Raw genomic sequence first — 55,503 nt, 5'->3', positions numbered from 1 at the left:
TGGAAACTGCCGTGCTGCCGCGGCTGGAGCATTTCGCCCCGGAGCTGATCCTGATCTCGGCGGGCTTCGACGCCCATGCCCGCGATCCGCTCGGCGGACTTGCTCTGCTGGAAGCTGATTTCGGTTGGATCACCCGGCAGTTGATGGATGTCGCCGATCGCCACAGCAACGGGCATGTCGTGTCCATTCTTGAGGGCGGCTACGATCTTGAGGGACTTGCTCGCTCGACGGCGGCCCATGTCATGACCCTGATGACAGGCTAGGGCGCACCAGACGACCCGCGCCAGAATAACTGGAATAAATGGTGAGCCTCATCTGCGATGCGGTACCGGGTCTTGACCTTTGGCACGGTTGCAGCGAGGGTTGCGGCCCGCCAGCCGAGGCTGTTCCATCGTTGTTTCCGTGAGCCACGCCATGACCCAGATGCCTGCCGATCTCGCCGCCCTCTCCTTCGAAGAGGCTCTGCGTCAGCTTGAGCAGATCGTCCAGGCGCTGGAACAGGGCAACGTCCCGCTGGAGAAGAGCATCGAGATGTATGAGCGAGGCGCCCAGTTGCGCGCCCATTGCGATCGGCTGCTGAAACAGGCCGAAGAAAAGGTGGAAAAAATCCAGCTCGGCGCCGATGGCCGGGCACAGGGCACCACCCCCCTTGATCCGGAAAGCTGATCAGGCAAGACTCTGGCCGACAAGGGCTGCATGGCCCGCATGAGGCAGTGACGACCGGGAGTTCTATCCCGACATGACGCAACCCGAAGATGCCCCCCCTGATGCGCTGATCGACAGCCTCTACGCTGCGGTAAATGCTCCAGCTACGTGGCCGGATGCTGCTGCACGGATCGGGGAGGAACTTGGCGGGACTGCATTTCTTTTCGAGTTTTCCGCCAGTGGACGGCACACAGGTCGCTATTGTTCGCCCGAACAAGCCCTTGTGCCCCTGCAGTTGCTGGTTGCCCTCAAGACGGGCAGCGGCCGCTCAATGCTTGGCTTCATGCTCAACGAAGCCGAACTGCAGACGCCCTACTGCAAGCAGGCACTGACCTCCCAGATCGACGACCTGCTCTGGGCCGGCCCGCACAATGACCTGGTGCAGACGCATGGGCTTCTGGCCGCTGTCCGGGAAAGTGGCGACGGGCGGGATATCTTCATGCTGCTGTCGACGCCTGGCAGCCCCGGTCTTGCAGCGGCGAATATTCCGTTCACCCGTCGCCTGTTGCGGGCACTTGGGCAGGCCCTGGAGCTGTCCGGGCAACGCCGCAGCCACATGCTCGACCTGCAGCGCCAGCGGATGCTGACGCGCCACGATGGCGGCAACGCCATTCTGATTGATGAGATGCGCCGCGTTGTCGCAACAACCCCTGGCGGCATCGAGGCGCTTGCTGCCGCCGACCTGTTTGACACCCGCAGCGGCCGGCTGCAGATCGTGCCCAAGGATGTTGACGAACTCCTGGACGAATTGCTCGAGGACGTACGGCAGCATGACCGATCCGGGGCGCCGCCTGCCATCCAGATCCGCGACAGCCTGCACAGCCGAACTGACGGCACACTATGCCGATTTGTGCTGCGCACGGTATGGCCCGTGCCCGGCCTCGACCTGGAACCCTCGGACGGACATGTGCTCGTCATCCTTCGCGAGGCACCGGCAATTTCGCGTGAAGCCCGTGACGCACTCCAGTCCGTCTTCGGTCTGTCGAAAAGCGAGGCCCGGCTTGCCTACTACCTCGCCATGACCGGGTCACTGTCCGAAACGCTGGAAACGCTTTGTATTACGCGGAACACAGGCAAGACGCATCTGCGCCGCATTTTTGAAAAGACCGGGGCAGGATCACAGGCCGAGCTGTATCAGCTGATGTTCCGTATCTCAGCACTTTATTGAAACGACCAAGAAAACCGGCCGAAAGACGTCTGCATTTTCGCGTAAGGAATACTGCATATTAATATGTGCAGACTTAAAAAAACGGGGCCGCGCATAACACGGCCCCAGTTATCACTGTGCACGTGGCCCCATCGACCACGCAAAAGCATTATGACATTTTTTACCCAGCCGCATCACCCAAGCGGGTGACAAAATAAACTGGCTTCGCTTTTGTTCAATCACAGCGCGAGTTGTATCGCCGATCCACCCTATATCACCGGCGTCGCAGGGTTTGCGCCCCTTGCGCCCTTCGTGTAAGCGTCGGTGCTTGTCTGCGCCCATTTGGAGTGGTTGAGAGCGTGTCCGTCAAGCCGCATACCCCCCTGCTCGATCTGCTGACTGATATTTCGGTGCTGCGGTCGATCCCCGAAGCTGACCTGCCCCAACTGGCTCAGGAACTGCGCGCAGAAACCATCGATGCCGTGTCCCAGACCGGCGGCCACCTTGGTGCCGGCCTCGGCGTCGTTGAACTGACCGTCGCGATCCACCACGTCTTCAACACGCCGGACGACCGGCTGATCTGGGATGTCGGCCACCAGTGCTACCCGCACAAGATCCTGACCGGGCGCCGTGACCGCATCCGCACCCTCAGACAGCCGAACGGGCTGTCCGGGTTTACAAAGCGCAGTGAAAGTGAATTTGACCCGTTCGGGGCGGCTCACTCGTCGACCTCGATCTCCGCCGGGCTCGGCATGGCGGTGGCCCGGGACCTGGACGGGCGCAAGAACAACGTCATTGCGGTGATCGGCGATGGTGCGATGTCCGCTGGCATGGCCTATGAGGCAATGAACAACGCCGGCTCGATGAACTCGCGCCTGATCGTCATCCTCAACGACAACGACATGTCCATTGCGCCGCCGGTCGGAGCGATGTCGGCCTATCTCGCCAAGCTCGTTTCGGGCCGCACCTACAAGTCGTTGCGCGATGCCGCCAAGCACATTGCCAAGGCTCTGCCGCGCCCCTTGCAGGAAAAGGCTGCTCGCGCCGAGGAATATGCCCGGGGCTTCTGGACCGGCGGCACGCTGTTCGAGGAACTCGGGTTCTACTATGTCGGCCCCGTGGACGGCCACAATCTGGAGCACCTGCTGCCTGTGCTCAAGAATGTGCGCGACACGCATCAGGGCCCGGTGCTGATCCACGTGGTCACCCAGAAGGGCAAGGGCTATGCTCCGGCGGAAGGCGCCAAGGACAAGTATCATGGCGTTGCCAAGTTCGACGTCATCACCGGCAAGCAGGCCAAGCCGAAAGCCAACGCCCCAAGCTACACTTCGGTTTTCGCACAATCGCTGATCCAGGAAGCAGAGCACGACGACAAGATCGTTGCCGTGACCGCCGCCATGCCGGACGGCACGGGTCTGGACCTGATGCAGCAGGTCATGCCGGCACGCGTGTTCGATGTCGGCATCGCCGAGCAGCATGCCGTCACCTTCGCTGCTGGCCTCGCCAGCGAAGGCTACAAGCCATTCTGTGCGATCTACTCCACCTTCCTGCAGCGCGGCTATGACCAGCTGGTCCATGACGTCGCGATCCAGGGGCTGCCGGTCCGTTTCCCGATCGACCGCGCCGGACTTGTCGGTGCGGACGGCCCGACCCATGCGGGCTCCTTCGACACGGCCTTCCTGGCCTGTCTTCCCGGCTTTGTGGTAATGGCGGCGTCGGACGAGGCGGAACTGCGCCACATGGTGGCAACGGCCGCCGCTTACGATGAAGGCCCGATCTCGTTCCGCTATCCGCGCGGCGAAGGCGTCGGCATCGATTTGCCGGAACGTGGCAGCGTTCTGGAGATCGGCAAGGGCGTCATCCGCAAGGAAGGCACCAAGGTAGCACTCCTGTCCTTCGGCACGCGCCTGGCTGAATGCCTGAAAGCAGCGGACGAGCTCGATGCTGCGGGCCTTTCCACGACGGTGGCAGATGCCCGCTTCGCCAAGCCGCTCGACATGGACTTGATCGCCCTACTGGCCCGTGAACACGAAGTTCTGGTCATGGTCGAGGAGGGGGCGATCGGCGGCTTCGGCAGCCATGTCCTGACGGCCCTGGCCGATCTGGGGGCACTTGACCGGGGCCTGAAGGTCCGCTGCATGCGCCTGCCGGACCGCTACCAGGACCAGGACAAGCCTGAGCAGATGTACAAGGACGCCAGCCTGACAGCGGAGGGCATCCTCATCGCCGTGTTTGAGGCGCTTGGCCGGGATGTGGGCGGATCTGTCCGCAGCGCTTGAACCAGGTGAAATCTCCTGGCTGCATCGGCCGCCCCTGACCCGCCTCAAGGCATGATCGACCTGACGGTCTCGCCAGGACACGTCCCGCCGCGGCGAGTGTGACAGGCGGCTGACACTCAGCCATAGTGCTGCCCTGATATGTCTGCTGCCTTACGGCAGTTCGAAGCCCCTGGATCCGCTTTCATGTTCAAGGCCCTCGCCTCGATCTCGGCCCTTCTCGCCTCGGTGGCACTCCTGATCGTCGGACACGGCTTGCAAGGGACCTTGCTGCCGCTGGCGGCACAGCAGGCAGCCTTCTCCGATCTTGCCATCGGGCTTGTTTCATCCGCCTATTTTGTTGGCATGGTGGCAGGCTGCCTCGCTGGACCTTTCGTGATCCGGCGAGGGGGGCATGTGCGGGCCTTTGCGGCGCTCGTGTCGCTGATGTCGGCGGCAGCGCTGCTGCATCCCGTATTTGTCGATCCGCTGTCCTGGTTCCTCATCCGCGTCATATCCGGCTTCTGCCTGGCCGGATTCTACATGATCGTTGAAAGCTGGCTCAATGAAGCGGCGGACAACCGCAATCGCGGCATGATCATGTCGTTTTATATCGTTGTGCTGTACACGGCGATGATGGTCGGGCAGATCTCGGTGTCCTTCATCGGTATTGATAGCTTCATCCCGTTCATCGTCGCTTCGGTAATGGTCAGTCTGGCAGTCATCCCGCTGTCCCTGACCACCTCGACACAACCTGCGCCCATCACGATTGTCCGCTTCCGCCCTGTCAAACTATATCAGACTTCGCCTGCGGCTTTTGTCGGTTGCCTTCTGATGGGCCTTGCCAGCAGCGCCGTCTGGACCCTGTCGCCGATCTATGGCACCCAGATCGGCATGACCACGACGGAGGCCGCCTACTACGCTGCGGCCTTCATCGGCGGCGGCGTTCTCGGCCAATGGCCATTCGGGCGCCTGTCCGATCGGATGGATCGTCGGCATGTGTTACTTGGACTTGCCTTTGCAACACTCGCGATCGCAACCGCCATCGCCTTGATCGAACCGCGTACGCCATGGATCGCGACCCTTTATGTCGTGGCAGTCGGTGCGGTGCTTCAGCCGGCCTATTCCATCGCGGTGGCGCATGCGTTCGATCATGCGACCCCGACCGACTATGTCGAGACGTCCTCTGGCCTGCTCTTGTCCTATGGTATCGGCTCGATCATTGGTCCGACCGGGGCGTCATTTGCAATGCAGACCATCGGACCATCGGGGCTGTATCTCGTGGTCGCCGGCGTCCAGCTTCTGACCATCGGATTCATCATCACACGTCTTGCGGCCCGTGCGACTCCGGCCCCAGAGGATAAGCGCGACTTCGGACCGGAAGCCACCTCGCCGATCGGCGCCGTGATTTCGCCGGAACCCGTGACCGAGGACGAACTCGCAGGGCAAGCCGTGTCCGGCCCTGCTTGACCCGTCACCGCTGCGGCAAGATTTCACTCGCATGGCTTGTCATGCTCAACCATAGTGCGCCTATGCTTCGCTCCGGGTCCCCTCTCCGCCAATTGCGCCGCGAACGGCTGCCGTTCGTGGTGTTGGGCGTTGTCGCGCTGGTTGCCCGGTTGCTGCTGCTGTCACTTGGCCTGACAGGAAGCGTCGTCGCCCCGTCCGCTGCAGCCGACTGGCCGGTCGCATTCCTTTGCACATCTGAAGCGGGCAGTGGCGAGCCGGTCCGGGGGCATGATCCGATCCATTGCGCCTGTGGCCCGGCGTGTCTGCATCTGGGCTCCTCGGGCGCCTTGCCTCCAATCGTTGCCGGTCCGGCACTGGACAGGGCAGCCGGTCAGACACATCGCCCTGCCCCAGGCCTCACGGTCCCGCCCTCGCGCATCATCAACGCCCGCCAGATCCGGGGGCCGCCGTTTGCCTGAAACACGATGAACCAAACTGACGCCCCGATGGGCCCCTTTGAAATCTGTTTCAGGACTGTATTCATGACCTTGCTCAAAACTCTCCTCTCTGCAGCGTTCGTTTGCACGGCACTGGCCAGCAGCGCTGCGGCCGCCGAAGTCACCATCGGCGACCTCACTGTCGGCAACGCCTGGACCCGCGCAACCCCGCCCAATGCCATGGCCGGTGGTGGCTTTCTGGTCATCACCAACAAGGGCAGCGCAGACGACAAGCTGATCGCGGCCAGCGCGCCCGTCACGGAGCGCACTGAACTGCATGAAATGGCCGTTATCGACGGCGTGATGAAGATGCGCCAGATGGAAGGCGGCATTCCGGTTCCCGCCGGTGAGACGGTCGAACTGAAGCCGGGCGGCCTGCATGTGATGTTCATGGGCATCAAGCAGCCGCTGAAGGAAGGCGAGACACTGCCTGTAACCCTGACCTTCGAGAAGGCCGGAACAGTGACCGTGGACATGCCGATTGCCAAGATCGGCGCCAAGGAAATGAACCATGACATGCACGGCGGCCATGGTGGCCATGGCATGAAGAAGCCCTCCAACTAAGGCGAAACCAACATGTCAGCGCTCAAGATCGTGCGCTACGGGGCCTGGGCGGCAGTTGCCGCCCTTGCACTCGGCGCAGGCTATGTCAGCTACACCCAGATGGCGGGCGGTCCTGCCCCCTCTTCCCTGATCGAGCCGGTTGCCTCGATTGGCGGGCCTTTCACGCTGGTCAACGGCAACAATGAACCGGTGTCGGATGCGACCCTGAAGGGCAAACCGACCGTGATGTTCTTCGGCTTCACCTTCTGCCCGGACGTCTGCCCGACCACTCTGTCCGACCTGCAGGGCTGGATCGAGCAACTGGGGCCGGATGCCGACAAGCTGAACTATGCCTTTGTCACCGTTGACCCGGAACGGGACACGCCGCAGGTGATGAAGGACTATGTTGCTGCCTTCGATCCACGGGTTCAGGCCCTGTCCGGGACACGGGAGCAGATCGATGCTATGATCAAGGCTTACCGGGTTTATGCCAAGAAGGTGCCGCTGGATGCGGGCGGCTACACGATGGACCACACGGCGGCCATCTATCTGATGGACAAGAACAATCGCTTTGTCGGCACCATCGCCTACGAGGAAAATCCGGAAACGGCCCTGGCCAAGCTGCGGCGGATGATCTCCGAAGCGGCCGCCAGCTGACAGGCGGTCGGGAGCATCGGATGCAGTCGCGATACTGGATGGCAGGCGCTGGTGTTGGCGGCGGGACCCTGGTCCTGGCGGCCAGCCTCGCCTGGCTGAAGTTCGGCGAGGCCATCTACTTTGACCGGCTGATGTCGGGACTTGCCGGCTGTTTTTGATCTCTCAATCATTTCAGGCATTTGGATTGCATGGCACAACGTGAAAGGCTGGACCAGCGGCTGGTCGATCTGGGCCTCACCCCCAGCCGGGCGCGGGGCCGCGACGCGGTGCTGCGCGGCACGGTGACCGTGGATGGCCGCACCGCCACCAAGCCCGGCCAACCCGTTGACCTCACAGCCAAAATTGAAATCTCTGACCCCGCTGGCGCCTATGTTTCCCGCGCCGCGCTGAAACTCCTGGCCGCGCTGGATGGCTTTGCGGTCTCGCCTGAGGGCCGCATCTGTCTCGACGTCGGCGCCTCGACCGGCGGCTTTACCCAGGTGCTGCTGGAACGCGGCGCGGCCCAGGTTCATGCCATCGATGTCGGCCACGGGCAGATGCACGAAACGATCTCGAACGACCCGCGCGTCAACCGCCGCGACGGCCTGAATGCCCGTGAGCTGACTTTTCAAGACCTTGAAAACACTGCACCTTCCCTGATCGTCAGCGATGTCAGCTTCATTTCGCTGAAGCTCGCCCTGCCCCCTGCGCTCGACCTTGCCGCGCCCGGTGCCGAAGCGCTTCTGCTGGTCAAGCCGCAGTTCGAGGTGGGCCGCGAAGGCGTTGGCAAGGGCGGACTGGTAGCCCCGGAGCGAGCCGAAGCCTCGGCCGGGGAGCTTCGGGACTGGCTGGACGGCCTCACCGGCTGGCAGGCGCTCGGGCTGCTGCCCTCGCCCGTCACGGGCGGTGACGGCAACCGGGAATTCCTGCTCTACGGCCGCAAAACAAGCTGATTTCCAAGGGAAAGCTTGCGAGCCGCCGTCAAGCGGAGTATCGCACGGCCATGACTGACGCGACCCTCGACATCACCATCACCACCCTCGGACATCTCGGCGACGGCATCGCTGATGGACCGGACGGGACCCTTTATGTCGCCGGCGGCCTGCCGGGCGACCGGCTGCGTGTCACCGTGCACGACAATCGTGCGACAATTCAGGAGATTCTGACGCCCTCTCCTGACCGTCGTCCGACAAATTCCGACCAGCATCACCACTGCGGCGGCTGCAGCCTGCAGTACATGAACGATGCAACCTATCTTGCCTTCAAGCGCGACCAGGTGGTCCGCGCTCTGGCCGAAAGGGGCATCGACACGCCGGTTGAGCCGATCATCGCGATCCGCCCCGGCAGCCGCCGCCGCGCCGTGCTGACCGCGCTCAGGGCCGGGCACAAGGTGCTGCTCGGCTATCACGAGAAGGGCAGCCACCGGCTCGTGGACCTGGTCGAATGCCCCGTTCTGGATCCCGCGATCCTCGCCGCCGTCCCCGGCCTGAAAAAGCTCGCCGAGCCCCTGATCCCGCGTAAGGGCGAACTGCGGCTCACCGTGCTGTCGACTTCAGCCGGGCTGGATGTGGCGATTGACGATCCGGTGACGGGATACGAGAAGAAGCTGATCAGCCTTTCCGCGATGGCATCCGAACTCGGTCTCGCGCGGCTGGCCGTCAAGGGCGAGGTTGTCATCGAAGCGCGGTCGCCGGTGCTGATGATCGGCAAGATCGCCGTCGTGCCGCCGCCGGGCGGCTTCACCCAGGCAAGCGCCGTTGCCGAGGAGGAACTGGCCCGGCTGACGCTGGAAGCCCTCGGCCCGTCAAAAAAGGCCGCCGACCTCTTTGCCGGCATCGGCACTTTCACCTTCCGCATGGCGCCGCTGATGTCGGTGCATGCGGTAGAGGCCGATGCCGCCGCCATTGCCGCCCTCGACAAGGCGAGCCGCGTGCCCTCGGGCCTCAAAAAGCTGACCTTCGAGCGCCGCGACCTGTTCCGCCGGCCGCTGATGGCCGCCGAACTCAATGCCTTCGACGCCGTCGCCTTCGACCCGCCGCGGGCCGGCGCGCAAGCCCAGGCCGAACAGCTTGCGCTCTCCAAGGTCAAGCGCATCGCCGCCATCTCCTGCAACCCGGCGACGCTTGCCCGCGACCTGCGCCTCCTCCTCGACGGCGGCTACAAGCTCACCCGCGTGACCCCGGTCGACCAGTTCCTCTACTCCCCGCATGTGGAAGTGGTGGCAGCGCTGGAGCGGTGAAGCCTGCAGCATCGCCGCGTTTTGAAAAGCAGGCGATGTGCCATATAGTAAGAGCATGGGCGCAGCGTGATAGATCGCGCGACGAGGAGCTTCGCCATGTTGAAACGCACGTTTCGCGTGAAGGCCGTGTGGGACGACGAAGCAAACGTCTTCTACAGCGAAAGTGACATCGAGGGACTGCACATCGAGGCGGCAACCCTCGATGAATTTGAAGAGATCATGATGGACGCAGCCATCGACATGATCATCAGCAATCACATGTCCGCTGCCGACATCGCTTCCCGCTCGTTCAAGGATATTGTTCCTGCAATCATCTGGCAGCGGCCAGATGTGCGAGAAGTTGCCTAGTTGGTCGAGGGCTTCTACCGGCAGGTCTGCACGCTTCTGTCGGCGCTCGGCTTCAACCATGAGAGAAACGCAAAGGGATCGCACGAGGTCTGGCGATCAGCCAAAACCGGCAAGGCCGTCCTCGTGCCAAGAAACCTCAAGAGCCGGCACACGGCCAACGCAATCTTGAAAGACGCCGGTAGCGCGCATCGGGTGTAGTTTGGCCCAACAGGGTCAGCGACGACCGCACCGCGGCATTATTTTCCCGCAGCCAACGGCCAGGAGTCGGGCATCATAAGTGCTCTTGAAAACTACATTCGATTGATAGATCTGTTCGTCGCCGGCGAAATATCAGCATCTAGATTTGAGCTTGCCTACTTAGACCTTTTTAAAAGCGAGACAACTGCATTCCCTCGGACGATCTTTGACATACTCAACGACTTGTTCTGTGACATCGATACATACTGCAGCGATCCAGACACTCGGGATAAAGACGATCTTGATGATGAGGACTTACGTCAGCGCGCAAAAGAAGCATTGTTAAAACTGACTTGATTCAGACCTCTCTGCCTCGCCACTCTCTCCGCGCTGTCCCGGCCTTGAGCCGGGACCTCATCGTTCTGCATGACTGGTGACCGGGCGGAGATGCTGCGGCGTACCTGACAGGTCCCGGCAAAGGGCCGGGACGGCGGGGGTGGGATGGTGGCCGGGTGGGGCGGCTGTTGTGGATGCTTTAGGCGCCGGAGCGCGGGTTTCGCGGCCTGAGGGGTCGGAGCAGAACCGGAAAAACAACGAAGTCTGATGGTTACTGGGCTCCTGCCTGCGCAGGAGCGACGAGGGAGAGGCAAGTGGCTTTTGAACGTGCCACATCCTTTGCCGGTCATCCCCGCATTGTGCGGGGATCCATGCGGGCTGGGGGGATGGTGCACACTTCTGGTCAGCCGGAGCCTGGAGGCTGGATCCCCGCACGAGGCGGGGATGACTGCGGAGGGTGGGGCGAACGCAGGAATGAACTCTTTGGGTTGATGGCTTCCTTGCTTTGGCGAGGACCAAGCCCGAATGATCGCGGAGAATGATGTAGCTTCCTGCCTCGCCATCCTCTCCGCGCTGTCCCGGCCTTGAGCCGGGACCTCATCACCGCATGGGCCGTGACCGGACGGAGAAGGTGCGGCGCCCCTGACAGGTCCCGGCACAGGGCCGGGACGGCGTGGAGAGAGTAGCACCGGAGAAGACAACGAAGTCTGATGGTTACTGGGCTCCTGCCTGCGCAGGAGCGACGAGGGAGTGGCAAGGCGGCTCTTATACCCTGCGACATCCCTCGCCAGTCGTGCGTCTTGACGGCTTCCCTGCTGAAGCCCCTTACAGCACCCGCCCCGGGTTGAGCGTGTTGTTGGGGTCGAAGGCGGATTTGATGCGTTGCATCAGGTCGAGTTCGAGCGGGCTTTTCACCTCGCGCAGCAGGTCGCGCTTCAGGCGGCCGATGCCGTGTTCGGCGGAGATGGAGCCGTTGAACTCGTGCACAATGCCGTGGACGAGGGCGTTCATCTCGTCCCAGCGGGCGATGTAGGCTTCCTTGTCGGCGCCGATCGGCTGGCTGACGTTGAAGTGGATGTTGCCATCGCCGAGATGACCGAAGGGCACCGGGCGGCAGCCGGGGACCATGGCTTCGACGGCGGCAATCGCCTTGGCGAGGAAGGCCGGAATCGAGGCGACGGGCACGGAGACGTCGTGCTTGATCGAGCCGCCCTCGGCGCGCTGAACCTCCGACATGCCGTGGCGGATGTGCCAGAAGTCCTGGGCCTGGGCCATGGACTCGGCAAAGGCCGCATCCTCGACGAGACCCTTCTCGTAGGCTTCGCCCAGGATCGACTCCAGCAGGTCGCGCACCGGGAAGGCCTCGGTGCCCGAAGACAGTTCCATCAGCACATACCAGGGATGGGTGCCGGCGAGCGGATCGCGGGCACCGGGCAGATGGCGGATGCAGAACTCCAGCCCGACGCGCGGCATGATCTCGAAACCGGTGAGAATCGGTCCGGCCTGCGCCTTGGCGGTGGAGAAGAGGTCCAGCGCCGCTTCCGGGCTCGACAGGCCGATGAAGGCGACTTCCAGCTTCTTCGGCTTGGGGAAAAGCTTGAGCGTGGCGGCCGTGATCACCCCCAGAGTGCCCTCCCCGCCGATAAACATGTGTTTCAGATCGTAACCGGTATTGTCCTTGCGAAGGGCCCGGAGACCGTTCCAGATGTCGCCATTGGCCATGACGACTTCGAGGCCGAGGACCAGATCGCGGCTGTTGCCATAGGCCAGAACGGCGGTGCCGCCGGCGTTGGTGGAGAGGTTGCCACCGATCTGGCAGGAGCCTTGCGAGCCCAGCGCCAGCGGGAACAGCCGGTCGACGGCGTCCGCTTCGTTCTGCAGCGTCTCCAGCACCACGCCAGCCTCGACGGTGATGGTGAAGCCCTGCGGATCAACGTTGCGCACGCGGTTCAGCCTTGCCAGCGACAAAACGATTTCCTCCCCGGATTCCTTGGGGATCTGGCCGCCGACAAGGCCCGTGTTGCCACCCTGCGGCACGATCTTGAGGCCGTTTGCGTCGGCATATTTCAGCACCGCGCTCACCTCGGCCGTCGTGCCCGGACGCAGCACCATTGGCGTCACGCCCTGGTAGAGATCACGCCATTCGACGAGAAACGGCGCCTTGTCGGAGGCCGCGGTGAGCACATTCGCGGCACCGATCAGCTCGGCAAAACGGGCAGCGTGGTCGAGTTCAGCCATTCACGTCACTCCTCAAGCGGACGGCCCTCGGACAGGCCAGGCAGGTGTGGGGCCGCTACCATATCGCAAGCCGCCGGTCCAGACTTCGCAGAGCCGCAGGCTGTCGGGGATGACTTGAAGCAGCAAGGGGCCTGTGCCATAGGAGGCCAGCCCGCCGGGCAGACTAAAGGCATACGCATCTGGAGAAAATGATGGCGGACACGCGCGGACTTATGAACGGCAAACGCGGCCTGATCATGGGCGTTGCGAACAACCGGTCGATTGCCTGGGGCATCGCCAAGGCCCTTTCCGATGCCGGTGCCGAGCTTGCGCTGACCTATCAGGGCGAGGCGCTGAAGAAGCGCGTCGAACCGCTCGCCGAACAGCTGGGCGCCATCGTTGCCGGCCATTGCGACGTGACGGATGGGGCCAGCATCGACGAGGTGTTTGCCCATCTGGAAAAGACCTGGGGCAAGATCGACTTTCTCGTACACGCCATCGCCTTCTCCGACAAGGACGAGCTGACCGGCCGCTATGTCGACACGACGCCGGGCAACTTTGCCCGCACCATGGACATCTCCTGCTATTCGCTGACCGCTGTCACCCAGCGCGCGGAAAAGCTGATGACTGACGGCGGCTCGATCCTGACGCTGACCTATTACGGCGCCGAGAAGGTCATGCCGCATTACAACGTCATGGGTGTTGCCAAGGCCGCGCTCGAAGCCAGCGTGCAGTATCTTGCCGTTGACCTTGGCCCGAAGAACATCCGCGTCAACGCCATTTCGGCCGGCCCGATCAAGACGCTGGCCGCCTCGGGCATTGGCGACTTCCGCTATATCCTGAAGTGGAACGAGTACAACGCCCCGCTGCGCCGCACGGTGACCATCGAGGAAGTGGGCGATGCCGCCCTGTTCCTGTGCTCGGACCTCAGCCGCGGCGTCACCGGCGAGATCCAGCATGTGGACTGCGGCTACCATGTCGTCGGCATGAAGGCCGTCGACGCGCCGGACATTTCGGTCGTCAAGGACTGAGCCGGACGGCAGCGGAGCAGGCTGCTGCTGTCTAGGTCCGTCATTCCGGACAAGGCGAGCGAACGCGAGCCGCTGATCCGGAATCCAGCATGTCTGTGCGAGCGCAAGCGAGCCCATAGTTTTATCAGCATCCGCACAGTGCTTGATAAATGAGGTCGCGCTTCGCGCGGCTGATATCTGGATCCCGGATCAAGTCCGGGACAGGTGCCAGCTCGGCGCTTCGCTGGCGCTCAGCTGGGCTGGGATGACGTCGAAGAATACTCCCCCGGTCCCTTCCCATGGGCCGGGGTTTCGCATTTGTGAGGGCCGGTTGCCCTGCCGGCATTGACAGGGCTGCGGGCGCTCGGGCACAGGAACGCTGCCCGCCCTTCCCGCTTCCTCCTCACGCTGGATTCGCCCATGTCCACCAGCCTCCCCTCTACTGGCCTCCCCTCTACCGGCCTCCCCGAACGCCTCATCTTTATCCGCCACGGCCAGACCGACTGGAACGCGGAAGGCCGCATGCAGGGGCAGAAGGACATTCCGCTGAATGACACGGGACGCGCCCAGGCCACGCGCAATGGTACGACCCTTGGCGACTATTTGCGGGCGAGCGGACAGGCTGCTGCGGATTTCGACTTTGTCGCCTCGCCGCTTGGCCGCACGCGCGAGACCATGGAGCGGATCCGGGCAGCGATGGATCTCGACCCGTCAGCCTACCGTCTCGAGGAACGGCTCAAGGAAATCACCTTCGGGCGCTGGGAAGGCTTCACCCTGGAGGAGCTGGACCGTACGGATCCGGAGCTTGTGCTTGCCCGCCGGGCCGACAAGTGGGGCTTTGCGCCGCCCGAAGGCGAAAGCTATGCGATGCTGACGACGCGGATTGCCGGCTGGCTGGCCGAGGTTGACGGCCCGACCGTTGCGGTGATCCATGGCGGTGTCATCCGCGTCTTGCGCGGGCTGCTGCAAGGGCTGGAGCCCGCTGCAATTCCGCGCCTCGATGTGCCGCAGGACGTGGTCTATGTCTGGGACAATGGCCGCCTGACGGTGCTGTAGGCGTCAGCCCGTAAGGCCACCGCCGTTGCCGCCTACTGGATCTGCAGGTCGTAGAGCATTTTCCTGTTGCCATCGACGTCATAGAAGACGCGCACGAGCTGGCCTGGCTGCAAGTCATCGACGTAGAAGTCGACCGGAAACTGATAGACCTGACCGTCCGTCAGCGTGATCGTCGCGGTTTCCGGATTGATCTCGGCAATCTTGCCTTCGGCTTCATCTGCCGCAGCTCCCGAGATCTGTACGGCGGCGAGAAAGGTGGCAAGGCCAAGTGCGGCCAGACCCTTGAGAATGGACTTCATGTTCAACTCCGACTGGGCGCCGCAGCTTGCGGCAGCCAGGACTGATGCTTGCCCCATCCGATCGATGTCATGCCGCAGACGTGATCTGAAACACGGACCGGACGACTTTATACGTGCCTATATCGGAACCAAAAGGCGTTTTCACGGCAAGGCGGCGATATCCCGTGGAAGCTGTAGGCGGCCGGCGCCCGGCATGCGAAACTCAAGGTCACGACGTGCCGGACGAAAGGGCTCTCGGCGAATGACGGACGAGGACTTCTATCTGGACCTTCCCGGCTTCGCGGATTTCAGCGGCGTGGCCGATGGTCTGGCCTATGCCGCCGTGCCGAACGGCTGGCTGGTGGCGGCCGCAGACATTGTTCGCTCGACCGAGGCAATTGCGGCAGGGCGCTACAAGGACGTCAACATGATCGGAGTGGCGGTCATTTCCGCCCTGCTCAACCGGCTGGGCCGCGACCGGCTGCCTTTCGTATTTGGCGGAGACGGCGCGATGGTGCTGCTGCCCGCCTCTGGCCGGCATGTCGCGGCCGAGGCACTGGCCGGTGTTGCACGCCTTGCCAGTCAGGCGGCCGGGCTGGAGTTGCGCGTCGCGCTGATCCCTGTCTCTGACCTGAGAGCGGCCGGCGCGGACATCCGCCTGCGCAAGTTCGAGCTGAGCCCGGGCAACTTCCTCGCCATGGTCTCCGGCGACGGGCTGATGCTGGCGGAAGCCTGGCTGAAGGACGGGGCCCGTGCGGCCCGATACCGGATCGAGACTCTCGATCCGCCGCCCCCTGACCTCACCGGCTTTTCCTGCCGCTGGGAACCATTGCGCGCCCGCCATGGCCGCATCGTCTCGCTGATGGCCCGCCCGACAGGGGCAGCCGGCCCGACGGGGCTGACCCGGCTGATGCAGGGCCTCGGCGACTATGTCGGCGTCGATGCCGCCGCGCCCGAACCTGTCGAAGCGCCGGTGCAGGACGAGGTCCTGCGCATGCAGGCTATCCCCGGCACTCTCCTGCCCGAGACGCGGCTGCTGTCCGGCGGCTCCCCGTCCATCTTCACCATCCTGCGCACGCTTGTCGTGGTGGCGCTGGTGCGCCTGTCCCGCTGGAGCGGGCTGGCGATCGGCCCGCTGAAGCCGAGGCGCTACATGCGCGAGATGCAGCTCAACACGGATTTTCGCAAGTTCGACGACACGCTGCGGCTGGTGCTTGACGTTACCACCGCCCAGGCCGAAGCGCTGAAGGCTTTCCTTGCCGAAGAGTACCGGCTGGGACACCTCGTCTACGGCCTCACTGAGGCGGAGGAGGCCTTGATGACCTGCTATGTCTCCGACTTTGCCGCCAGCCAGCATGTGCATTTTGTCGATGGGGCCAACGGCGGACTGGCGCTGGCCGCACGTGACTTCAAGCAGCGGCAGCAGGCGCTGGCGAGCGGCCATTCATTTGACGCTGCCGCCAAACCCGCCTAGAACCGGCCTGCCTTTCCTGTTGTTCCGTCCGGGCTGTCCATGTCGCACAATTCTTTCGGCCATCTGTTCCGTTTCACCACCTGGGGCGAAAGCCACGGCCCGGCCATCGGCTGCGTGGTGGATGGTTGCCCGCCGCTGATCCCGCTGACGGAAGCCGACATCCAGGGCTTCATGGACAAGCGCAAGCCGGGGCAGAACCGCTTTACCACCCAGCGGCAGGAACCGGACCAGGTGAGGATCCTCTCCGGCGTCATGATCGACGAGGACGGGGTGCAGAAGACCACCGGCACGCCGATCTCGCTGTATGTCGAGAACACCGACCAGCGCTCCAAGGACTATTCCGAGATCAAGGCGAGCTATCGCCCCGGTCACGCCGACTACACCTATGACGCCAAGTATGGCATCCGCGACTATCGCGGCGGCGGACGTTCCTCGGCGCGCGAGACCGCGATGCGCGTGGCCGCCGGCGCCGTTGCACGGCTCGTTTTGCCGGGCGTCACCATTCGCGGCGCGCTGGTGCAGATGGGCCCGCACAAGATCGACCGCGCGGCCTGGGACTGGGCGGAAGTCGACAACAACCCCTTCTTCTGCCCGGATGCGAAGATGGCAGCCTTCTACGCCGAATATCTCGACGGCATCCGCAAAGCCGGCTCCTCCGTCGGTGCGGTCATCGAAGTCGTCGCCGAAGGCGTGCCGGCCGGTCTTGGCGCACCGCTCTATGGCAAGCTCGACCAGGACATCGCCAGCGCACTGATGTCGATCAATGCGGTCAAGGCCGTGGAGATCGGCAACGGCTTTGACGCGGCGAGCCTGACCGGCGAGGACAATGCGGACGAGATGCGCGCCGGCGACACTGCCCCGCGGTTTCTCTCCAACAATGCTGGCGGCATCCTGGGGGGCATTTCCTCCGGCCAGCCGATCGTGGCCCGCTTTGCCGTCAAGCCGACCTCGTCGATCCTCAACCTGCGCCAGTCCGTCACGCGCGACGGCGAGGAAGTGGATGTGATGACCAAGGGTCGCCACGACCCTTGCGTCGGCATTCGCGCCGTGCCAGTGGGCGAGGCGATGCTGGCCTGTGTTCTCGCAGACCATTTCCTGCGCCATCGCGGTCAGGTGGGTTGATTTCAGCGAGACTGAAAATCCCGCATCTATTTCCTTGAGACTGAATGCGTCCTGCGCTAGGCTCTGCGCATGAGACTGGATCATTGGCTTGCACAGACCGGGGAAAGCCGCAGCGCCTTTGCGCGCCGCGCAGGGCTTTCACCTGCCTCGGTCACCGCGCTCTGCAACGATCCCGGTGCCTGGGTGTCGCGGGACATGGCCCGCAAGATCGCCGAGGCCACGGGCGGGGCAGTGACGCCAAATGATTTTCTCGGCCTATCCACCACGAAGGAGCATCCCGTGTCCCAGGCCCGTGTAGCCGAAGCGATCCGCGCCTTTGAGCGCGGCGAGATTGTCGTCGTCACCGATGATGACGACCGCGAGAACGAGGGCGACCTGATCGTTGCCGCCACCAAGGTGACGCCGGAGCAGATGGCCTTCATCGTGCGCCACACCTCCGGCATCGTCTGCGCGCCGATGACCGTCGAAGCGGCCAAGCGGCTGCGCCTTGATCCGATGGTGGCCAGCAATGATGCGCCGCTCTCCACCGCCTTCACGATCTCTGTCGACTACCGGCATGGCCTCACCACCGGCATTTCCGCCGATGAACGCTGCGCCACCGTGCGCGGTCTGGCCAATCCGAACGCCGGACCGTCGGATTTTGTCCGTCCCGGGCATATCTTCCCGCTGATCGCCAAGGAAGGCGGCGTGCTGATGCGCTCCGGCCATACGGAAGCCGCCGTGGACCTGTGCCGTCTGGCCGGCCTCGAGCCAGTCGGCGTCATCAGCGAGTTGGTCAATGACGATGGCACGGTCAAGCGTGGTGTTCAGGTGGACGAATTCGCCGCCGAACATGGGCTGAAGATGGTCTCCGTCTCCGACCTGATCGCCTGGCGCCAGCGCACCGAGCGCCTGATCGAGCGCGTCAACGAGCAGCCGGTGCAGACCGTGGCCGGCCCGGCCTATGCCGTCACCTACGCCACGCCCTACGACCCGATGCACCATGTGGCCGTGATCTACGGCGACATTCTCGATGGCCGCAACGTGCCCGTTCGCCTGCAGCTGGAATCGGTGCTGGATGATGTCTTCGGCGCCGCCCAGCCGCTCGACGCGGTGATGAAGAGCTTTGCCGACCGGGGCCGCGGCGTGATCGTGTTCCTGCGCGAGGGTTCTGTGGGGGTTGCCCGCCAGTCCAAGCGCGCCCGCTCCGATCTGGAAGCGGCGGAAACCGAAGAGCATGGTTCGGCGCAGGTGCGCCAGGAGCAGTGGCGTGAAGTGGGCCTCGGCGCACAGATCCTCAAGGATCTCGGCGTCACCTCGATTCGCCTCCTTTCCTCGCGCGAACGGCACTACGTTGGACTGGAAGGCTTTGACATCAAGATCGAGGCGACTGAGATCGCTGAAACCTGAGGCAGGTCGGGGGTGGCGGGTTGCAATACCCCGTCACCTTCGTCGCTCCTGCGAAGGCAGGAGCCCAGTAATCGGGGCGAGAGTTGGTTGGGGAACCTCGGAAAATCCCAAGGAGCGCTGGTGGTTACTGGGCTCCTGCCTGCGCAGGAGCGACGAGGTCAGCGGCCTTGCCTTGCGCTTCAGGACAGCGGCAAGCGGCACGTCGGCCACGTCAACGCGGTTGCCCCACTCCTCGCTCTGCAAGCGAGTGAACCCAGGCTCTCGCGCTGCTCGGCCAGGATGACAAAATCTGAAACCCAAGCAAGCAAGCCCCCCTGCCTGACGGCAGAGGGGCTTTTTTTGCGTTACTTGAGGTGTTCCTGGAAGAAGGCGACGGTGCGCTCTTCAGCGAGTTTTGCGGCGGCCGCGTCGTAGCGCGGCGTGGTGTCATTGTGGAAGCCGTGATTGACGCCCGGATAGATGTAAGCCGTGTAGGTCTTGCCGGCCGCCTTCAGCGCTTCCTCATAGGCCGGCCAGCCGGCGTTGATGCGCTCGTCCAGCTCGGCATATTTGATCAGGAGCGGAGCCTTGATGGCAGCAACGTCTTCCGGTTTCGGCTGGCGGCCATAGAAGGGCACACCGGCGGCCAGTTCCGGATAGGCCACAGCGATGGCATTGACCACGCCACCGCCATAGCAGAAGCCGACCGCACCAACCTTGCCCGTGCTGGCCTCATGCGCCAGCAGGAACTCGAAACCGGCGAAGAAGTCGTTCATCAGCTTGGTGCCGTCCACGGTCTGCTGCAACTCGCGGCCCTTGTCGTCATTGCCGGGATAGCCACCGACCGAGGTCAGCCCGTCCGGCGCAAGCGCCAGGAAACCGGCCTTGGCAAGGCGACGAGCGACGTCCTCGATATAGGGATTGAGGCCACGGTTCTCGTGGATGACCAGCACAGCGGGGAGCTTACCTGTCGCGCCGGCGGGGCGGACCAGATAGCCGTTCACTTGGCCATGGCCATTGGGCGAGGGAAAGGTGATGCGTTCGGCCGTGATGGCGGCGTCATCAGGCGCAACCTGCTGGGCGAGGGCATAATTGGGGGCCAGCTGATCAAGCAGCATCGCGGCTGTCAGGCCAGCGACGGTGAACTTGGCCGCACCTTCCAGGAACTCGCGCTTCGAGATCTTGCCATGGGCATAAAAGTCATAAAGGTCGAGGAGTTCCTGCGGAAAATCCTTGGCCGTCTTGCGCGGCACGGGGGTCATGTCATTCATCGGATCGCTCCCTGTTGCTGGTTCTGGATGACAAGTCCGGCTGCCCGCGCGGGGCCAGTGACCCGCGCCAGACGCCCCGCCGGAACATCGCCGGCGATTTCGAGGATCAGCTTGCGGCGCACAGCCGCGGCGAAGCTCTGGGCATTCTCGGCGCTGACGACGAAGGAGCCCGGCCCGCCGATGATCATCTCGCCGAAGGCAGCTTCGAGATCATAGGACGACGGGCGACCAGAACAGGTGCGGCAGAGGACGGCGAGGCCATTGATGATGATGCCGGCCTTGACCACCTCGTCCCGCGCCACAGTGATCGCCGGACCGCCCCAGTTCCCGGCGCTGTCGGCGGAGAGGTCGATGACGCGGCGCATGCCGGCGAAGGCGTTGGTTTCAAGCTGGGCCTTGCCGTAGAGCAGCGCGGAGCCGATGGCGTTGCGGCCATAGGCCCTGCGCGGGCGGCCTTCGGAGAGGGCGGCGGCAAAGCTGGCGGCACTTTCGGCGCTGTCGATGATGGTCCAGTCGACCACCATGTCCTGCGAGCCGGGCCCGGCCCATTCCGCATAGGCGACCGCGATGCGGCCGATCATATTGCCTGTGATGGCGGAGAGAACGGCAGGGTCGACGATGGCCTCGGCATAGCCCTGGCGCTGGAAACGGATCTCGTCCTCGTCGATCGAGCCGGTGGCATCGGCCAGCAGGATGAGTTCCAGATCCACTTCGGTCTGCGCCAGGGCGGATCGGGGCGCCAGAGCCCCCTGCCCTACCAGCGCGACCAGCATCAGTGTCCATAAAACCAATGACCGCATGCCCGCCCCTCCGGCCTTCACACGCTCACAAGCTACCGCGTTGGCGCCGCAAGGGGAGAGCAAGCTTTGGGCAATGACGCCATTGTGAAGAGGGAGAGGAAGCGTGCCCCCTCCCCCTCTTGAGCTGTCAGGCGCGGCGGGCGAGGACCAGATGGCCGGGGACGGGCTCGCCGTCTTCAAGGCGGACGGTGATCGGGTCCATCGCCAGGATGGCAAAGCCGTTGGCGGCGAGAACCTCGCGGACATAGCCTTCCGCATGGGCGAAGCGCCGCTTCGGGCCAACGATGTAGGGCTGACCGGCCATGGCGTCGTCCGGCAGGGTCTCGGTGGAGAAACCCAGAACGCCGTCGGGGTTGAGGCGGGCGGCGGCGGCGGCGATTGCCGGCTCGAGGCGGCCGAGGTAGGGCATAACGTCGGTGGCGGCGATGAGGTCATAGGTCGGACGGCTGCCGTCCTCGTTTTCGAACTCCTCAAGGAAGGCAACGGCCTCACCGACGTACAGGTCTTCATAGACCTCGCGGTCGAAGGCGATCTCGATGATGCGCTCGGACAGGTCGACGCCGGTGATGGTGTCGCTGATATCGGCGAGCGCTTCGCCGGTCAGACCCGTGCCGCAGCCCAGATCCAGCACAGCGGGGTAAAGCCCTGGCGCATGGGTGCGCAGCTGCTCGCGCAGGAGCAAGGGCACGCAATATTCGAGCTGGTCGACGAGGATGGCTTCGAAGACGTCGGCATGCTGGTCAAACAGGGTGGCGACATAGGCGTCCGGCATGCGTTCCGGCGTTGCCACGGCGCCCATGGCGGCGAGGCGAATGCTGGCACCGCAATGGTCTTCCGGATCCAGTTCGAGCGCCTGACAATAGGCCTCGGCGGCTGCCTTGAGGTCACCGGCCTTTTCCAGTTCCAGGCCCCGGTTGTAGACCTCGGCCAGGGCCTCCTCATCAAATTCGCTCATATCCTGCCTCTCGTGTCTGACGTGAGGCCGCCTCTTACCTGCTATGGCGGCAAAAGGACAGTCCGGCGCGTCAGAAGTCGGCGTGCAGGCGGCTCCAGCTTTCCGAGGCAAGGCCGCCAGCATAGAAACTTCCCTCGCGAATCGCCTGCATCACCGCCTCATGCCGGCTGGCAATACAGAAGAAGCCGCGATGTTTGAGCGTGAGCCAGCGATGGCGTTGCAGCGCCGACAAGAGGAACGGCTGCGCCATGCCGACTGCCAGCGCGAATCCCTCCGCATCAAGGCTCGCAAGCACGGCCTTTACCGTGTTCTTCTCCGCGCCGGAATGGCAGAGGATGTTGAACACCTCGGCCCGCTGCCCCGGCTGGCCACCGAAGACAAACCCGCCAAGGATCGCGCCGCCTGCATCGCGAACCAACCGGAATTGCAAGGGGCCAAGGCGGAGGTTCTGCCGCGCGATATCAACGAGCCAGCTGAACTCCGCCTCGTTCCAGTCCGGGCGAAGGCGAAAACGCGCGAGCATCTGCAAGGCCGGCCGGCGGAACTCTTCCGCTGTCGCGATCTCCACCACATGCCCTTGCGGCATATCCACGCGCAGGGCCGGCTTTGCGCGCCGCAACACATGATCAGCGAGAGACCAGGGCGCAAGCGCCAGAGCGCGGCCAACTGCGGGCAGACTTTGCCGGACTGTCAGCGCAGCCGCCCGCATGGGCCGGAAGACACGGCGCCATTCGAGGCTGTGAATGGGCAAGGTGCAGCCGCCACCCATTTCCCAGTGATCGGCACTTACCGAGGAGGCGCTGTCGGAGAACACAAGGTCCTGGGTCGGCGCGCGAAAGTAGCGTGACAGGCGCGCAGCCCCGACCTGCCCCTCGCGGCCATCGGCCATGAAGGATGACAGGAGCCGCGCGGTCAGGGGCTGGTCCTCAAACTGGAAGCTGAAGGGAATGCTGAGCAGCGCGGAGCGAAGGCCCGTGCAGGGATGGTCATAGACCATGCTGCCGGTCTCGGCCGAGTAACCGGGTGCGGTGAAGCAGAGGCGGTCAAGATAAGGCACCAGGTCCGGGTGCGGCGCGGGTGCGCCGGGACGGAAGACACGCGTGAACAGCGTGGCCACCGCTTCGCTGTCATCCGGCCGCATAGGCCGGACCAGCCGACTGGCCACCCCTGTTCCGGTCTTGCTCATCCCTGCCCTCGTCTTTTGTTGTAGTGGAAGAAACTACCAACAAAGACTTGCCGTTTGGTTAGCTTCGATCCGCCTTTTGCGGTGCGAAGAGATCAAACTGGCTGCCATCCTCCGGTTGGCCTGCCTTGCGGGACTGGCGTTGAGGCCGGACAGACGGTGGGACGTGCTGCGCATCTTCAACCGGATCCTGCACAGCGGGATCATCATTGGCAAAGGTGTTGACGCGGGAGGAGACGGGAACGAGGTCCAGAAAATCTTCCGGGGCCGGCCGCAGCAGACGGGTCGCCGCACGGCTGTCGATCGACCCGGTATCGAGCCAGGCATCGAAGTCCGCCGGCGGCACAATGGCGGGCATGCGGTCATGCACGGCGGATACGGCAGCGCTGGCTGGAACCGTGAGCACGAGGCCGGTGTCCATATCGCCGCCGGCTGGATCGGACCAGGTGTCGAAGAGCCCCGCAAAGGCAACGAGGCCGCCGCCCTTCGGACGGATGAAGAAGGCCTGTTTGGAACCGTCCTGGCGCCGCCACTCATAGAAGCCGCTGGCGGGAACGAGGCAGCGGTGATGGCGCATCGGGCCCCGGAACGATGGCTTTTCCGCCGCTGTTTCAGCACGGGCGTTGACGAGAAGCGTGAAACTGGCCGGATCCTTGACCCAGGACGGAACGAGACCCCAACGCACCAGACCAAAGCGGCGGCGACCATGGTCCTGCCTTACGATTGCGATGGGCTGGGTCGGCGCGATGTTGTAGCGGGGTGGGAAATTCGGCGTGTCCTCATAGGCGAACAGGGCCTTCACCTCTTCCGGTGTCGCCGTCAGTGTGTAGCGTCCGCACATGGATTGCAGTGTCCCGTTTGAGGTTGCCGTTTGAGGTTGCCGGTTGCGGATAGACCTGTCGCGGCCTGCCTGCCGCAGTCGGGCCGACAGCCAGCGGAAGACCTTGGTATCGCTAAGTTAGTTGTTTGGCAACGAAGGCGGCGTAGGGTGCATGGATCGAATGGAACGGGGGCAAGGCATGGCTGCGGAGGAACCAGTGCTGGGTATTGGCGACCTTGCGGCTGAACGCCTGCAGCATGCCAATATCAATCCGGCCACGGGCCTTGCAACCGACTACCTCAACCACTTCAATGAAGTGGTGATGTTGCTGGAGATGCTGCCGGCCATGCCGGACTGCGCCGAGGACGTGCTGGCCTGGGAGCCGGCGGATTACGAAGCGCATTTCGAGAACTCCACCTTTTCGGAACGGCAGCTGGCGATCCTTGCCTATCACGCCGCACCGGTGCGCCTGCGCAGCCATCTCGACAATCTGACGGGGCAGATCAATGCCGCTGTCCTGGCCGCCCAGGCGGCCTTGCGCAGCGCCGGCGACCCGGCAACGGTGGCCAACATGTTGGCCGAACAGGCAACGCACCAGATCAAGCCGCTGATCGGCATGGCCAGCGGTGTCATCCACGGTCATATCAGCGGCCGTGACGCCCTGCTCGACGGCGAAGAGGCACAGGCGGAAATCGACGCCCTGTTCGCCTGATCCAGCCCAGCCTCACGCCCCGACGACCTGCCCCGCGGCTGCATGCCCTTGCCCGAACCTCTCCGGCATGGCAGGACGGACGCATGAGCGAGACACCATCCGCCGATGCGGCATTCCTCTCCGGCCAGGCCATTGCGCCTCGGGCCGAGCCGGTGGCCGGCGTTAGCATCCTGCTGCATGGCGACGGCAAGGTGCTGCTGGTCAGACGTGGCAAGGCACCCTACGCCGGAGCCTGGAGCCTGCCCGGGGGGCGGGTGGAGCCCGGCGAAAGCCTTGCCGAAGCAGCCTTGCGCGAATTGCGTGAGGAAACCGGCCTTCAAGCGGAGTTGAGCGGACCGGTGGAGACCTTCGAGACCGGCCGAGCCGCAGATCACCCCGGCTATCTGCTGTCGGTGTTCGTCGGCCCATGCCCGCCGGATGCCAAGCCTGTGGCGGGCGATGATGCGGCTGCAGTTTCGGTCACAGCGCTCGACGCGCTTGACCGGCTGGAGATGACGCCGGGAACTGCTGAGCGAATCCGGCGCCTGCTGACGGTCCCCGGATAGTTCCAGGACACGACTTGCCCCGCGCCACCGACCCGGCCATGATCGCGGCGCAATCAACTCCGGATGGGTCCGGACAGCGGGGACGCGCAGGATCGATGCGGACAGCAGCGACGCAAACAGCGACAAGCGGGGCGCGCAGGCACCGGGCAGCCGTCGCCGCCCTTGTGACTGCAGGATTCTTGCTGCTGGCAACAGCGCCTGGAGGGCAAGCCCAGGCGCCCGCTGACGAGCCGCCCTATGAACGCCAGTTGCTGCGGTTGTCGGAAATCCTGGGTGCGCTGCATTTCCTGCGCCCGCTCTGCGCCAGACCCGATGAACCGGCCTGGCGCGACCAGATGCAGGCCCTTCTGGATGCCGAGGCGGCCGACGAGGCGCGCAAGCGCCGCCTTGTCGAACGCTTCAACCAGGGCTACCGGGGCTTTGCCTCGGTCTATCATTCCTGTACACCGGCGGCGCGCGACGCACTTGCCAGTTATGTCAGCGAAGGCAGCGCCCTGGTGCGCGACGTGACCAGCCGTTACAGCCGCTGAGCCGGCTTTGGCCAAGGCCGCGCAAGGCCTTGAAAGTTAACAAGCACTTAACCCTGATCGTATAATTTGTGGGCTGATCTTAAGAATGCCTTCACACTCGCTTCCCGTGAAGAATGACCATGGTAAGGTCTTGTCGAGATTCGGGAGAGGGTAGCGCGCCGGTTCGGTACACCGGCGCAGCCAGAAGCCAAAGAGACAGCATGACCAACGACGACTACACGGACATGGCGGCCGATACGCAGTACCAGGAAGACGACGACATCCGTCGTGCTGCACTTGGCTTCATCAGCGATGCCTGGGCGGAGGCAATCGCCTGCGGCGTGGACACCGATGCGGTGGCGCATGCGGCGATGTTTACAGCGCTTGCCGATCTCGTCACCACCTATGGCGAGGAAGCCGTTGCCAAGCTGGCCGAAGGCCTGCCGCAGCGAATCCTGCGCGGTGACTACTCGGTCAACCGGGTGCTGCAGTAAGCCGAACTGTAGCTACAAACGCATGGAATGGCCCGCCTCGGCGGGCCAATTGATTCCGGTTGCGTGCGCCCGGCCATCACAGACATTCGTAAAGCGCGTTGGCGGCAATGGCGGCGGCGAATGCCAGCAGAATTAGCCCGGCGAGCCGATTGACGCCGTCGAGCCAGCGATCATTCAGCCTGTCCCGCAAGGCGGCAACGCCGCCCGCAACCAGCGCCCACCACAGGCTGGCACCGGCGATGACGCCGGCCAGCATGGCTCCCGCTCCGGCATAGTCCTCCGGTTCGGGCCCCCAGTCGCCCAGCCCGCCGAAAATCGCCAGGAAGCCCAGCATTGCGCCGGGGTTTGTGATCGCCATGGCGAAGGCAGCAACCATGTCGCGCAACACCGTATGGTCCAAAGGCGCCTGCGGCCCCCTGTCGATGTGCGGATGACTGCGCATGATCACGAGGCCGAAAACGGCCAGAACAACGGCTCCAACGACCTGGATCCCGCCTCTGTGGCCTTCCATGAACTCCGCGACCACAGAGACACCGAACACGGCCGCTGTGGCAAAGATCGTGTCTGCCAGCGCCGCGCCGAGCCCGACGAGGAAGGCCGAAACGAAACCGCACCGAAAAGCCCGGCGCAAAACCATGATGTTGACCGCGCCGACAGGCGCGCTGGTCAGAAGGCCGATGAATATACCGATCAGCGCATAGGCCAGATGGGAAGTCATGGGCTCCTGGGCAGCTTGGAGAAAATGCATGGGTGCCGTTTAACGGATTGGCCGGCGGAAGGGAAGCGAAGCGGTTCAGCTTCTTAGCTGTGGCCGAAATGGGGGGGCAGCGTGTATGAAGAGCCAACGAAACCCGGATTCGAGACCGCCACACATGGTACGTGTCTGCCTTGCCCTGCTGCTCGCCAGCACTGCCCTCACCGTCGCCGCCGCTGAAGGGACTGCGACTGCGGCAACCGTGCGGACGGAGACAATCCGGATCGAACCGCCGCAGCCGGATGCCTCCCAAGGCACAAGTCCCTCGACAGCACCGAGTGTCACTCCGGGGGCCGGGCAACAGATCCCCGCAGGAGAGGTGCCGTCCATACTGACGGATCAGCCTGAGGACACAGCATCTCCAGTGGACGACGTGGATGCGCTGGACGAGACACCCTCGCAGCAGAACCAGTTGCCTGTGCCGGACGTCAGATATGGCGCGGACGGATTGCCGGCCCCCGTGGCGCGCATGCGTGAACAACTGCTGGATGCCGCCCGCTCCGGCGATGTCGAAAAAATGCGCATGGTGCTGGAAGGCAACGAAATGATGCCGACCCTGTCGCTGACAGAAATCGGCGACCCGATCGCATTCCTGAAGGACAGTTCCGGCGACGGCAATGGCGCGGAAATCCTGGCCATCCTGCTCGATGTGCTGGAGGCGGGCTGGGTGAAGGTCGATGCCGGTACGGCGCAGGAAATGTATGTCTGGCCGTATTTCGCCCGCTATCCCTTCGACAAGCTAACTCCGCAGCAGAAGGTCGAGATGTACCGGATCGTCACGGCCGGCGACTTTGCCGAGATGGATGCCTATGGCGCCTGGCTGTTCTATCGGGTTGGCATCGGCCCCGACGGCACGCTGCACTACTTCGTCGCTGGCGAGTAAGTCCGTGGCGGGGGGGCCGCCACGGCGCAGGCATGGATGACTAGCCCTTGCAGATTTCCGCCCAGACGGAATAGCCACGGTAGAGTGCTCCCGTGGTGGCGGTTGCGCCATGGCTGGCGGCAAGGTTGTTCACCACCTCGCCGGTATCAGCGCGGGGGGACACATGGAACTTCGCCAGCCAGGCGAACAGCAGTGCCTTGAACCAACGCGGCAGCCGGTCCTGTTGGCCGAAATCGACCAGGGACAGCGTGCCGCCGGGCGCCAGGGCCTTCAGGCCTGCCGTCAGCGCCGCCTGCCAGGGCGGGATCATCGACAGGGCATAGGAGAAGAACACCCGGTCGAAGGTCGCCCGCCCGAACAACGCTTCCGCGTCAAAGTCGGTCGCATCGGCGCAGGCGAGCCGGATCCGCGAGGACAGGCCGGCGCGGGCAATGTTCGCCCGCGCGGTCTCCAGCATCTCGGCCGAGATATCAAGGCCATAGAATTGCGCGTCCGGATGACGGCGGGCAGCGGCAATCAGATTGCGCCCCGTGCCGCAGCCCAGTTCCAGTACGCTGCCACCGGCCGGCGGATCGAGCCGGTCGATCAGCCGGTCGCGGCCCAGGAGATAATACTTGCGCGTCAGGTCGTAGAAGTGGCGCTGGTGGCGGTAGACCTGATCCATCAGCGCGGCAGCTTCACCGGTCTTGCCAGCCTGGCCGGCCTGGCTGCCGCCAGCCTGCTTATCCATTGTAGACATAGAGGTGGAAGCCTCCATAGATCGACGAGCGGTCCTGACGGCCGAGTTCAAGGCTGCGCGCCTCTTCGTAGGTCCAGCGGTCCAGAATGTCGTCGGCAACGCGGCCCGGCAGCAGGGTCGGCTCGGCGGCGGTGCGGAAGATGACGCGCGCGCCCGGCCGGGCGGTGCGGGTGATTTCGGACCACAGCGCGTTGAGCTGGTCGTCGGTCATCCAGTCCTGCGCATCCAGCAGCACATAGGCGTCAAGGCTGTCCTCGTCCTGGCCTTCCAGATGCTCGGTGAAGGAGCGGTTGATCACAGTGACCCGGTCGGCACGGGCACGGATCGTCTCGAAATGCTCGCGGCGCAGATAGGGCGGCAGCGGGCCGGCTTCGCCGGTTCCGGATGCTGCCGGTTCATTGGCGGGTTCGCTGGCCGTGCCGCCGGCGTTCGGCGCATAGCCACGGTTGAAGGCCTGCCAGGCGAAATAATTGTCGGAGAGCTTGAAGTCGCAGGCCAGCTTCTGCAGCCGCTGCTTCAGCACGTCGGACATGCTGCCGGTCGGGCTGGCGGACACCAGCGCCTCATACTGGGCGGGCGGAATGCCGAGACCATAGAGCGACATCTTCTTCGACGTCGCCCAGCGGACCAGCCGCTTGTCGAACAGCGGCGCCAGAGCCGTGTCGAAGTAGCTGCGCTGCTCGTCCAGGGTGCGGGCGCGCACGAAATGCTTCGGGTCGATGCCATAGAGCTTGGCGATGAAGTGCCCGGCGCCGATGCAGTAGCCCAGAAGGCCGTGATGATAGAGGTCGCGCGAGAACAGCGTGATGCGCTTACGGCCCCAGCCGGTCAGGTCGCGGCCTTCCCAGTAGGCCCGGGCCTCCTCGTCCAGATTGCGCTTCAGGAAGCGCTCATAGGCGGCGATGTTACCCTTTTCATCGGCTTCACCGAAAAAGCGGTAGAAGCTGTCGTAGTTGGGCAGGTGCTTGGCAGCGGCCAGCTTCAGGCGGCCGAGCGCAACATGGGCGCGGTTGAGATCGACGGCCGTGATCTCGGCCGGATCGGCGGTGAGGTAGGACATCACGTTGCAGCCACCCGACGAGATGGTGACCATGCGCGAATGCGGCTTCAGCTCCAGCGCCTGCATGTCGACATCCGGATCCTCCCAGATCTGCGGATAAACAAGCCCCTTGAAGGCAAAGGTGAACAGACGCTCCAGCAGCCCGTCCTTCGACGTGGCACTGGACCGGTGCACGGCCTTCTTCAACCGGGCCTTGGAGGCCTCCAGAGTGCTTGCGGGCATGCGCTCCTCCTCATCTTCCGCATCAACTGGCGGATGAACGGTCCTCTCCGGCGATTCCCTCGCCGGATAAGGACCTCACGTGGAGGCGAGCGATACTTGAGCTTGACGACAATTGGGTGACGCCGGGGGAACCATGGGCCTTGGCATCAACCGGCCAATGGCAAAACGGGATTGTGCTTGAGCCGCAGGCCGTTCCGCAAACGTCCTCTCCCCCCTTGAGGGCAGGACTTTCGCATGTGTAGCCAGACAGTTTTCGAGGCCTCTCAGCCCCCCTCCCCCTCGTGGGGAGGGGTGAGGGGTGGGGGGCACGGGAGGCCGTCAGATCATAAAGTGTCTGAAGTACGCCTAATCAGGAACGTGAAACCTGGATTTAAGTCCGCTCCCCCCACCCCCAAGCCCCTCCCCACGAGGGGGAGGGGAGCGGAGAGGCTCCAACAGGGTTAAAGTTCCTGGGCACAGTCGTTAACATCGAACATGTCCAGACTTCATATGCGAAAACCCTGCCCTAAAGGGGGGGGGAGGGGTTCCAGATGTGAATTGACCAGAAGCACTGCAAACGAGCGCTATTGATAACCCAAGCCTTCGACCGCAGAAGATGTGTCTACGATGGTGGTGCCGGCGTCAGCGCGTCGTCACCACGAAGTCGGTGCCGAGGCCGGTGTTGCGGGCAAAGCTGCGGTCTGTGACGATCAGCGAGGAGCCGGGCGTCAGCATCAGGCCGATGTCGCGGGCGACAGACTTCGGCAGGCTGACCCGGTCGAGCACCGCTTCCGGAGACAGGCCCGCGCGCGTTTCCGCATTGACCGCCACCCAGGTCACATCGCTGTCGCCTTTCTCAAAGCCGAGCGCAGTGAAGATCATGGTGCCGAGCGGCAGATGCGGATCCTTCAGCGCCACCGGAGCTTCATAGATGTCCTTGAAGTCACGGCGGATGCGCAGGACGGCGGTCAGGGTCTCGTCCTCGCCGGTCTCCCGGTAGAGCGCCCTCAAGAGGCCGGTCGTCATGTTGCCGGTTACCGGCAGGTCTGCGCCTTCCTGGAACAGGCGGATGGCTTCGCGCGTGCGCTTGCCCATCACGCCATCCTCAAAGCCGGCATCGAAGCCGAGCTTGTTCAGGAGCGTCTGGGCCCGGTGAACGTCATTTCCCGCCGCCTTCGGCGTGATGATCATGCGCAGCGGCTTTTCAGACAGGGACTGGTTGGCAGGCACCTTCGCCGGCTCGATGGAGCCCGTGACGATCGAGCCGCGCAGGCCGGAATCAGAAGCGACCACCTGAAGATCGAGGCTGGCGACAGCAGTGCCGGCCTCATAGGGCTGCGGCAAGGCGGCATGGCGCACCGAAACCGGTTCAACCGGAGCATCGGTGATGACCACATGCGCGCCGCGTCCGGTCATTCCGAACAGGGACTGGGCAAAGTCCATTGGCATGCGGACGCAGCCATGAGAGGCCGGATAGCCCGGCAGTTTGCCCTGGTGCAGGGCGATCCCCGACCAGGTCAGGCGCTGCATGTAGGGCATCGGCGCATTGTCATAGATGTTGGAAAAATGCTTGCGGCGCTTTTCGAGGATCGAATAGACGCCCGTCGGCGTGCTGTGGCCCGTCTTACCGGACGAGATCGGCGACTGCCCCACGACCTCAAGGCCGCGATAGACCGTCATCGACTGGGCCTGAAGCGAAATGACAATATGCAGCGGATCATCCGGCCCGGCCTCCGTTGCAGCCGGCTGGGCCACCGCGCCGGCAACGGCCTGCAGCTTCTGCGTCGCTGGCCGGTTGCTCGCTGACTGGCCCTTGCCATCGCCCGGACGTTCCGTCGCGCCAGCGCTGGTGAGGGCAGCAAGTCCGACAAAGGCGGCAAGCGCCAGAGGCAAAGCCCCGGCAAGCGTTGCGTGCAACAGGCCGGGGATGTCCATAGCCTGCGCCTGGACGAGACCGAAGCGTTTCGTCGACGCTGAATTTCCGCTTTTGACCATGACCTCGAGCCTCGCGTTACAAATGACAGGTGCAAGCCCGACCCGGACCCTAACGAAGGCACGTATAATTACCGTTAGGAAACTGGGTTACCGAAGTGTGTGAATTCGAATGGCCTTGTTTATAGCCGCTTAACTGTCGCCACACTGTGGCACCTGTCACAACCGGGGCAAATCACGATTGGCGGAGAGGAAATGTCCATCCGCCAATCGTCTGTCAGGATCAAGGGTCCGAAGCACCCCGGCGCGCATCAGGCCGAGGATCACCCCTGCGGCAACGCGTCCTGGAAGGTAATCACCTCGCCGGTGGAGGGAGCGGTCAGTTCGCCCTGCCACATGACCTTGCGGCCACGCACGAAGGTGCCGACCGGCCAGCCGGTGACGGTGACCCCGTCATAGGGCGTCCAGCCGGCGCGGGAGGCGATCCATTCATTGCGGATGGTCTCGCGCCGCTTCATGTCGACAATGGTGAAGTCGGCATCATAGCCAACCGCGATGCGGCCCTTGCGGGCGATGTTGAACAGGCGCGCCGGGCCGGCACTGGACATGTCGACGAAGCGCTCCAGCGTCAGACGGCCGGCGTTGACGTGGTCGAGCATGGTCGGCACCAGCGTCTGCACGCCGGTCATGCCGGAATGGGAGCCGGGGTATTCGTGATCCTTTTCCTCGCGCGTGTGCGGCGCGTGGTCGGAGCCTAGAATGTCGGCAATGCCCTGGTTGACGCCCCACCAGAGCTTCTGTTGATGCGCCAGATCGCGCACCGGCGGGTTCATCTGAGCGTAGGTGCCAAGGTGCTCATAGCAGTCAGGCGCATGGAGCGTCAGGTGATGCGGCGTCACTTCCACACTTGCGACGTCCTTGTGGTCGGCGAGATACTCCATCTCCTCACCGGTCGACAGATGCAGCACATGGACGCGCTTGCCGAGGCGGCGGGCCAGCGTCACCAGACGCTGGGTGGCGAGCAGGGCGGCGGTCTCGTCGCGCCACACCGGATGCGACCGGGGATCGCCGGGCACGCGCTCGCCCATGCGGGCACGCAGGCGCATCTCGTCCTCGCAGTGGAACGAGGCGCGGCGGGTGATCTGCTTCAGGATCTTGGCGAGGTTCTCGTCGTCCTCGACCAGCAGGTTGCCGGTGGAGGAGCCGATGAACACCTTGATGCCCGCCGCTCCCGGCAGCTTTTCAAGCGCCAGGATTTCCTCGATGTTCTCCGCCGTGCCGCCGACAAAGAACGCAAAGTCGCAGTGCATGCGATGATGACCGGCGGCGACCTTGGCAGCCAGCGTTTCGGCAGAGGTGGTGTTCGGGTTGGTGTTCGGCATCTCGAACACGCCGGTGACGCCGCCCATCACGGCCGCGCGCGACCCGGTCTCCAGGTCTTCCTTGTGCGTCAGGCCCGGCTCGCGGAAATGCACCTGCGTGTCGATGACACCGGGAAGGATGGTGAGCCCGGCGCAGTCGATGCGCTCGGCTGCCACTTCCGACCTGAGGTCACCGATGAGCGAGATCCGGCCGCCGGTGACGGCAACGTCGCGAATGGCACTGCCATCCTGATTGACCACCGTGCCACCTGTCAGGATCAGGTCATGCGGTTTTGTCATCGTCGGGGCCATCGTCGTCTCTCCGCGTTCAGGTGGCTGGTCTGGCGTTGCCGGTCTGGCGGTTACATAAGATGTGCGCCCGAACGGGTCCACTGGATTCAGGGCTGGACAGAGGACTGCACAGACCGGGCCTTGCCGGATGGACACGGCAGGGCTATCTGCAAGGGACTGCGCAACTTACGTGTTTTTCCGGAGAACCCGATGTCCGACCTCCGCCATGCCTTGCTGCCAAGCCGGGGTGTTCTCAGCCTGACGGGTCCGGATGTGGTGCATTTCCTCAACAATCTCGTCACCAGCGACGTGGAACACCTTGATGTTGGCCAGGCCGGTTTTGCCGCGCTGCTGAGCCCGCAAGGCAAGATCCTGTTCGACTTCCTGGTGCTGCGCACTGCGGACGGGTTCCTGATCGACGTCGCCCGCAGCGCGGCTGCGGATCTTGCCAAGCGGCTGAGCTTCTACCGGCTGCGGGCAAAGGTCGAGATTGCCGATCTCGGCGAGAGCCATGCGGTGGCCGTGTGCTGGGGCGGACCCGAGGCGGATGGACCTGCGCCACTCGCGCTGGATGGTGCTGTGTCAGCCCGCGATCCGCGCCTTGACGCACTCGGCCTGCGCATCATTGCGCCATCCGCAGGTATGCTCGAAGCGCTTTCGGCCGCCGGCAGCACGCTGGCCAGCGAAGCGGACTGGACCGCCCATCGAATCGCCCTCGGGGTGCCGCAGTCCGGCGAGGATTTCGCGCTTGGTGATGCCTTTCCCCATGACGTGGACATGGACCAGCTTGCCGGCGTGTCCTTTGCCAAGGGGTGCTATGTCGGCCAGGAAATCGTGGCACGGATGGAACACCGGGGAACCGCGCGCAAGCGGATGATCCAGGTGACCGGCTCTGCTCCCCTGCCCGCTGCCGGGACAGCTGTGATGGCCGGCGAGCAGCAGTTGGGCACGCTCGGCTCCTCCACAGGCAATCAGGGGCTGGCCCTGCTGCGCCTTGACAAGGTGAAGGCTGCCCTCGACAACGGCGCCGACCTCAGCTGCGGCGACATCAGCCTGACCGCGACGCTGCCGGCCTTCGCCCGCTTCGGCTGGCCACAGGGTCCGGTGCCGGAAGGCTGATCCCGGCCGACACCAAACAACGGACCCTTGTGCATGGCTGCCGACCGACCCGACCTTCCCAAGCGCGCCTGGCAGCGCATGCTGTCCGGCCGGAGGCTCGACCTGCTCGATCCCTCGCCGCTGGATGTGGAACTCTCCGACATTGCGCATGGGCTTGCCCGCGTCGCCCGCTGGAACGGCCAGACGCGCGGCGATCATGCCTTTTCGGTCGCACAGCATTCGCTGATCGTCGAGGATATCGCGCTTGGCCTGAAGCCGGACCTGCCGCCGCACTGGCGGCTGGCGGTGCTGCTGCATGATGCGCCGGAATATGTGATCGGCGACATGATCTCGCCGTTCAAGGCGGTGATGGGCGGCGACTACAAGCTGGTCGAGGGACGGCTTCAGGAGGCGATTCACCTGCGCTTCGGCTTGCCGGCAAAAGTTCCCGAGGCGGTCAAGAAACTGGCGAAAAAAGCGGATATCGTCTGCGCCTATTTCGAAGCGGTGGAACTGGCTGGCTTTGACGACGAGGAAGCTGCGCGGATCTTTGGACGCCCCAAGGGCTTTGGCACAGGGCCGGTGGATGCACCGCGCCTGGGTCTTGATCCACAGCCCGCTTCGCTGGCGCAGGCTGCCTTCGTTGCCCGTTTCGAGGCCATTTCAGCTGACATGGCGGCAGAGACTGCCGCTAAAAAACGCAGCGGCGGGCGATGACCTCGGGCCGCGAAGCAGTTAGGGTCAAGACAAGCGGAACCGGATAGCCTGACGATGTTGCATGTGTGTTCTCTCGCGCGCCTGAGTGAAACGGTCGACCGGACCGGGGCAACCCATCTGGTCAGCCTAATCAATGCCGACACCCATGTGCCACGGCCGGACCGGATTGCCGCAGAACGCCACCTGTTCCTGGGCTTCAACGATATCATCACGCCCGTGGATGGACTGGTACCGCCCGCCGAAAACCATGTCGCCGAGTTCATCCGCTTCGTCCGTGACTGGGACCGGCGGGGGCCGATGGTCATCCACTGCTGGGCCGGGATCAGCCGGTCGACTGCGGGCGCCTATATCGCCGCCTGTGCCCTGAACCCCGGTGCCGATGAGGCGGGGCTTGCCGAAGAGCTGCGCCGGCGCGCGCCGTCCGCAACACCGAATGCCCGGCTGGTGGCCTTTGCCGACAAGATCCTCGGCCGCAATGGCCGCATGATCGACGGCGTGCGCGGCATCGGTCGCGGCGCCGATGCCTTCGAAGGAACGCCCTTCGAAATGCCGGTCGGCTGACATGGAGACGAGGCCCGAGATGACCAGCGGCTCCGCGACCATCGAAATCGGCCTCAATGCTGTCATCGTATCCGTCAACGGCACCGTGCCGCAGGTGCTGGCCGTGGCAGGCCTTGCGGCCGGCGAGCCGGACGGGCTGCCCTTCGGTCCCTTCGATCCGCTGCATCACCGCACCTTCGAGATCGGCCTCAGGGCCTGGGTCGAGGAACAGACCGCGCTCGGCATCGGCTATGTCGAGCAGCTCTACACCTTCGGCGACCGGGGACGGCACATGATCGCCGGCGACACCGGTCCGCATGTGGTCTCCGTCGGCTATCTCGCCCTGACGCGGCCAAGCGCCGACAATGAAGAGGTGCTGGCGCGCCATCACTCGTCCTGGCGGTCGTGGTATGACTTCTTTCCCTGGGAGGACTGGCGCGACGGTCGCCCGGCGCTGCTCGACGGCGAGATCCTGCCGGCCCTGCGACAAGCGGCGGCGCGGTCACCGAACCGCCAGCCCGTCGGCGGCCTGAAACTCGACGAGCGCATCCACCTCGCCTTTGGCGAGGATGGCGGGGCCTGGGACGAGGAGCGGGCGCTGGACCGCTATGAGTTGCTTTACTCCTCCGGCTTGCTGGAGGAGGCGGTGCGCGACCGGCGGCCGGAAGCGCTGGCCTGTCCGAACCTGCCGAAATTCGGCCGGCCGATGCGCTTTGATCACCGCCGGGTGCTGGCCACCGCCCTGTCGCGCCTGCGCGGCAAGCTGAAGTACCGTCCCGTTGTGTTCGAACTGATGCCCGACACGTTCACGCTGACCGAGTTGCAGCAGACCGTCGAGGCGATCTTCGGCCGGCACCTGCACAAGCAGAACTTCCGCCGGCTGGTGGAGAATGCCGAAATGGTGGAGCCGACCGGAGCCACCTCGACGGCCACCGGCGGGCGGCCGGCCGCCTTGTTCCGCTTCCGCCGGGAAGTGCTGAAGGAGCGCCCTGCCCCGGGCCTGCGCGTCGGCGGGCGCTGACGGCGCCTGCGTTTATCTGTCCTGTTCTTAACCGTGTTTCTTGCATTTCAGTAAAACCGACGCAGCGGAATGCTGGGGTCGCACGGCCATTAACGGAACCTCAAGGTTAAGCCGGCACAGTCAATTGCAGCTATCGGGGAAAGGTCCCCTTCACAAGTGACCCCGGCGGGACCGGGCCTGTCGGAGTTGCGTTGCGTATGTTTGGCCCCGTGTATCTTTGCGGAAAGCCGGTCCGTCCGCGCCGGCGCTACCGCCTGCGTCACGCCCTCGCGCTGACGCCCTTCGCCCTTCTTGCGCTCTCGCAACCGCTTGCAGTTCAGGACGTTTCGGATCTTGTGGCGACACAGGGCGGCAAGCGACCCGAATGGATGGCCTCGCTGGAATCCTCGGCCGCCCCGATGGTGATCGCGCCGACGCTGGTGCTGGCGGATGCCGGCACCGCGCAGGGTATTCTCCCCGATCCTGCTGTCGTCACGGCCGAACAAGGCATCCAGTCCGGCGTGATCCGCGGCCTTGATGAGGTCGTCCGCGAAACACTGCCGACCGAGATCCCGGAAGAAATCCGCATCAATCGCCAGTTGAAGGGCGACCGCCATATTTCCATGGCCCCCGACCGGGCGATGCTGGACCAGGCCTCCGGTTCGGTCTATGCGCTGGCCAGCCTGATCACCAATGGCTCCCAGACGGAGCTGCCGCGCGTCGCCTTCGTCAAGCCCGAACCGATGAGCCAGGCGGAAACCAACCAGTTTGCCGCAGCCTCCAAATCCAGCCGGCGCGGCAAGCCCGGTGATGCCGCGCCGCTGGACCTGCAGAAGGTGATGATGGCGCGCAACGCCGCAGCTGCCAGTTTCTCGCTGGTTTCGGCCTATGCGCCGGAGACGGCGGTGGACACGCGCGACCCGTTCAACGCCCTGTTCGGCGCGCAATATGAAGAGGACATGCCGCCGCCGGAGGATCCGGAGAACCCGCATTGGTGGGCGCAGCGGCCGTTGCCGCCCTCCGTCCATGAAGCCAAGGAATTGCGCTGCCTCGCGGAAGCGATCTATTTCGAGGCACGCGGCGAGAGCGAGGAAGGCCAGGTGGCCGTCGGCCAGGTGGTGCTCAACCGGGTCAAGAACCCGGCCTATCCGGACACGGTCTGCGAAGTGGTCTACCAGAACCGGCACAAGCGCAACCGCTGCCAGTTCTCCTTTGCCTGCGACACTGTTCCGGACCGGGTCAGCGAAGGTGCGCCCTGGGCACGGGCGCAGCGGCTGGCCAAGGATCTCGTTGCCGGAACGCAGTATCTGCGCATGGTCGATGCCTCGACCCATTACCACGCCACCTATGTCCGGCCCCGCTGGGCCAGCCAGATGTCCAAGCGCGGCCAGGTCGGGCTGCATATCTTCTACAAGACCTATGCGGGGGCGTGGAACTGAGGGACAGCGCAAGGCTACAGCCAGTCCTAGCGGTTCCAGCTTCCATGGTCCAGCCTCTCAGCCCCCCTCCCCCTCGTGGGGAGGGATGGGGTGGGGGGATTTTTTCTTGATAAAGACGATCCAGCTGAAGTAACGAGCCATTGAAGCTGCGGCTGCGCGTCCGCAACACCAGGTTCGGTTCCAGCTCAGAGCCCCCCCCTCACCCCTCCCCACGAGGGGGAGGGGAGCGGAGAGGCCGGAGCCGGGTTCAGGGAACGGTCAGCCCGCGACGCGGGAGAAGTCGGCGACGAGGCCGGCGGTGTCGCGGATTGCGGCGCGTCATATGATTTGATCAATTGCCCTCAGAAACTGACGGCATTCCTCGACTGTGCCGATGGTGATGCGGAGGAAATCGGCAATGCGAGGCTTGTTGAAGTGACGGACAAGGACCGCTTGCTCGCGGAGACGTCTTGCCAGATCAGCTCCCTGATGAGCAGGGTGGCGTGCAAATACGAAATTGGCCGAAGAGGACAAAACCTCAAATCCGCGCGAACGAAGCTCCGCTGTGACCATTTCCCGGTTTGCGATGATTTTGCTACGTATCTCTATGAACCAGGCCTCGTCCTCGATCGCGGCTTTGGCAGCCGCCTGGGCAAGCCTGTCCAAAGGATAGGAATTGAAGCTGTCCCTCATTCGCTCCAATGCCTCGATCAGTGGCCGCTGGCCAAGCGCGAAACCAACGCGCAGACCTGCGAGCGCCCGGGATTTCGAAAACGTCTGCACGACCAGCAGATTTTCATGGCGCGGAACAAGTGAAGCTGCGGTCTCGGCCCCGAAATCAACATACGCTTCGTCGATCAACACGGCCTGATCGGGATGGCCTGAGACAAGTTTCTCAATTTCTTCAAGCGGCAGAGCGGTTCCGGTTGGTGCGTTGGGATTGGAAAGAATGATGGCACCGCAGGGACAATTGTAGTCCGATACATCGACACGAAAATTGGCGTCGAGCGGGATCTCTTCGACCGTAATGTCGAAGAGACGGGCATAGGTCTTGTAAAAGCTATATGTAATATCCGGCTGGAGGAGCGGCGTGTCGTGCTTGAGAATGCCAGCAAAAGCAAAGGCCAGCACTTCGTCCGATCCGTTGCCGACGAAAACTTCTTCCGATGTCAGGCCAAAGCGCGCGGCAATTGCCTGACGAAGATCGGCAGACGTCGGATCAGGATAAAGCCGAAGGCGAGTATCTGTCGCGGCAGCGATCTCATCCAGCACGCGCTGCGAGGGAGCGTACGGGCATTCATTGGTGTTCAGCTTCACCAGATTTGGAACATTTGGCTGTTCGCCAGCCACGTAGGGTTCCAGTGCGTGCACTGCTGAGGACCAGAAACGGCTCATGCTCTACTGCTCCCTTTGCTGACGACACGGACAGCCAACCGGACACACAAGCTCAATCCCCGAGGACCTGCACTCGTTCGAAGCGGTTCAGCCTCTCAGCCGCCCTCCCAAGGAGAGGAACGGAGAGGTCTTGCCTACAGCCCGCGCTATCAACCCGCGACGCGGGAGAAGTCGGCGACGAGGCCGGCGGTGTCGCGGATTTCGGCGAGCAGGCGCAAACGGTTGAGGCGCAGGGCCGCCTCGTCGGCGTTGACGAGGATGTCGGCGAAGAAGGCATCAACCGGACCGCGCAGGGCGGCGAGCGCCTCCATGGCAGCCTCGAAGTTTTCCCCCTTCAACGCCTCCGCCACACCGGACCGGGCCGTGTCGATGGCACTGGCGAGCGCGATCTCGGCCGGTTCGCGGAAATGGTCTGCCTGCGGGCGGCCGGAAACAGCCGCGCCGTCCTTCTTCTCTTCCGCCTTGAGGATGTTCATCGCACGCTTGTAGCCGGCGAGCAGGTTGACCCCATCCTCGGTGGCGAGGAACCGGCCCAGAGCCTCGACGCGGCGCACGACCATCAGCAGGTCGTCCTGGCCGCCGAGGCCGAAGACGGCGTCGATCAGGTCATGACGGGCGCCCTCTTCCTTCAGATGGACCTTGAGACGGTCGGCGAAGAAGGACAGGAGGTCGTCACGCAGGGCGGCTGCAGTGCCGGTGCCGACGCGCGCGGCAATGATGCCCTCGATCAGCGCGCCAAGCTTCAGGCGCAGGCCGTTGTCGAGAATGATGCGGATCACGCCCAACGCGGCGCGGCGCAGGGCGAAGGGGTCCTTGGAGCCGGTCGGCTTTTCGTCGATGGCCCAGAAGCCGGCGAGCAGGTCGAGCTTGTCGGCGAGCGCGACGGCAATGGCCACCGGATCGGACGGCACCCGGTCGGACGGCCCTTGCGGACGGTAGTGGTCCTCGATGGCCGTGGCGACGGAGGCGTGTTCGCCCTGGTGGGTGGCGTAGTAACGGCCCATCAGGCCCTGCAACTCGGGGAACTCGCCGACCATGCCGGTGACGAGATCGGCCTTGGCCAGACGCGCAGCCCGGCGGGCAAGATCGGCATCGGCGCCGACGGCAGGTGCGAGTTCGGCGGCCAGCGCCTCGAGGCGCTTCACCCGCTCGCCCTGTGAGCCGAGCTTCTCGTGGAAGACGATTCCGTCGAGCTTGGCGAGGTTGTCCTCCAGCTTCGTCTTCAGGTCGGTTTCCCAGAAGAAGCGGGCGTCGGACAGGCGGGCGCGGATGACCTTCTCGTTGCCGGCGATGATGGTGGTGCCGCCATCGGCCGCGATCAGGTTGGAGGTCAGCACGAAACGGTTGGCAAGGCGGCCGGTGGCCGGATCGCGCAGGACGAAGCACTTCTGGTTGGCGCGGATGGTGAGGCGGATGCACTCGTCCGGGATGGTCAGGAACTCTTCCTCGAACGTGCCGGTGAGCACGACCGGCCATTCGACGAGGCCGGAGACTTCTTCCAAGAGGCCCTCGTCCTCGACCAGTTCGAGCCCCAGCGCCATGGCCTGGTTGCGGGCGTCATGCAGGATGACGTCCTTGCGGCGGTCGGCGTCGAGGATGACCTTGTGCTTTTCCAGCTTCGGCATGTAGTCGTCGAAGCGGCGGACGGTGAAGTCCTCGTTGCCGTGGAAGCGGTGGCCACGGGTGACGTTGCCGGCGCGGATGCCGTCGACCTCGAAGTCGATGATGTCCGGCTCTTCCGTTTCCGGTCCGAAGGTGGCGATGATCGACTTGAGCGGACGCACCCAGCGCAGCGAGCCCGAGCCCCAGCGCATGGACTTCGGCCAGGGGAAGGCGCGGATGATGCCCGGCATTACCTCGGCGATGATCTCCGCCGTCGGGCGGCCCGGCTTCTCGATGACGGCGATGTAGAAGTCGCCCTTCTTCGGATCGCTCTGGATGGTGGCCTCGTCCAGCGAGGTGAGCCCTGCCCCGCGCAGGTAGCCCTGGATCGCCTGATCGGGCGAGCCGACGCGCGGGCCCTTCTTCTCTTCCCGGGTCGGGCTGGACGCCGCCGGCAGACCGGCGATGTGCAGCGCCAGACGGCGCGGCGTGGAGAAGGACTTGGCACCCTCGTAGGTCAGACCCGCTTCAACCAGCGCGTTGGTGAGCAGCGACTTGAGGTCCTCGCCTGCGCGCCGCTGCATGCGGGCGGGGATTTCCTCGCTGAACAGCTCAAGCAGGAGATCGGGCATCGTGGTGCAAAGCCTTCGCTAGAGGGGATGGTCCTGCCGCATCGGGACATGATGCGCACAGCGACAACAGGCGTTGTCCGTTACCAACTCGCAGGCCGGTTGTCACCCCCCTGCAAGACAGGCATGCCCCGGAATGGGACTGTGTCACATCAAGTAAACCGTCATCTGCTGCAGTGCACAGTTAATATTGGACAGCGACTGATTAATCTCCGATCAGAATGAAAGAGACGGCACTTCACTGTTTCGCAAGAAAAATGCCTTAAGTTGTCCGAAGGTTGTGAAATGTGCGGTATCATGAGCTTGAAGAATTTGTGGTGGTTTGTTGTCGTGAAGAACAGGTCGTTGGCAGGCGCGTTCGCCTTGTCATTTCTACCTGTCGTTGCGATTGTCACGACCATTTCATTCTTCTGGTTGCTGCCCCGTCTCGGCGAACTGCGCCTGCGCTCCGGTCCCGCGCTCTGGATCACGGACACGGTTCTGGCCTTGGTCGCCGGCACGATTGCCGGAGGGCTGGCCCTGGCGCTCTGGCGCATGCGGCGACTGCGGGCCGAGGCAGAACGGCAGGAAGCGGCGGCCGTCGATGCCATGGCGCTGGCCCAGCATGATGCGCTGACCGGCCTGCCCAACCGACGGCGGCTGGAACAGGCCTTCCCCGGCATGGTCCATCTCCTGGACCCGGAACAGTACCGGGCCGTCATGATGATGGACATGGACGGCTTCAAGCCGATCAATGATGTCTATGGCCACAGCTTTGGCGACCAGATCCTGCGGGAGTTCGCTGACCGGCTTGTGGAAACCGTCGGGGATGACGGGCTGGTGGCCCGCCTCGGCGGCGATGAATTCGCGATCGTCACTCCGGTGCTGGAGAACAAGGATGCAGCCACGGGCATTGCCCGGCGGCTGCTCAATCGCATTCAGGAACCCTTCGTCGTCGGCGAGCGGCAAGTCAGCATTTCCAGCGGGATTGGCATCGCCGTATTTCCCGACAATGGCTATTCCATCGTCGAACTGCTGCGCCGGGCCGATGTGGCGCTGTACCGGGCCAAGACCTCCGGCCGGGCGACCTTCCGCTTTTTTGAAGTGGAGATGGATGCAGCGATCCTGCACCGGACGCTGCTGGAACAGCGGCTGCGAGTGGCGATCTCGTCGCAGGCCATCGAACCGCATTTCCAGCCGATCCTGGACCTGAAAAGCCGCAAGATCGTCGGTTTCGAGGCGCTGGCGCGCTGGACCGACCGCGACTTCGGTACGGTGCCACCGACCCAGTTCATTGCCATCGCGGAAGATTGCGGCCTGATGCCGGAACTGACGGAGCATCTGCTGCGCTGTTCCTGTGCCGCTGCCGTGAACTGGCCAAGCGACACGTATCTGTCGTTCAACATCTCGCCGGTTCAGTTGCAGGACCGCATGCTGCCGCTGAAGGTCATTTCCATTCTCGGTCAGACAGGCCTTGCCCCGCGCCGGCTGGAACTGGAAATCACCGAGAACTCGCTCGTCCGCGACCCGAAGACGGCGAAGGAAATTCTCGACCAGTTGTCGGCCGCCGGCATCAAGATTGCGCTCGACGATTTCGGCACGGGGCACTCCAGCCTCAGGTACCTGCGTGAATTCCACATCGACACGCTCAAGATCGACCAGTCCTTCATTGCCCGCATGTCCACCGACGAGGAAAGCGCCGCCATCGTCCGGGCCATTCTCGGCCTGTCGCAGGGACTGGGTATCGAGACCGTCGCCGAAGGCATCGAGGAGAAGGACCAGATCGACGCGCTGAACGTCCAGGGTTGCCGCTTCGGTCAGGGTTTCCTGTTTTCGGCCGCCGTTCCAGGGCCAGACGTCCAGGCGCTGTTCCAGGCGCTCGGATCAGCCGGCGCGGGCCGGCCGGAGGGTGGGGCCGGCGTGCCCTCCACCAACGTCAAGCGCGCCCTGCCCTGATGCGTCAGGTCGGCTGAGCCAAGCTTACCAGCCGCCGCCGCCACCACCTCCGCCGCCACCACCGGAGGAACCACCACCGCCGCCGCCGGAAAAGCCGGAACTGGATGAACTGGGCGCAGGCAGTGAACTGGTGAAGGACGAGGACATGGCGTCCACCGTGCCGCCCAGATCCCGCGTGAAAGTCGACGGATCAAAACTGCCGCTGCTCCACTGCGGATGATAGCTCGCCGCAACCGCCGCACCGGCGGCCGTGCCGAGCCAGGCCTGGAAGGCCCCTGACCAGGGCTCCTCCACATCCAGAGCTACCGCATAGGGCAGCAGCGTCTCGAAATGCTGCGGGCTCATCAGCGGCACGCCGGCCATGTTCATCCGTTCGGCCTCAGCGACCTCCAGATACATGCGCAGGCCTTCGATCTCGTCGAGAACCTGTCGCCCCAGTGCCGTCGGGGCCCCCATCAGCCGGAAGAACAACAGGTTGAGCCCCAGCAACACGGTTGCCAGCAACGGCAGCAGCGGCGTCTCCATCACCAGGGACAGACCGACATGGCCAAGGACAACATAGAGGGCAGAACCAATGGCAAAGCTGACCAGCACGGCAGCCAGGCGCGTTGCCAGTCTGGCCTTGCGCATCAGTGCCTTGCCGATCAGCACCGCGACTGAACTGAGCAGACCGCCGATCGCGATGACCGGAACCAGCAGGATCATGTCAAGCTCACTGATCCGGCCAAAGAAGATGATCGAGGCAATGGTCAATACGCTCAGAACCACGCCGAGGACGAGGAAACCTGTGTTGTGCCGGAAATAGGCGTCCTGCCCGTCGCGCTCGACGGAGGCGCGGAACAACCTGCCCAGCTTCTGGACTGACTCGCCGTTCGCCTTGTTGATGGTGACATCACCTCCCCTGCCCTTCAGCCACTTCAGGGTCACGCTCTCGTTGCGGGCAAGCGCCGGCGTGCCGGGCGCCGGGGTCGGCGCGGCAAGGGCCTCCATGCGCAGGTCCGCGCCACTGGTATCGAGCTGCAATCGGCCCTTCACCGCAAGGTTGAGGCAGGCAGCGGTCAGGGCGCGCCAGCCGCCATCGGAAAAGCCGCGATGCTCGATGTAATGCACCAGGGCTGGCGACAGGCCTTTCGGTGGCTCAAAACGGGGAAAGATCACGCCCGGCTTGGGGTCGCGGCCGACACGCCACCAGGTGACGAGATAGTAGATCAGCACCACCACCAGCCCGGCGCCGCCCAGCAGTTCATTGCGGTAGTCAGACAGGAAATACAGCGCTGCCTCGGCATCGCCCGGCGGTGAAATGACGCCCTTCTCGACGCCGACAACAACGGTCAGCCCCTCGCGCGGCTGCAACGGACGGGTGGCGGTAAAGACGATAGATTGCCCACCGTTCTCGACATAGGCGGAGTAATCCGCGCCATCGGCGCCATAGGGGCCCGTGTAAGCGGTCCAGTCCAGGGCGCTGGCCCCTTCGGGCAGCACGACGCGGGCGGTTGCCTGCTCGATCAGGAAGGCCCATTCGTTGCCGGTGGCGTTCCAGTAGATCTCATCGGCCTCGGCAAAGAAGCGGATCTGCCGGGTGGTATCATAAACGATGCGATAGGTGTGGCGGCCATGGTCGAGGAACACGCTCTCCTGGCCGATCAGAATGCGCACGCCGCTGTCGCTGGAATTGACCTGATAGGGTTCATCCGAACCGTTGCGCTCAACCGAGACAAGGTCAAACCCGGCCCGGGCGATGCGGCCGCCTTCCATCTGGAACAGCAGCGGCACATCACGGAAGATGCCGCGCCGGATCTCCCGGCCCTCGGCTTCCACCTCGATCACCTCGGTCACGCGCAAGCTGCCATTGCTGCCGGCTGCGATGGTGGAGGTGAAGCGGACGATGCGCTCGGCTGCGGCCAGGGGCAAGGCATTGCCCAGAAGCAAGGCCAGGGCAACCAGGAACGCGGCGAGGCGGGAAGCCGAAAGCAAGCGCATGGCGGGACCTGTCAGAACGATACCTTCGGGAGTGCGCGGTCGGCTGGATCCTCGATCTCGAAATACTCCGCCTTGGTGAAGCCGAACTTGCCCGCCACCAGATTGGACGGAAAGCTCTCGACCATGACGTTGAGGCCGCGCACGGCGCCGTTGTAGTAGCGCCGCGCCATCTGCAGCGCGTCTTCGACCTTGTCGAGGGCAGACTGCAACTCGCGGAAATTATCGCTGGCCTTCAGGTCCGGATAGGCCTCGGCGACTGCGAACAGCCGCCCCAGCGCCTGGGAGATCTGGCCTTCCACTGCAGCGCGTCCCGCCACGTCGCCGGCCGGCACGCGGGACGCAGCAGTGCGGAGGTCCGTCACCGCCTCCAGCGTCGCTTTTTCGTGGGTGGCATAGCCCTTGACGGTCTCGACGAGATTGGGGATCAGGTCGGAGCGGCGCTTGAGCTGGACGTCGATGCCGCTCCAGCCTTCCTCGACCATCTGCCGCTTGGTCACGAGGCCGTTGTACAGCGTAATGAGATAGAGGGCGGCGGCACCGATGACCGCAACGACAATCCAGAAGGTCATGACCGGCTTCTCCAGGCAAGGACACACTCGCGCGTGACGCTAGCGCCTGGCGGCGGTGATGTCACCCTTGGTGATGGAGATGTGGGCCTGCCAATGCCTTCGAACCTGTCCCTCGTCCAACATGCGAGCACGTCGTGACGCATGCCCCGCCGTTCGTCGCTCCTGCGCAGGCAGGAGCCCAGTAAACGGGGCAGACCTGGGGACGCACAGACACCGAAAGACAATCAACTCAACAGGTTACTGGGCTCCTGCCTACGCAGGAGCGACGAGACTCGGTGTGCCGGCTGGATCCCCGCACAGGGCGGGGATGACCGCGGAAAGAACCGCCCTGCCACGCGTGCCAGCAATCAGCCTTCGTAGCCGACGCCGCCGGCGCGGGTTTCGAGGAAGGCGGCGCCGCAGGCCTTGGCCAGTTCGCGGACGCGCAGGATGTAGCTCTGGCGTTCGGTGACCGAAATCACGCCGCGCGCATCCAGCAGGTTGAAGGCATGGCTGGCCTTGATGCACTGGTCATAGGCCGGCAGCACCATCTGGTGCACATCCGCACCGATGGCATCACGAGTTGCAGCACCGGCGGCCAGAAGGCGGCGGCACTCTTCCTCGGCGTCGCGGAAGTGGCGGAACAGGAGTTCGGTGTCGGCGTGCTCGAAGTTATGGCGGGAATATTCCTGCTCGGCCTGCAGGAAGACGTCGCCATAGGTGATCTTCTCGGCGCCTTCGCGGCCGTTGTAGTTCAGGTCGTAGACGTTATCGACGCCCTGGATGTACATGGCGAGACGCTCGAGGCCATAGGTGAGTTCGCCCGAGACCGGCGCGCACTCGAAACCGGCGACCTGCTGGAAGTAGGTGAACTGCGACACTTCCATGCCGTCGCACCAGCATTCCCAGCCAAGGCCCCAGGCGCCCAGCGTCGGGCTTTCCCAGTCGTCCTCGACGAAGCGCACGTCATGCAGCGTCGGATCGAGACCGATGGCGTAGAGGCTGTCGAGATAAAGCTGCTGCAGGTTGTCCGGCGACGGCTTCAGGATGACCTGGAACTGGTAATAGTGCTGCAGCCGGTTCGGGTTCTCGCCGTAGCGGCCATCGGACGGACGGCGCGAGGGCTGGACATAAGCGGCCTTCCACGGGCGGGGTCCGAGCGAGCGCAGCGTGGTGGCCGGATGGAACGTACCGGCGCCGACTTCCATGTCATAGGGCTGCAGCACGACGCAGCCCTGATCCGCCCAGTAGCGCTGCAGGGTCAGGATCAGGCCCTGGAAGGAGTTTTCAGGGCGCATGTGGGCCGGGATGGCTTCGTTCGACATGGGGCGGTTCCCGATTGCGAAAGGAGGGGCGGCCAAAGCCGCAAACATTTGGCCGGACAGGTGCCACGGGCGGCTGACAAGGTCAAGGGCGGCGGCAAGGACCGGCTTTTTTGCTGAAATCGCCCGCACAAACGTGGTGCGGATCACACCTTGTCGGCTTCAGGCCCTTCCCCCTCTATCGCTCCAAGCGACGTTACGTCACCCTCATTCTACCGGCTCCTTTTTCATGTGCCGGACCTGCGGGTGAGGAACCCGCACCCAGAGGAGAAGATCATGTCCCGCACATCCTTTCTGACAGTCCTTGCAACCGCCGCCCTGCTCGCCAGCGCCAGCCTTGCGGCCGCGCAGAGCCAGGGCAGCAACAACCAGAGCAGCAACAATCCATCGGCTTCGTCCTCCGGACCATCTGGCGCCAATGACAGCGGCAATCCGGACAGCGCGCCGATCGTCTGTGCCTCGCGCAGTTGCATGGATCGGCAGGCTGCGGCGTCAGGACCGTATACCCACGTCGTGACGCATGTACCCAACAAGCAGCCGCGCAAGCCGCGCCGCCCGATCCCCCTCAAGGAAAGCGAGCGTTGCCAGGACCGCTGGATCCAGTGGCCGAATGGCCTCATCGTCAACGAGCGGGAATGTTTCCGCCCGCTGGAATTCATCCGTTGAACCATGCGGCATCTGCGACGGCACAAGGGAATACCGCTTGCGCCATCGCGGTTCCGCGCCTATAAATCTGCTTGCGACAGGGGCGCCCCACAACCGGGGGCTGAGATGAACCCTTTGAACCTGAACCGGGTCATGCCGGCGGAGGAAGTCGTTTGCAGAACCTTGCAGACACACCACAGCTGCTTGCCCGCCTTGTTCCCCTGACCGGACCGTCGTCCGCCATCGGGCTGGATCAGGGCGAATTTGCACGCGCGCTCCTGCCGCAGGTTTTCCCTTCTGCGATGAGGAGCAGCAATGACATTCGGCAACGCCCTTGCAAGCCTGCGGGCACGACGTCCGCTGGTGCAGAACATCACCAATTTCGTTGCCATGCAGACCATGGCGAATGTGCTGCTGGCAGCGGGCGCTTCACCTGCCATGGTGCATGCGCGCGAAGAGGCCGCGGAATTTGCCGGTTTGGCTCATGCCCTGACGCTGAACACCGGCACACCCGAACCCGACTGGGTGGCGGCCATGGCGGCGGCGGCGGATGTCGCTTCAGGCCGTGGCATTCCTGTGGTGCTTGACCCGGTCGCCGCCGGGGCGACAGCCTACCGGCGCGACATCAACATGGCACTGGCCCGGCGGGTACCCGGCCTGATCGTGAAGGGCAATGCCTCGGAAATCCTCGCGCTGACCGGACGCGACAGCGCCGCCAAGGGACCGGACAGCGGCGATGGGGTGCAGGCTGCAGAACCCGCCGCTGTTGCCCTGGCGCGGGCGACAGGCGGGATCGTCGCCGTCACGGGAGCGGTGGATTTCGTCACCGATGGCCAAAGACAGGCGCGGATCCGCAACGGCTCGCCAGCAATGACGCAGGTGACGGCCCTCGGCTGTGCCCTGACCGGTATCGTCGCAGCCTTTGCCGTGGGGCAGGACGACAGGTTTCACGCAACGGTCGCAGCACTGGCCTATTACGCGGTCGCCGGAGAACTGGCCACCGCCGTCTCTCCCCTGCCCGGCAGCTTTGCGGTCGGGTTCCTCAATGCCTTGAGCGACGTCACGCCAACACAGCTTGATGCTCTCGCCCTCGTGGAGTTCGACCATGTCCCGCTTTGACCTGTCCTTGTATCTTGTCACCGACGAAGTCCGGCGCCCGGGTCTGGAAGACGACGTGATCGCCGCTGTCCGGGGCGGGGTGAGCCTCGTGCAATTGCGCGACAAGACCGCACCGCATGCGGTGGTGGCGGACTTCGCGCGCCGGCTGAAAGCGCGGCTTGATCCCTTGCGCGTGCCGCTGCTGCTGAATGACCGGGTCGAGGTGGCGCGGATGATCGGCGCGGCTGGCGTGCACATCGGCACGCGGGATATGACCCCGGCCGAAGCGCGGCAGATGCTCGGGCCGAACGCCATCATTGGCGTTTCGGTGTCGGAGGCAGCGCATCTGACGCGCTTCGATGCAAAGGACGTGGATTATATCGGCGTTGGTCCGGTGCACCCGACCCGGACGAAACCGGACCACGCGGCCCCGATCGGATACAGCGGGCTGGCACAGCTTTGTGCGGCAAGCGAGCTTCCGGCCGTCGCGATCGGCGGATTGACCTGCTCCGATGCCGTCGGCGTGCGAAAGGCTGGAGCTGCCGGCATGGCAGTGGTGTCGGCGATCCTGTCGGATGGCGACGCGGAAGACGCAGCCCGCCGGCTGCGCCGCGCCTGGGACGATACGGCAATTCTGGCAGCCGAGTAGCGGCGCGCGGGACAACATGGAACGCGTCGGTTTGTCAGCGACCAGGAACGCAGCACTTGCCCGGTCACGCGTCGCCCTGCGGACGGTAGCGGCCGGTGGCGGGGTCGCGTTCGAGGCGAACAGGCGTGTCATCGGATCGCCGGGCGGCTTCTGACAGGCGTGCCTCGATGCGGTTCATTTCCCGGCGCACGAGTTTCATAGCGGCGAAGCCGGCGGCGCCCAGAAGGGCCAATCCCCACAGCGGTGGCATGTCAGTTGTCTCCTGTCCGGCTCACAGCCCGTAGCGGGCCCACAAGGCCCGTGCCTCGACCGAGGCCATCAGATCATCGGCATAGGTCGCCGGCAAGAGGGAAGCGGCAATGCCGCCACCCGTGCGCCGGCCCAGGAACCCGCGCGGCGGATTGATCAGGCGCGCCTCGGCCTTGTCCCCGAACTTCTCCTTCAGCACCGAGCGCAAGTCCCCTTCCCGGTCGGCAAGTCCCAGGGCAACCGCCGAACGGCCGGTCCAGAACTGTCCGGTGAACAGGTCGGGATGATCCGTCAGCCGATCGCCACGCCGCTCTTTCACAAGGGCAATGAACACGTCATGGATCTCGGCCTGCAGGGTCTTGATATGGGCGATGTCCTCGGCGTTTTCCGGGCGGAAGGGATCGAGCTGCGACTTGTTGCTGCCGGCGGTATAGACGCGGCGTTCGACACCCAGTTTCTCGATCAGTCCGGTGAGACCGAAGCCGGCAAAGATGACACCGATGGAGCCGACAATAGACGAGGGATCAACGATGATCTCGTCGCCGGCCACCGCAATCATGTAGCCGCCGGATGCGGCCACATCCTCGACAAACACGAGGACCTTCTTGTCATGCAGCGCGGCCAGATCGCGGATGCGCTTTGCGATCAGCCGCGACTGGACAGGGGAGCCGCCTGGCGAGTTGATGATCAGCGCCACAGCCGGGGCCTTCTTCATCCGGAATGCCCGCTCGAGCGGCTGGGCGACATTCGCCAGATTGAGGCCGGGCCGCGCAATTCCGCCATTGTCGATGACGCCCTGCAGGCGGACAACCGGGATGACCGGCGCGGAGCGGCCGAGCAGCGCCCGTGTCTTGTCGGCAAGCATTTGAAACATCAGGCAAGCTCCGTCTGGAAATCTGTCTGAAGTTCTAACTGGTGCCTTGTGGAGCGCAAGACAAGGTCAGGTGCCCTCTCCTTCAGGTGGCTGCGCGCGCCATCTTCTGGGTGCGGGCGGCAAGATCGCGGACAGCTTCCCAGTTGAGCCGCACCCCGGCCTCGTCGCCCTCGCGGCGCATGATCTGGCCGACAAGGGCGCGCGGCATGCCCAGAACGCGGATGATGACCTCGTCCGGCAGCCGGTTCAGCCCCTCGGCCGAAACGCGGCAACCGGACTTGGAGGCATCGATGATGCGGCCCGTGACGCGCAGCTTGCCCTCCCGGTCTGAGATGACAATTGGCAACGAGACCGGGCGGCGCGGTTCCTCACGGCGGCTGATGCCTGTGTCCTGCTGCAAGGAGAAGACAATGGCGGCATTCTGGCCCGTGATCGACGTCACGGTGGCCGCCCGCAGATGGGGATCGTTGCCAATGCGGATGCCGATCGACTTGCCGAGCAGGGTGATGTTGGCCGAGGTCAAGCGGCAGCCCCACTGGCTGACGTTGCTCATCTCCGCCTCGATGCAGGTCAGCCGGTCGACGTCGAAGACGAGGACCTTTTCGGGCGCCGGCTGTTCCGCCGCCTTCGCGGCGGTTGACGCTGCAGCGTTACGATTAATCGAGAAAGCACCCGACCCCATCGGCTCAATCCTGAATAATGACAGTGCTTTGCGTAGCAGATCTCCGCTTAACAAACCGTATAGGTTGATACCCTGCGCCGCTTCAACCTGCTCAGGCGCTGGCGGCCAACGCCTGGCGCAAGGACAGGAAATCGTGCCAGGCGAGGCGTTTTTCCAGGGGGCTGCGCAGAAGATAATCCGGATCGAACGTGGTGAGCGCGCGAATCCTGCGCCGGCCCGTCTCAAAGTCCGTCCAGCGACCCCGCATCTTGCGAATGGCCTCGTTCGCCCCGGTCAGGGCCTTGGCCGAGGCGCCACCGAGCAACACGAGCACATCCGGATCCACCAGTTCGATCTGGCGGGCGATGAAGGGACGGCAGATCTCGATTTCCTGCGGCGTTGGTGTCCGGTTGCCCGGCGGACGCCAGGGCACGACATTGGTGACATAGACGGACGAGCGGTCCTGTCCGATGGCGGCAAGCATGCGGTCAAGCAACTTGCCCGAGCGCCCGACAAAGGGCAGGCCAGCTGCATCCTCCTCCGCCCCCGGAGCCTCGCCAACCAGCATGATGCGGGCTGCCGGATTGCCATCGGCAAAGACCAAAGTCTTGGCGGTCAGATGCAGGTTGCAGCCGCGGAAACCGGCAAGCCTTGTCCGCAGATCCTCAAGGGTCGCAGCGGCGCGTGCCGTCTCGTGCGCAGCCCGCACCGCTTCCTCTCCTGGAATAACGGCTGCTGCCGCCGGAACTGGTGCAGGTGTTTGCGATGGCTTCGACAAGGATGGAAGCACCATCGGCGGCGATGGCGAGGCATTTCCAGGCCCGCGCTGCATCGGCGCAGCCGGGGACATGGTCGCCATCTGCGGCCGGGGCTCCGGTGGCCGCCGCGCGTCAAGTTCAGACTGGGCAAAGCGATCGACCGGATCCAGATCCACGAAGCCGTCGACGCCCGAGGCTTGCAGGAACTCCAGCAGGGCCTCGACGTGACGGGCGGTCAGGACGGTCGGATCAGATACAATCATGCTGGCAATCTAGACACTCGGCCGTCAAAGACAACCGCTGCAGATCGGTTTGCGCACTGGCCAGCCCGGTCCTCACCATTGTCCACCGGCAGGCCGCGTTTTGGCCGCGAATGGCGGCGTTCGACTGGCCCCTGCGACAAAGCGATGCTTGCGACCAAACCGGAAATATGATTTACGCTTACGTAAACGTTAGGTCGAGGCGCTGCCTGAAAGGAGCAATTGCGAGGCGATTGCCCCTGCTCTAATACAGGTCAGACAAGAGTGGAACATCGGCGGACGACGGGACATGAGGCGCCGTCCGCTGCGGCCCTTGCGCGAGGGGCCAACCGCTAGCGCATTGTTATTGGCAAGTCCGGATGCAACGCCGGTTGCCATTTTTGCTGGATTTGCTCTGGAGGGAGAACACGAATGACGGAAATGCTGGAGCTGCCCGAGCGCGAAAGCATGGATTTCGACGTGGTGATCGTCGGTGCCGGCCCCGCTGGTCTTGCCGCCGCCATCCGTCTGAAGCAGATCGCCCTTGAGAAGGGGGAAGAGCTGTCCGTTGTCGTCCTGGAAAAAGGCTCGGAAGTCGGGGCGCATATCCTGTCCGGTGCCGTGATCGATCCGATCGGGCTCGACAAGCTGCTGCCGGACTGGCGCAGCGAGGACACGCCGATCAAGACGGCCGTCGCCGATGACCATTTCCTCCTGCTGGGCCCTGCCGGCGGCATCCGCCTGCCGAACTTCCTCATGCCGAAGCTGATGAACAACCACGGCAACTACATTGTCTCCCTGGGCAATGTGTGCCGCTGGCTCGCGGGCAAGGCGGAAGAGCTGGGCGTCGAAATCTACCCGGGCTTTGCCGCCGCCGAAGTGCTCTATGACGACGAGGGCAAGGTGGTGGGTGTTGCCACCGGCGACATGGGCATCAGCCGCAACGGCGAGCCGAACCACGCCTTCACGCGCGGCATGGAGCTGCGCGGCAAGTATGTGCTGATCGGCGAAGGCGTGCGCGGCTCGCTGGCCAAGCAGCTGATCTCGAAGTTTGCCCTCGACCGGGACAGCGACGTGCCGAAATTCGGCATCGGCATCAAGGAACTGTGGCAGATCGACCCGGCCAAGCACAAGCTGGGCCTGGTGCAGCATTCCTTCGGCTGGCCGCTGGACATGAAGACCGGCGGCGGCTCGTTCCTGTACCATCTGGAAGACAATCAGGTGGCCGTCGGCTTCGTGCTGCATCTCAACTACCAGAACCCCTATATCTCGCCCTTCGAGGAATTCCAGCGCTTCAAGACGCATCCGGCGATCCGCGAGACCTTCGAGGGCGGCAAGCGCCTCGCCTATGGCGCCCGCGCCATCACGGAAGGCGGCTACCAGTCGGTGCCGAAGCTGTCCTTCCCCGGCGGCCTCCTGATCGGCTGCTCGGCCGGTTTCGTCAACGTGCCGCGCATCAAGGGTTCGCACAACGCCATGCTGTCCGGCATCCTGGCGGCAGAAGAAGTGATGGCCGCACTCGGACGTGGTGAGGCCAACAGCGAGCTGACCCATTTCGACACCGCCTGGCGCGAGAGCGAGATCGGCGCAGACCTCAAAAAGGTGCGCAACGTCAAGCCGCTGTGGTCGCGTTTTGGCACCCTCCTCGGCGTCGGCCTTGGCGGGCTCGACATGTGGACCAACGAGCTGTTCGGCTTCTCCTTCTTCGGCACGCTGAAACACGGCAAGACCGATGCCCAGAGCCTGAAGCCGGCCAAGGATTGCAAGAAGATCGACTATCCGAAGCCGGATGGCGTCATCTCCTTCGACAAGCTGTCCTCGGTGTTCCTGTCGAACACCAACCACGAGGAAGACCAGCCGATCCACCTCAAGGTCGGGGATCTGGCGCTACAGAAGGCGTCGGAGCACGACGTCTTTGCCGGCCCGTCCAACCGCTACTGCCCGGCTGGCGTCTATGAGTGGATCGAGGAAGGCGAGGGCGCGCCGCGGTTCCAGATCAACGCGCAGAACTGCGTCCACTGCAAGACCTGCGACATCAAGGACCCGAACGGCAACATCACCTGGACCGTGCCGGAAGGCTCCGGCGGGCCGAACTATCCGAACATGTGAGGCAGGGAATACCCTGCTTCAGCATCGGCGACAGTCATTCAGTACGCCGCAGCTCCCCTCTCCCCCCTTGAGGGGGAGATGTCTGCGCCAGCAGACAGAGGGGGGGTGATGCAGCCTTTCCTCCAACGCTGTGCCAGATGCGCCGCCCAATACCCCCCTCTGCCCCCTACCGGGGGCATCTCCCCCTCGTGGGGCCTGTTGCATAATTCCCCGTGAAGCGAGAGGATTGTTTTGTTTGGTGCTTCGGGGGTTTTGATGGCGGTGAAGCGGACAGGGCAGCTCGGGTTTTCGGATGCTGTGGTTGGGAGCACTCCCGGCGTTCTGGACAAGATCGACGGTCTTGTGCGCTGGTACCGGTTCGAGCAGGTGTTGAAGCGGTTCAACCATGGCGACGCGGGGCGGCCTGCCTGGGCGGCTATTGTGAAGTTCCGTTGCCTTGTTCTTGGTGCGCTGTATGGCCTGAGCGAGCGCGAGCTTGAGGAGGCGATTGCCGACCGGCTGAGCTTCCGCCGGTTTGCCGGGCTGAGCCTTGAAGAGGGCGTGCCCGATCACACGGTGCTGAACCGGTTCCGCAACGAGCTTGTGCGCCAGGGTCTGTTTGACCGGCTGTTTGCCGAGCTGGACAAGCAGATGGAGGCGGCGGGCGTGATACTCAAGCGGGGCACGATGC

General features: G+C 64.2%; 56 protein-coding genes and 1 riboswitch (1 of these 57 only partly in view). Of the genes, 35 read left to right on the top strand and 21 right to left on the bottom strand.

Features of this window, described 5'->3' with window-relative positions; translation table 11 throughout:
• The 14 genes from ACTIFE_RS05920 to ACTIFE_RS05855 all read left to right on the top strand — a co-directional run.
• Positions 1-263, top strand: the end of a protein-coding gene (locus ACTIFE_RS05920) for a histone deacetylase family protein (protein WP_439528239.1). The gene continues 667 nt to the left of window position 1, outside the view; the window shows 263 of its 930 coding nt (coding positions 668-930); its start codon lies beyond the left edge, outside the window; it ends in the stop codon at positions 261-263.
• Between the two features lie 151 nt (positions 264-414).
• Positions 415-666 (top strand): exodeoxyribonuclease VII small subunit, encoded by a 252-nt coding sequence (locus tag ACTIFE_RS05915; protein ID WP_439528238.1) that lies wholly within the window; start codon positions 415-417, stop codon positions 664-666.
• Between the two features lie 73 nt (positions 667-739).
• Positions 740-1,873, top strand: coding sequence for a helix-turn-helix transcriptional regulator (locus ACTIFE_RS05910; protein ID WP_439528237.1), 1,134 nt, complete (start codon positions 740-742; stop codon positions 1,871-1,873).
• Between the two features lie 338 nt (positions 1,874-2,211).
• Entirely contained in the window at positions 2,212-4,131 is a 1,920-nt protein-coding gene (dxs, locus tag ACTIFE_RS05905; protein ID WP_439528236.1) for a 1-deoxy-D-xylulose-5-phosphate synthase, read from the top strand.
• Positions 4,132-4,314: 183 nt separating this feature from the next.
• Positions 4,315-5,577, top strand: a complete 1,263-nt coding sequence (locus ACTIFE_RS05900; RefSeq protein WP_439528235.1) for an MFS transporter — start codon at positions 4,315-4,317, stop codon at positions 5,575-5,577.
• A gap of 92 nt (positions 5,578-5,669) precedes the next feature.
• The gene (locus ACTIFE_RS05895; protein WP_439528234.1) at positions 5,670-6,035 is read left to right on the top strand and encodes a hypothetical protein; all 366 of its coding nucleotides are present in this window, start codon (positions 5,670-5,672) and stop codon (positions 6,033-6,035) included.
• A gap of 63 nt (positions 6,036-6,098) precedes the next feature.
• Positions 6,099-6,617 carry a copper chaperone PCu(A)C gene (locus ACTIFE_RS05890; protein ID WP_439528233.1) on the top strand — a complete coding sequence of 173 codons (519 nt, stop codon included), beginning with the start codon at positions 6,099-6,101 and terminating at the stop codon, positions 6,615-6,617.
• A gap of 12 nt (positions 6,618-6,629) precedes the next feature.
• Entirely contained in the window at positions 6,630-7,253 is a 624-nt protein-coding gene (locus ACTIFE_RS05885) for an SCO family protein (protein ID WP_439528232.1), read from the top strand.
• A 20-nt stretch (positions 7,254-7,273) separates the two neighbouring features.
• Positions 7,274-7,411, top strand: a complete 138-nt coding sequence (locus ACTIFE_RS05880) for a hypothetical protein (protein WP_439528231.1) — start codon at positions 7,274-7,276, stop codon at positions 7,409-7,411.
• 30 nt (positions 7,412-7,441) lie between these two features.
• Positions 7,442-8,185: a TlyA family RNA methyltransferase gene (locus ACTIFE_RS05875; protein WP_439528230.1), complete on the top strand. Its 744-nt coding sequence runs from the start codon at positions 7,442-7,444 to the stop codon at positions 8,183-8,185.
• A gap of 50 nt (positions 8,186-8,235) precedes the next feature.
• On the top strand, positions 8,236-9,471 hold the full coding sequence (locus ACTIFE_RS05870; RefSeq protein ID WP_439528229.1) for a class I SAM-dependent RNA methyltransferase: 1,236 nt from the start codon (positions 8,236-8,238) through the stop codon (positions 9,469-9,471).
• Positions 9,472-9,567: 96 nt separating this feature from the next.
• The gene (locus ACTIFE_RS05865) at positions 9,568-9,819 is read left to right on the top strand and encodes a DUF1902 domain-containing protein (RefSeq protein WP_439528228.1); all 252 of its coding nucleotides are present in this window, start codon (positions 9,568-9,570) and stop codon (positions 9,817-9,819) included.
• A complete protein-coding gene (locus tag ACTIFE_RS05860; RefSeq protein ID WP_439528227.1) occupies positions 9,820-10,017 on the top strand; it encodes a type II toxin-antitoxin system HicA family toxin in 198 nt (65 codons plus the stop codon).
• 102 nt (positions 10,018-10,119) lie between these two features.
• Positions 10,120-10,353, top strand: coding sequence for a colicin immunity domain-containing protein (locus ACTIFE_RS05855; protein WP_439528226.1), 234 nt, complete (start codon positions 10,120-10,122; stop codon positions 10,351-10,353).
• Positions 10,354-11,157: 804 nt separating this feature from the next.
• Here ACTIFE_RS05855 and ACTIFE_RS05850 read toward each other — a convergent pair.
• Entirely contained in the window at positions 11,158-12,570 is a 1,413-nt protein-coding gene (locus ACTIFE_RS05850) for an FAD-binding oxidoreductase (protein WP_439528225.1), read from the bottom strand.
• 191 nt (positions 12,571-12,761) lie between these two features.
• Here ACTIFE_RS05850 and fabI point away from each other — a divergent pair, with 191 nt between their 5' ends.
• On the top strand, positions 12,762-13,580 hold the full coding sequence (gene fabI / locus ACTIFE_RS05845) for an enoyl-ACP reductase FabI (protein WP_439528224.1): 819 nt from the start codon (positions 12,762-12,764) through the stop codon (positions 13,578-13,580).
• 399 nt (positions 13,581-13,979) lie between these two features.
• Positions 13,980-14,615: a histidine phosphatase family protein gene (locus ACTIFE_RS05840; RefSeq protein ID WP_439528223.1), complete on the top strand. Its 636-nt coding sequence runs from the start codon at positions 13,980-13,982 to the stop codon at positions 14,613-14,615.
• Positions 14,616-14,647: 32 nt separating this feature from the next.
• Here the strand turns inward: ACTIFE_RS05840 and ACTIFE_RS05835 are convergent, their stop codons facing one another.
• On the bottom strand, positions 14,648-14,914 hold the full coding sequence (locus ACTIFE_RS05835; RefSeq protein ID WP_439528222.1) for a DUF1344 domain-containing protein: 267 nt from the start codon (positions 14,912-14,914) through the stop codon (positions 14,648-14,650).
• 241 nt (positions 14,915-15,155) lie between these two features.
• On the opposite strand from ACTIFE_RS05835, the gene ACTIFE_RS05830 reads away from it, so the two are divergent.
• The 3 genes from ACTIFE_RS05830 (at position 15,156) to ribB (ending at position 18,878) form a co-directional block, all read left to right on the top strand.
• Positions 15,156-16,367 (top strand): DUF3095 family protein, encoded by a 1,212-nt coding sequence (locus tag ACTIFE_RS05830; RefSeq protein ID WP_439528221.1) that lies wholly within the window; start codon positions 15,156-15,158, stop codon positions 16,365-16,367.
• 39 nt (positions 16,368-16,406) lie between these two features.
• A complete protein-coding gene (gene aroC / locus ACTIFE_RS05825; protein WP_439528220.1) occupies positions 16,407-17,489 on the top strand; it encodes a chorismate synthase in 1,083 nt (360 codons plus the stop codon).
• Positions 17,490-17,558: 69 nt separating this feature from the next.
• Positions 17,559-18,878: a 3,4-dihydroxy-2-butanone-4-phosphate synthase gene (gene ribB / locus ACTIFE_RS05820; protein WP_439528219.1), complete on the top strand. Its 1,320-nt coding sequence runs from the start codon at positions 17,559-17,561 to the stop codon at positions 18,876-18,878.
• 344 nt (positions 18,879-19,222) lie between these two features.
• On the opposite strand, the gene yghX is transcribed toward ribB, so the two are convergent.
• From yghX to ACTIFE_RS05795, 5 genes are all read right to left on the bottom strand, one after another.
• Complete coding sequence (yghX, locus tag ACTIFE_RS05815; protein WP_439528335.1) at positions 19,223-20,110, bottom strand: YghX family hydrolase; 888 nt, start codon at positions 20,108-20,110, stop codon at positions 19,223-19,225.
• Between the two features lie 14 nt (positions 20,111-20,124).
• Complete coding sequence (locus ACTIFE_RS05810; protein ID WP_439528218.1) at positions 20,125-20,928, bottom strand: DUF1194 domain-containing protein; 804 nt, start codon at positions 20,926-20,928, stop codon at positions 20,125-20,127.
• Between the two features lie 127 nt (positions 20,929-21,055).
• Positions 21,056-21,883: a methyltransferase gene (locus ACTIFE_RS05805; RefSeq protein ID WP_439528217.1), complete on the bottom strand. Its 828-nt coding sequence runs from the start codon at positions 21,881-21,883 to the stop codon at positions 21,056-21,058.
• Positions 21,884-21,953: 70 nt separating this feature from the next.
• Complete coding sequence (locus ACTIFE_RS05800) at positions 21,954-23,069, bottom strand: GNAT family N-acetyltransferase (protein WP_439528216.1); 1,116 nt, start codon at positions 23,067-23,069, stop codon at positions 21,954-21,956.
• A 58-nt stretch (positions 23,070-23,127) separates the two neighbouring features.
• Positions 23,128-23,907 (bottom strand): SOS response-associated peptidase, encoded by a 780-nt coding sequence (locus tag ACTIFE_RS05795; protein ID WP_439528215.1) that lies wholly within the window; start codon positions 23,905-23,907, stop codon positions 23,128-23,130.
• 178 nt (positions 23,908-24,085) lie between these two features.
• Between ACTIFE_RS05795 and ACTIFE_RS05790 the strand changes: the two genes are divergently transcribed.
• The 4 genes from ACTIFE_RS05790 (at position 24,086) to ACTIFE_RS05775 (ending at position 26,146) form a co-directional block, all read left to right on the top strand.
• Positions 24,086-24,598 carry a hypothetical protein gene (locus tag ACTIFE_RS05790; protein ID WP_439528214.1) on the top strand — a complete coding sequence of 171 codons (513 nt, stop codon included), beginning with the start codon at positions 24,086-24,088 and terminating at the stop codon, positions 24,596-24,598.
• An 83-nt stretch (positions 24,599-24,681) separates the two neighbouring features.
• Positions 24,682-25,143, top strand: coding sequence for an NUDIX hydrolase (locus tag ACTIFE_RS05785; RefSeq protein WP_439528213.1), 462 nt, complete (start codon positions 24,682-24,684; stop codon positions 25,141-25,143).
• A 179-nt stretch (positions 25,144-25,322) separates the two neighbouring features.
• Positions 25,323-25,673: a TIGR02301 family protein gene (locus tag ACTIFE_RS05780; protein ID WP_439528212.1), complete on the top strand. Its 351-nt coding sequence runs from the start codon at positions 25,323-25,325 to the stop codon at positions 25,671-25,673.
• A 200-nt stretch (positions 25,674-25,873) separates the two neighbouring features.
• The gene (locus ACTIFE_RS05775) at positions 25,874-26,146 is read left to right on the top strand and encodes a hypothetical protein (protein ID WP_106755388.1); all 273 of its coding nucleotides are present in this window, start codon (positions 25,874-25,876) and stop codon (positions 26,144-26,146) included.
• Positions 26,147-26,222: 76 nt separating this feature from the next.
• Here the strand turns inward: ACTIFE_RS05775 and ACTIFE_RS05770 are convergent, their stop codons facing one another.
• Complete coding sequence (locus ACTIFE_RS05770; protein WP_439528211.1) at positions 26,223-26,864, bottom strand: LysE family translocator; 642 nt, start codon at positions 26,862-26,864, stop codon at positions 26,223-26,225.
• A 154-nt stretch (positions 26,865-27,018) separates the two neighbouring features.
• Between ACTIFE_RS05770 and ACTIFE_RS05765 the strand changes: the two genes are divergently transcribed.
• Positions 27,019-27,783, top strand: coding sequence for a hypothetical protein (locus ACTIFE_RS05765; RefSeq protein ID WP_439528210.1), 765 nt, complete (start codon positions 27,019-27,021; stop codon positions 27,781-27,783).
• Between the two features lie 40 nt (positions 27,784-27,823).
• Here ACTIFE_RS05765 and ACTIFE_RS05760 read toward each other — a convergent pair whose 3' ends face one another.
• From ACTIFE_RS05760 to ACTIFE_RS05745, 4 genes are all read right to left on the bottom strand, one after another.
• Positions 27,824-28,513, bottom strand: a complete 690-nt coding sequence (locus ACTIFE_RS05760; RefSeq protein WP_439528334.1) for a class I SAM-dependent methyltransferase — start codon at positions 28,511-28,513, stop codon at positions 27,824-27,826.
• Positions 28,506-29,804 carry a DUF3419 family protein gene (locus ACTIFE_RS05755; RefSeq protein ID WP_439528209.1) on the bottom strand — a complete coding sequence of 433 codons (1,299 nt, stop codon included), beginning with the start codon at positions 29,802-29,804 and terminating at the stop codon, positions 28,506-28,508. Before ACTIFE_RS05755 ends, ACTIFE_RS05760 begins: the two co-directional genes overlap by 8 nt.
• 621 nt (positions 29,805-30,425) lie before the next feature.
• The gene (locus ACTIFE_RS05750; protein ID WP_439528208.1) at positions 30,426-31,778 is read right to left on the bottom strand and encodes a L,D-transpeptidase family protein; all 1,353 of its coding nucleotides are present in this window, start codon (positions 31,776-31,778) and stop codon (positions 30,426-30,428) included.
• 260 nt (positions 31,779-32,038) lie between these two features.
• A complete protein-coding gene (locus tag ACTIFE_RS05745) occupies positions 32,039-33,376 on the bottom strand; it encodes a dihydroorotase (protein WP_439528333.1) in 1,338 nt (445 codons plus the stop codon).
• Between the two features lie 201 nt (positions 33,377-33,577).
• Here ACTIFE_RS05745 and ygfZ point away from each other — a divergent pair, with 201 nt between their 5' ends.
• From ygfZ to ACTIFE_RS05720, 5 genes are all read left to right on the top strand, one after another.
• Complete coding sequence (gene ygfZ, locus ACTIFE_RS05740) at positions 33,578-34,486, top strand: CAF17-like 4Fe-4S cluster assembly/insertion protein YgfZ (protein WP_439528207.1); 909 nt, start codon at positions 33,578-33,580, stop codon at positions 34,484-34,486.
• A gap of 33 nt (positions 34,487-34,519) precedes the next feature.
• Positions 34,520-35,182, top strand: coding sequence for a hydrolase (locus tag ACTIFE_RS05735; RefSeq protein WP_439528206.1), 663 nt, complete (start codon positions 34,520-34,522; stop codon positions 35,180-35,182).
• A gap of 54 nt (positions 35,183-35,236) precedes the next feature.
• Positions 35,237-35,743, top strand: a complete 507-nt coding sequence (locus tag ACTIFE_RS05730; protein ID WP_439528205.1) for a tyrosine phosphatase family protein — start codon at positions 35,237-35,239, stop codon at positions 35,741-35,743.
• 19 nt (positions 35,744-35,762) lie between these two features.
• A complete protein-coding gene (locus ACTIFE_RS05725; protein ID WP_439528204.1) occupies positions 35,763-36,743 on the top strand; it encodes an NUDIX hydrolase in 981 nt (326 codons plus the stop codon).
• A gap of 197 nt (positions 36,744-36,940) precedes the next feature.
• Entirely contained in the window at positions 36,941-38,161 is a 1,221-nt protein-coding gene (locus tag ACTIFE_RS05720) for a cell wall hydrolase (protein ID WP_439528203.1), read from the top strand.
• A 318-nt stretch (positions 38,162-38,479) separates the two neighbouring features.
• Here ACTIFE_RS05720 and hisC read toward each other — a convergent pair whose 3' ends face one another.
• The gene (gene hisC / locus ACTIFE_RS05715; RefSeq protein ID WP_439528202.1) at positions 38,480-39,535 is read right to left on the bottom strand and encodes a histidinol-phosphate transaminase; all 1,056 of its coding nucleotides are present in this window, start codon (positions 39,533-39,535) and stop codon (positions 38,480-38,482) included.
• A gap of 149 nt (positions 39,536-39,684) precedes the next feature.
• Positions 39,685-41,769 (bottom strand): glycine--tRNA ligase subunit beta, encoded by a 2,085-nt coding sequence (gene glyS, locus ACTIFE_RS05710; RefSeq protein WP_439528201.1) that lies wholly within the window; start codon positions 41,767-41,769, stop codon positions 39,685-39,687.
• A 294-nt stretch (positions 41,770-42,063) separates the two neighbouring features.
• On the opposite strand from glyS, the gene ACTIFE_RS05705 reads away from it, so the two are divergent.
• Complete coding sequence (locus tag ACTIFE_RS05705) at positions 42,064-43,701, top strand: putative bifunctional diguanylate cyclase/phosphodiesterase (protein ID WP_439528200.1); 1,638 nt, start codon at positions 42,064-42,066, stop codon at positions 43,699-43,701.
• Between the two features lie 24 nt (positions 43,702-43,725).
• Here ACTIFE_RS05705 and ACTIFE_RS05700 read toward each other — a convergent pair whose 3' ends face one another.
• The 3 genes from ACTIFE_RS05700 to ACTIFE_RS05690 form a co-directional block, all read right to left on the bottom strand.
• Positions 43,726-45,681: a DUF2207 domain-containing protein gene (locus tag ACTIFE_RS05700; RefSeq protein ID WP_439528199.1), complete on the bottom strand. Its 1,956-nt coding sequence runs from the start codon at positions 45,679-45,681 to the stop codon at positions 43,726-43,728.
• Between the two features lie 11 nt (positions 45,682-45,692).
• Positions 45,693-46,250 carry a LemA family protein gene (locus ACTIFE_RS05695; RefSeq protein WP_439528198.1) on the bottom strand — a complete coding sequence of 186 codons (558 nt, stop codon included), beginning with the start codon at positions 46,248-46,250 and terminating at the stop codon, positions 45,693-45,695.
• Positions 46,251-46,597: 347 nt separating this feature from the next.
• Positions 46,598-47,527 carry a glycine--tRNA ligase subunit alpha gene (locus tag ACTIFE_RS05690; protein ID WP_439528332.1) on the bottom strand — a complete coding sequence of 310 codons (930 nt, stop codon included), beginning with the start codon at positions 47,525-47,527 and terminating at the stop codon, positions 46,598-46,600.
• A gap of 300 nt (positions 47,528-47,827) precedes the next feature.
• Between ACTIFE_RS05690 and ACTIFE_RS05685 the strand changes: the two genes are divergently transcribed.
• From ACTIFE_RS05685 to thiE, 3 genes are all read left to right on the top strand, one after another.
• A complete protein-coding gene (locus tag ACTIFE_RS05685; protein ID WP_439528197.1) occupies positions 47,828-48,217 on the top strand; it encodes a hypothetical protein in 390 nt (129 codons plus the stop codon).
• Between the two features lie 68 nt (positions 48,218-48,285).
• Positions 48,286-48,381, top strand: a riboswitch (TPP riboswitch).
• Between the two features lie 130 nt (positions 48,382-48,511).
• Positions 48,512-49,315 (top strand): hydroxyethylthiazole kinase, encoded by an 804-nt coding sequence (gene thiM, locus ACTIFE_RS05680; RefSeq protein WP_439528196.1) that lies wholly within the window; start codon positions 48,512-48,514, stop codon positions 49,313-49,315.
• The gene (gene thiE, locus ACTIFE_RS05675) at positions 49,302-49,943 is read left to right on the top strand and encodes a thiamine phosphate synthase (protein ID WP_439528195.1); all 642 of its coding nucleotides are present in this window, start codon (positions 49,302-49,304) and stop codon (positions 49,941-49,943) included. Before thiM ends, thiE begins: the two co-directional genes overlap by 14 nt.
• Positions 49,944-50,007: 64 nt before the next feature.
• Here thiE and ACTIFE_RS05670 read toward each other — a convergent pair whose 3' ends face one another.
• The 4 genes from ACTIFE_RS05670 to ACTIFE_RS05655 form a co-directional block, all read right to left on the bottom strand.
• Positions 50,008-50,193 (bottom strand): hypothetical protein, encoded by a 186-nt coding sequence (locus ACTIFE_RS05670; RefSeq protein WP_439528194.1) that lies wholly within the window; start codon positions 50,191-50,193, stop codon positions 50,008-50,010.
• Between the two features lie 21 nt (positions 50,194-50,214).
• Complete coding sequence (locus ACTIFE_RS05665) at positions 50,215-51,066, bottom strand: S49 family peptidase (RefSeq protein ID WP_439528193.1); 852 nt, start codon at positions 51,064-51,066, stop codon at positions 50,215-50,217.
• 82 nt (positions 51,067-51,148) lie between these two features.
• Positions 51,149-51,748, bottom strand: a complete 600-nt coding sequence (locus tag ACTIFE_RS05660) for a PilZ domain-containing protein (RefSeq protein ID WP_439528192.1) — start codon at positions 51,746-51,748, stop codon at positions 51,149-51,151.
• 91 nt (positions 51,749-51,839) lie between these two features.
• Positions 51,840-52,748, bottom strand: coding sequence for a uracil-DNA glycosylase (locus ACTIFE_RS05655; RefSeq protein ID WP_439528191.1), 909 nt, complete (start codon positions 52,746-52,748; stop codon positions 51,840-51,842).
• A 408-nt stretch (positions 52,749-53,156) separates the two neighbouring features.
• Here ACTIFE_RS05655 and ACTIFE_RS05650 point away from each other — a divergent pair, with 408 nt between their 5' ends.
• Together ACTIFE_RS05650 and ACTIFE_RS05645 are read left to right on the top strand one after the other, a co-directional pair.
• The gene (locus tag ACTIFE_RS05650; protein WP_439528190.1) at positions 53,157-54,833 is read left to right on the top strand and encodes an electron transfer flavoprotein-ubiquinone oxidoreductase; all 1,677 of its coding nucleotides are present in this window, start codon (positions 53,157-53,159) and stop codon (positions 54,831-54,833) included.
• Positions 54,834-55,088: 255 nt separating this feature from the next.
• Positions 55,089-55,503: transposase (locus ACTIFE_RS05645; RefSeq protein WP_439528189.1), on the top strand; the 415-nt coding region annotated here is incomplete at its 3' end.

Source organism: Pannonibacter sp. (assembly GCF_051860505.1).
GTDB lineage: Bacteria > Pseudomonadota > Alphaproteobacteria > Rhizobiales > Stappiaceae > Pannonibacter.
Note: the sequence above shows the minus strand (reverse complement) of the source record. Positions and strands in the feature narration are given on the sequence as shown.

What these genes read in the sequence shown, in the direction of transcription:
- ACTIFE_RS05805 (WP_439528217.1), bottom strand. Translation starts at nt 21,883, where the DNA reads ATGAGCGAATTTGATGAGGAGGCCCTGGCCGAGGTCTACAACCGGGGC.
- ACTIFE_RS05885 (WP_439528232.1), top strand. Translation starts at nt 6,630, where the DNA reads ATGTCAGCGCTCAAGATCGTGCGCTACGGGGCCTGGGCGGCAGTTGCC.
- ACTIFE_RS05765 (WP_439528210.1), top strand. Translation starts at nt 27,019, where the DNA reads ATGGTACGTGTCTGCCTTGCCCTGCTGCTCGCCAGCACTGCCCTCACC.
- ygfZ (WP_439528207.1), top strand. Translation starts at nt 33,578, where the DNA reads ATGTCCGACCTCCGCCATGCCTTGCTGCCAAGCCGGGGTGTTCTCAGC.
- ACTIFE_RS05900 (WP_439528235.1), top strand. Translation starts at nt 4,315, where the DNA reads ATGTTCAAGGCCCTCGCCTCGATCTCGGCCCTTCTCGCCTCGGTGGCA.
- ACTIFE_RS05840 (WP_439528223.1), top strand. Translation starts at nt 13,980, where the DNA reads ATGTCCACCAGCCTCCCCTCTACTGGCCTCCCCTCTACCGGCCTCCCC.
- ACTIFE_RS05810 (WP_439528218.1), bottom strand. Translation starts at nt 20,928, where the DNA reads ATGCGGTCATTGGTTTTATGGACACTGATGCTGGTCGCGCTGGTAGGG.
- fabI (WP_439528224.1), top strand. Translation starts at nt 12,762, where the DNA reads ATGGCGGACACGCGCGGACTTATGAACGGCAAACGCGGCCTGATCATG.
- ACTIFE_RS05745 (WP_439528333.1), bottom strand. Translation starts at nt 33,376, where the DNA reads ATGACAAAACCGCATGACCTGATCCTGACAGGTGGCACGGTGGTCAAT.
- ACTIFE_RS05800 (WP_439528216.1), bottom strand. Translation starts at nt 23,069, where the DNA reads ATGAGCAAGACCGGAACAGGGGTGGCCAGTCGGCTGGTCCGGCCTATG.
- ACTIFE_RS05670 (WP_439528194.1), bottom strand. Translation starts at nt 50,193, where the DNA reads ATGCCACCGCTGTGGGGATTGGCCCTTCTGGGCGCCGCCGGCTTCGCC.
- hisC (WP_439528202.1), bottom strand. Translation starts at nt 39,535, where the DNA reads ATGAGCCGTTTCTGGTCCTCAGCAGTGCACGCACTGGAACCCTACGTG.
- ACTIFE_RS05910 (WP_439528237.1), top strand. Translation starts at nt 740, where the DNA reads ATGACGCAACCCGAAGATGCCCCCCCTGATGCGCTGATCGACAGCCTC.
- ACTIFE_RS05690 (WP_439528332.1), bottom strand. Translation starts at nt 47,527, where the DNA reads ATGCGCCCTGAAAACTCCTTCCAGGGCCTGATCCTGACCCTGCAGCGC.
- ACTIFE_RS05730 (WP_439528205.1), top strand. Translation starts at nt 35,237, where the DNA reads ATGTTGCATGTGTGTTCTCTCGCGCGCCTGAGTGAAACGGTCGACCGG.
- thiE (WP_439528195.1), top strand. Translation starts at nt 49,302, where the DNA reads ATGTCCCGCTTTGACCTGTCCTTGTATCTTGTCACCGACGAAGTCCGG.
- ACTIFE_RS05750 (WP_439528208.1), bottom strand. Translation starts at nt 31,778, where the DNA reads ATGGTCAAAAGCGGAAATTCAGCGTCGACGAAACGCTTCGGTCTCGTC.
- ACTIFE_RS05850 (WP_439528225.1), bottom strand. Translation starts at nt 12,570, where the DNA reads ATGGCTGAACTCGACCACGCTGCCCGTTTTGCCGAGCTGATCGGTGCC.
- ACTIFE_RS05700 (WP_439528199.1), bottom strand. Translation starts at nt 45,681, where the DNA reads ATGCGCTTGCTTTCGGCTTCCCGCCTCGCCGCGTTCCTGGTTGCCCTG.
- ACTIFE_RS05770 (WP_439528211.1), bottom strand. Translation starts at nt 26,864, where the DNA reads ATGACTTCCCATCTGGCCTATGCGCTGATCGGTATATTCATCGGCCTT.
- ACTIFE_RS05865 (WP_439528228.1), top strand. Translation starts at nt 9,568, where the DNA reads ATGTTGAAACGCACGTTTCGCGTGAAGGCCGTGTGGGACGACGAAGCA.
- ACTIFE_RS05830 (WP_439528221.1), top strand. Translation starts at nt 15,156, where the DNA reads ATGACGGACGAGGACTTCTATCTGGACCTTCCCGGCTTCGCGGATTTC.
- ACTIFE_RS05880 (WP_439528231.1), top strand. Translation starts at nt 7,274, where the DNA reads ATGCAGTCGCGATACTGGATGGCAGGCGCTGGTGTTGGCGGCGGGACC.
- ACTIFE_RS05875 (WP_439528230.1), top strand. Translation starts at nt 7,442, where the DNA reads ATGGCACAACGTGAAAGGCTGGACCAGCGGCTGGTCGATCTGGGCCTC.
- ACTIFE_RS05890 (WP_439528233.1), top strand. Translation starts at nt 6,099, where the DNA reads ATGACCTTGCTCAAAACTCTCCTCTCTGCAGCGTTCGTTTGCACGGCA.
- ACTIFE_RS05790 (WP_439528214.1), top strand. Translation starts at nt 24,086, where the DNA reads ATGGCTGCGGAGGAACCAGTGCTGGGTATTGGCGACCTTGCGGCTGAA.
- ACTIFE_RS05775 (WP_106755388.1), top strand. Translation starts at nt 25,874, where the DNA reads ATGACCAACGACGACTACACGGACATGGCGGCCGATACGCAGTACCAG.
- ACTIFE_RS05835 (WP_439528222.1), bottom strand. Translation starts at nt 14,914, where the DNA reads ATGAAGTCCATTCTCAAGGGTCTGGCCGCACTTGGCCTTGCCACCTTT.
- glyS (WP_439528201.1), bottom strand. Translation starts at nt 41,769, where the DNA reads ATGCCCGATCTCCTGCTTGAGCTGTTCAGCGAGGAAATCCCCGCCCGC.
- ACTIFE_RS05655 (WP_439528191.1), bottom strand. Translation starts at nt 52,748, where the DNA reads ATGATTGTATCTGATCCGACCGTCCTGACCGCCCGTCACGTCGAGGCC.
- ACTIFE_RS05665 (WP_439528193.1), bottom strand. Translation starts at nt 51,066, where the DNA reads ATGTTTCAAATGCTTGCCGACAAGACACGGGCGCTGCTCGGCCGCTCC.
- aroC (WP_439528220.1), top strand. Translation starts at nt 16,407, where the DNA reads ATGTCGCACAATTCTTTCGGCCATCTGTTCCGTTTCACCACCTGGGGC.
- ACTIFE_RS05660 (WP_439528192.1), bottom strand. Translation starts at nt 51,748, where the DNA reads ATGGGGTCGGGTGCTTTCTCGATTAATCGTAACGCTGCAGCGTCAACC.
- ACTIFE_RS05760 (WP_439528334.1), bottom strand. Translation starts at nt 28,513, where the DNA reads ATGGATAAGCAGGCTGGCGGCAGCCAGGCCGGCCAGGCTGGCAAGACC.
- ACTIFE_RS05735 (WP_439528206.1), top strand. Translation starts at nt 34,520, where the DNA reads ATGGCTGCCGACCGACCCGACCTTCCCAAGCGCGCCTGGCAGCGCATG.
- ACTIFE_RS05650 (WP_439528190.1), top strand. Translation starts at nt 53,157, where the DNA reads ATGACGGAAATGCTGGAGCTGCCCGAGCGCGAAAGCATGGATTTCGAC.
- ACTIFE_RS05705 (WP_439528200.1), top strand. Translation starts at nt 42,064, where the DNA reads ATGAGCTTGAAGAATTTGTGGTGGTTTGTTGTCGTGAAGAACAGGTCG.
- ACTIFE_RS05870 (WP_439528229.1), top strand. Translation starts at nt 8,236, where the DNA reads ATGACTGACGCGACCCTCGACATCACCATCACCACCCTCGGACATCTC.
- thiM (WP_439528196.1), top strand. Translation starts at nt 48,512, where the DNA reads ATGACATTCGGCAACGCCCTTGCAAGCCTGCGGGCACGACGTCCGCTG.
- ribB (WP_439528219.1), top strand. Translation starts at nt 17,559, where the DNA reads ATGAGACTGGATCATTGGCTTGCACAGACCGGGGAAAGCCGCAGCGCC.
- ACTIFE_RS05785 (WP_439528213.1), top strand. Translation starts at nt 24,682, where the DNA reads ATGAGCGAGACACCATCCGCCGATGCGGCATTCCTCTCCGGCCAGGCC.
- ACTIFE_RS05915 (WP_439528238.1), top strand. Translation starts at nt 415, where the DNA reads ATGACCCAGATGCCTGCCGATCTCGCCGCCCTCTCCTTCGAAGAGGCT.
- ACTIFE_RS05795 (WP_439528215.1), bottom strand. Translation starts at nt 23,907, where the DNA reads ATGTGCGGACGCTACACACTGACGGCGACACCGGAAGAGGTGAAGGCC.
- ACTIFE_RS05720 (WP_439528203.1), top strand. Translation starts at nt 36,941, where the DNA reads ATGTTTGGCCCCGTGTATCTTTGCGGAAAGCCGGTCCGTCCGCGCCGG.
- ACTIFE_RS05685 (WP_439528197.1), top strand. Translation starts at nt 47,828, where the DNA reads ATGTCCCGCACATCCTTTCTGACAGTCCTTGCAACCGCCGCCCTGCTC.
- ACTIFE_RS05725 (WP_439528204.1), top strand. Translation starts at nt 35,763, where the DNA reads ATGACCAGCGGCTCCGCGACCATCGAAATCGGCCTCAATGCTGTCATC.
- ACTIFE_RS05755 (WP_439528209.1), bottom strand. Translation starts at nt 29,804, where the DNA reads ATGCCCGCAAGCACTCTGGAGGCCTCCAAGGCCCGGTTGAAGAAGGCC.
- ACTIFE_RS05695 (WP_439528198.1), bottom strand. Translation starts at nt 46,250, where the DNA reads ATGACCTTCTGGATTGTCGTTGCGGTCATCGGTGCCGCCGCCCTCTAT.